Source organism: Streptomyces sp. NPDC048560 (genome assembly GCF_040650955.1).
Classification (GTDB): domain Bacteria; phylum Actinomycetota; class Actinomycetes; order Streptomycetales; family Streptomycetaceae; genus Streptomyces.
Map to the genome: position 1 here is coordinate 225,284 of NZ_JBEZIJ010000011.1, position 57,671 is coordinate 282,954.

Consider the following 57,671-nt stretch of genomic DNA (forward strand, 5'->3'; position numbering starts at 1 on the left):
GGTTGCTATGGCGCGGGGTGATCGAAAATGCCTGTGGGGGTGTTTTGGTGTTTCCCGAAACCCCCCCACTGTGTTGTCTGTGCGCCGTCAGGGACTCGAACCCCGGACCCGCTGATTAAGAGTCAGCTGCTCTAACCAACTGAGCTAACGGCGCCTGGTGACTCGAAAATAATACCTGCTCCTCAGGGGTGCTGACGACACACGTCGGCCACCCCCGACCCCTTGCCCCTTATGCCCGTAAATGCCGGATGATCCGGGGCCTAGAGAGCCAGTGAGAGCAGGACGGGCGCCGCCCGGCGGTTCAGGGTGTCCGCCGCGGACCGCAGCCGGTGCGCGTCCTCGATCGGCAGCGAGAGCGCCAGGCAGCCGGCCGACGCCCCGGCGGTGAGCGGCACCGCCGCGCAGACCGTGCCCAGCGCGTACTCCTGGAGGTCCAGCATCGGGACCGTCGCGGGCTGGCTGTCCAGCTTGGAGAAGAGGACCTTCTCGCTGGTGATCGTCCGGGAGGTGAGCCGGGCCGTCTTGTGGCGGGAGATGTGGTCGCGCCGCCCGTTCTGGTCGAGCTGCGTCAGCAGGCACTTCCCGATCGCGCTGGCGTGCGCCGCCGACCGGAAGTCCACCCACTCGTTGACCGCTGGAGTGCGGGGCCCGGCCGCCATCTGTGTGATCCGGATCTCGCCGTCGACATACCGGCTGAGGTAGACCGCCGCGCCGACCGAGTCGCGCAGCTGCACCAGGATCTGCTGGAGCTTGTCCTCCAGGGCCTGCCGGCGGGCCGCGCCGGAGCCGATCAGCAGGAGCGAGGAGCCGATGACGTACGCGCCGTCGGTGACCTGCTCGACGTACCCCTCGCGGCGCAGCGCCAGCAGCAGCGAGGCGAGGTGGCCCGTGGGCAGCCCCGTCTCGCGGGCGATCTGTACGTCGGTCACGCCGGTGCCGTGCTTGGAGACCGTTTCGAGCACGCGCAGGGCGTACTGCACCGAGTGGAACGGCGCGGTCGGTTCGGGCTTCAACGCCACGGTGTCCCCCTACCAGGTTGTGACCGCAAGCTTTCGCCCCACGATAGCGGCCAAGACCGCGGAAAGGGGGTGCTGTTGACGACTTGACGGGGGCGCCCCGGCGCTGTCAGCTGGGGCGCACCCGCCTGGCATATGCCCAGGTCATTACCGGTACATCAACAACGTGGTCACAGCACCGCGTTGAGGAACTCGCGCGTGCGTTCGTGCTCCGGGGCGGTGAAGATTTTCTCCGGCGATCCGGACTCCACGACCCGTCCGGCGTCGAACATCAGCACCTTCTCCGAGACGTCCCGGGCGAAGTTCATCTCGTGGGTCACACAGAGCATCGTGATGTCGGTGGTCCTGGCGATGTCGGACAGTAGATCCAGCACGCCCGCCACCAGCTCCGGATCCAGCGCCGACGTCACCTCGTCGAGCAGCAGGATCTCCGGCTCCATCGCGAGCGCCCGGGCGATGGCCACCCGCTGCTGCTGACCGCCGGAGAGCTGGGAGGGATGTGCCCCCGCCTTGTCCGTGAGCCCGACCATGTCGAGCAGTTCGCGGGCCCGGCTCTCCGCCAGGTCGCGGTCCATACCGAGGACGCTGACCGGCGCCTCGGTGATGTTCTGGAGCACCTTCATGTTCGGGAAGAGGTTGAACTGCTGGAACACCATCCCGATCTTCTTCCGTGACTCCCGCAGCTGCTTCTCGCCCGCCGGCTTCAGCGACCCGTCCGGGGTGCGGACGTGCGACAACGGCGAACCGTCGACCCAGATCACCCCGTCGCTGACCTTCTCCAGCGTCATCAGCAGCCGCAGGATCGTCGTCTTGCCCGAGCCGCTCGGTCCGATCAGGGTGACGTGCTCACCGCGCCGGACGGTGAAGTCCAGCTCGTCCAGGACCACATGGTCGCCGTACCGCTTCACGACCCGGTCGAAGCGGACCAGCGGCTCCACACCGGTCGTCGCCCGGACCGGGGCCGCGTCCGTGGGCTCCTTCAGGGGAGCAGATTCAGTGGCCAAGGCGCTTCTCCAGCTTTCTCATCAGTAGCGAGGTGGGGTAGCTCGCGACCAGGAAGACCAGGCCGGCGAGTGTGAACGCCTCGGTGTACGCGAAGTGGTCGGCCCCGTACGTCCGGGCCTCGAAGACCATCTCCTGCACCGTGATCACGGCGAGGAAGGGCGTCTCCTTGAACATCGAGATGGCGTAGTTGCCGAGCGCGGGCAGGACGTTGCGCACCGCCTGCGGCAGGATCACGGCCTGCCAGGTGCGCCGGGCCGGCAGCGAGAGGGCGCGCGCGGCCTCCCACTGGCCCTTCGGTACGCCGTCGATCCCGGCGCGGTACACCTCGGAGGTGTACGTGGCGTAGTGGACGCCCAGCACCACGATGCCGATCGTCAGCGGCTCCACGGAGCTGAACACGGCTGCGGCACCCACCAGTTGGACCAGCAGCGGGGTGGCGCGGACGAACTCCATCACCGCCCGCACCGGCACGGTGACGAACCTGCTCGGAGCCCGTCCGGCCACCGCGATGGCCAGCCCCAGGACAGCGGCCACGAGCGTGCCGAGCACGGTGGCGAGCAGGGTGACCCGGAATCCTTCGAGCAGCAGGGGGAGGGCCTCGCCCGCGGCGTTCCAGTCGAATCCGTTCACGCGGTGCCTCCCGGGACGGTGGTGGTCGCGGTGCGGCTCCTGAACAGGCTCTTCCCGCCGCTCTCCAGGCCGAGCCGCCGCTTGGCGGTCCGCTCCAGCAGGTTCATCAGCAGGGTCAGCGCGTAGGCCAGCACGAAGTAGGCGGCCAGCAGCGTCAGATACGCGGTGAGGGTCTCACCCGTGCGGTCGCGCACCTGCTGGATCACCGTCATCAGGTCCGCGGCGGAGATGAGCCACAGCAGCGGGGTGCACTTCAGCAGCTGGATCAGCAGGTTGGTGAACGAGGGGATCATCTGCACCCACGCCTGCGGGAGGATCACCTTGCGCAGCCGGCGGGACGGGGTGAGGTTCAGCGCGAGGGCCGCCTCGTACTGCCCGCGCGGTACGGAGTTGATGGCGCCGCGCACCACTTCGGAGCCGTACGCCCCGTAGTTGAGGCCGAACGCGACGACGCCGCAGATCAGCGGTGTCAGCTCGTAGCCGGTCAGGGGCGGCATCGCGTAGTACAGCCAGAACAGCTGGATGTAGAGCGAGGTGCCGCGGAAGAACTCGACGACGGTCCGTGAGACGCCGCGGACCAGGAGCAGCCGGCTGCCGGCCATCAGGCCGAGGGCGAAGGACAGGGCCAGGGCCAGCAGGGATCCCAGCACGGTGGCCTGGAGTGTGACCCACAGTCCCGCCCGGACCTGGGGGAGTTCGTCGAGGAGAGTGGAGAAGAAGTCACTCATACGGTGCGGTCCGTCCCCGTCAGCCCTTGCACAGATCGGCGGTCTTCAGCGTGGCGGGCGGAATCTCCGTGGCTCCGAAGCCGTAGGGCTCCAGCAGGCTCACGTAGCGCGAGCGGTCCGAGACGATCTTCCTGAGCTCGCGGTTGAAGGCGTCCCGCAGGTCCTCGTTGCCCTGGCTGAACACCGCGCCGCCGGGGGAGTACTGCTTCTTCCCGTCCAGCTCCGGCAGGAACGCCTCGGTGACCTCCGTGGCCGGGTTGGTCTTCGCGAGCCAGCGCAGCGAGATGCCGGTGAGCAGGAACGCGTCGATCCGCCCGCCCTTGACCGCGTCGGCGCCGTCCTGCGGCTTCTGCAGCGTCTTGATCCTGTCCTCGGCGATGCCCGCGCCCTTGGCGTACGAGGCCTCGACGGCGCCGGACATCACGCCGACGGTGATCCCGGCGGCCTTGGCCGAGGCCAGGTCGGTGACCTTCTTCGGGTTGCCCTTCCTCACCATCAGGGCCGTGGGGGAGATGAACTCCGGCTCGGAGAAGATGGCGTTGGCGCAGCGCTCGGGCGTTATCGCCATGCCCGCGCTGACGACGTCGTACTTGCCGGCCTGGAGCCCGGGGATCAGGCCGTCCCACTCGGAGAGGGTGGGCTTCAGCTCGTCGACACCGAGTGCCTTGAAGATCTCGCGGTGCAGCGTGGGCGCCTCGCCCCTGAGTTCCTTGCCCTCCAGATAGCCGTACGGGGCCTCGTTGGCGTACGCGACCCGCACGAAGCCCTGCTTGCGGAGCTTTTCGAGGGCCCCTTCGCCTTGCACCGACCCGGCGTCGGTCTTGCTGCACGCGGCGAGGAGTCCGGGAACGACGAGCAGTCCCCCCACGGCTGCCGATCGGTTGAGGAAACCCCGGCGGGACAGATTCGGGAAGTCAGCCATGGTTCGCAATCTCCTGGAGGGTCGAACAGTCCGGACAGGGTGAGCCCCTGCCCGATCCCGTACGTCTATGCAGGACGGGGCGTCATGTAACCCAACAGTGGCCGGAGAGTGACCCTTTCGTGCCCTGGGAGAGGCGGAGCGCGACGAGGGATGTGCGGGGCGTGTTCCCGGGCCCGGTCACGGGGGTGACGGTGTCTCAGACCGCCGGGTCAGTGGGTGTGATCGGAGGAGGGGACGTATCCCAGGTCCTTGTCCACCACGTTCGGCAGGGGCAGACCGGCCACCCACCGCTCGTACATGTCCACGAACTGCTCGCCCAGCCGGTCGCGCCAGCCGGCCGTGTCGCCGCTCATGTGCGGCGAGACGAGCAGCCCCGGGACGTCCCACAGCGGGCTCCCCGGTGCGAGCGGTTCCTCCTGGAACACGTCGAGCGCGGCGCCCGCGATCCACCGTTTGTTCAGGGCGTCCACGAGGTCGTCCTCGACGACCATGGCCCCGCGCCCCACGTTGACGAACACGGCCGAGGGCTGGAGCAGCCCGAAGAACCGCGCGTCGAACATCCCGCGCGTCGAATCCGTGAGCGGCGCCGCGCAGACCACCCAGTCGGCGCGTGCGGCCAGCCGGTCCAGGTCCTCGATGCCGTGGATCGTGCGCCGGGCCGTCCGGGCCACCAGAGCCACCTTCACTCCCAGGCCGTGCAGCAGCCGGGTGATCTCCCGGCCGATGGGGCCTGCCCCGACGACGACCGCACGGGTGCCGGAGAGCTGCCGGACCTCGCGGTGGCGCCAGTGGCGCAGCCGCTGGAGCTCCACCGTTCCCGGCAGGTCCTTGGCGAAGGCGAGGACCAGGCCGGCGACGTACTCGGCGACGGGCAGCTCGAAGACGCCCCGGGCGTTGGTCACCACCGTGTCGGACGCGGCCAGCTCCGGGCAGAGCAGCCGGTCCACCCCCGCGCTGGCCGTGTGCACCCAGCGGGGGCGCGGCCCGTCGCCGGGCCAGGCCCTGCGTACCGCGTCCGAGGCGAAGTCCCACACCAGCAGGGCGTCCGCGTCGGGGAGGTGACCGGCCAGCCCCTGTGCGTCGGTGTACCGGACGCGGACCCGTCCGGTCAGCCGGCCGAGGCGCGGTGACGGTTCGGTGTCCAGGACGAGGAGCGTGGGCTCTGGCATCACCCACCACGCTCGCACCGGAACCCGGCCGCGTCAACGGAGCCGCCCGGTCACGCACCGTGCGTCCTCCGTCATGCCCCCATCAGGGGAATACTTGTCAGTGGCGAGGGCAGCGGTGACGGGATCAGGTGCCCGGCGGGATGCCGGGCCGCTCGCCTCGCCCGGCGCTCCGGACGCACAGGAAGGGTGGACATGACGACCATCGGACTTCTCTACCCGGGCCACTCCGCGGAGGACGACTTCCCGCGGATCGAGATCATGCTCGACAGCGACATCAGACTGCCGCTCTTCCACACCGCCGTCGGCGAGGACGTCCACCGCGTCGAGGCCATGCGCGAGATGGGATCCGCCGAGCGGCTGGCGGCGGGTGTGGAGGACCTGCGCCTGGCGGGCGCCGAGGCGCTCGTCTGGGCCTGCACCGGCGGAAGCTTCGTGTACGGCCGGGAGGGTGCCCACGAGCAGGTCGCGACCCTGGCGAGGGCGGCCGGCCTGCCCGCCTCCAGTACCTCCTTCGCCTTCGCCCACGCGGTGAGGGAGATCGGCGCCACCCGCGTCGCCGTCGCGGCGACCTATCCGGAGGACATCGCGGTGCTCTTCGCCCGCTTCCTGGAGGCGGCGGGCATCGAGGTGGTCGCGACCCGGGGCAGCGGCATCATCACCGCCGCCGAGGTGGGCGCCTGGGACGAGCGGCTCGTGAAGGAGCTGGCCGTCGCCGGAGACCATCCGGACGCGGAGGCGGTGCTGCTGCCGCACACGGCCCTGCACACGGCCGCGTACGTCAGGGAGCTGGAGGATCTCCTCGGCAAGCCCGTCCTCACGGCGAACCAGGTGACGGTCTGGGAAGGGCTGCGTCTGGTGGACCGCCGCATCTGGGAGCCGGCGCTGGGCGCCCTCTTCGCGACCCGCGAGCCGCCCCCCGGCGTCACCGAGACCCGGGGGATCGTCGTCCGCGAGTAGCGGTCAGGGAATAAGCGGAGCCATCCTCCTGTTGGCTTCTCCCGTTACGTACGCATCACCGGGAGAGGCCGAAACGTGGACGAGATCCGAGGCGACCAGATTCGCGGCACCGCAGCCGGAACGGCCACCGTGCCGCTCTCCGTGCTCGATCTGGTGACCGTGGGGCAGGGCCGCACCGCGACCCAGGCCCTGCGTACCGGTGTCGACATCGCCAAGCTCACCGAGCGCCGCGGATTCCACCGCTTCTGGGTCGCGGAGCACCACTCGATGCCGGGCGTGGCCTCCTCGTCCCCGGCCGTGATCCTCGCCCACCTCGCCGCCCACACCGAGCGCATCCGCCTCGGCTCGGGCGGGGTGATGCTGCCCAATCACGCGCCGCTCGTGATCGCCGAGCAGTTCGGCACCCTGGAGGCCATGGCCCCCGGGCGCATCGACCTGGGCCTGGGCCGCGCACCCGGCACCGACGGCGCGACGGCCGCTGCCCTGCGGCGTACGGACCGGCTGAACGAGGGTGCCGACGACTTCCCGGAGCAGCTGGCCGAGCTGGTGCGGTTCCTGGACGACGACTTCCCCGACGGCCATCCGTACGCCAGGATCCACGCCGTACCCGGCCCGGTGCAGGCGACCGCGCCCGGCGGCGTGCAGTCCGCGGCCCGCCCGCCGGTCTGGCTGCTCGGCTCCTCCGGCTTCAGCGCGCGGCTGGCCGGTGTCCTCGGCCTGCCGTTCGCCTTCGCGCACCACTTCTCGGCGCAGAACACCGTTCCGGCGCTCGACCTCTACCGGGAGTCGTTCAGGCCCTCCGCCGTACTGGACGCCCCGTACGCCATGATCGGTGTGTCGGCGCTCGCCGCCGACGAGGAGCGCGAGGCCCGCCGCCAGGTGCTGACCGGCGCCCTGTCGATGGTCCGCCTGCGCACCGGACGCCCGGGGCTGATCCCGAGCCCGGAGGAGGCGGCCGCCCACACCTTCAGCCCGATGGAGCGCGAGTTCGTCGACGGCTGGCTCTCCAACGTCATCCACGGCACGGCCGACGAGGTCCGTACGGGCCTCGACGACCTGGCCAAGCGGACGGGCGCGGACGAGCTGATGATCACGGCGAACGCGCACGGCGGGGACGCGAGGCTGCGCAGCTACGAGCTGATCGCGGACGCGTACGGCCTGCCTTCCTGACCGCCGCGGCCTCAGGGGCGGGGGAGGGAACCGGCCGGTGAGCCCGACGGTGACTTCTCACCGATCAGTTCGGAGATGCGCTCCGGCGCCACCGCGCGCGAGTAGAGCCACCCCTGCCCCGTGTCGCAGCCGATCCTGCGCAGCCGCTCGGCCTGGCCCGCCGTCTCCACGCACTCCGCGGTGACGGTGAGGCCAAGCCGGTGGGCCAGCTGCACCATCGCCTCCACGATCGTCTCGTCGGCGGGGCTGGGGTGCGTCCCGCCGTCGTAGCGGAAGCCGCGCACGAAGGAGCCGTCCAGCTTCAGTACGGAGACGGGCAGCCGGCTCAGGTACGCGAGGTTGGAGTAGCCGGTGCCGAAGTCGTCGATGGCGATCCTCACGCCCATGTCGCTGAGTGCCTGGAGCGCCCGCAGCGGACGGCCCGCGGAGCCCATCACGGCGGACTCGGTGAGCTCCAGTTGCAGCAGTCCGGCGTCGAGCCCCGTGTCGGCGAGGATCTCCGCCACGTCCGCGACCAGGTCGGAGTCCCAGACCTGCCGTACGGCCACGTTGACGCTGATGAACAGCGGAGGCTCGTCCGGGTGGTCGAGCTGCCAGCGCCGTGCCTGGCGGCACGCGGTGCGCAGCACCCACCGGCCGAGCTGGACGATGGTGCCGTCCTCCTCGGCGATCGCGACGAACCGATTCGGCGGCAGCAGACCGAACTGCGGGTGGTTCCACCGCACGAGGGCCTCCACGCCGCGCACGGTCCCGTCGGCCATGCACACCAGCGGCTGGTACTCCAAGGTGAACTCGCCCCGCTCGACGGCGGGCCGGAGCGTGGAGGAGAGCGCCTGGCGGGTCATGCGGTGGGCGTTGCGCTCGGGGTCGAACAGCGTCCAGCGCGCCTTTCCGTCCTCCTTCGCCCAGTACAGCGTGGTGTCCGCGGCCTGCATCAGCCCGGTGGGCGAGGTCCCCGCCGACGCCCGCTCGACGACGCCGATCGAGGCGGACACGGAGAGCCGCTGACCTGCGAGGTCGAAGGGCTGCTGAAGGGCGGCGAGCACCGCGTTGGCGAGCTCGGTGAGCTGGGCGGTGCCGGTGGACTCCTCGACCAGGATGGCGAACTCGTCTCCGCCGAGCCGCGCCACGAGATGGCTGCCGCTGCGGCCGGAGCCGTCGTGTTCGGCGCAGTCGGTGAGCCGTCCGGCGACCGCGGCCAGGAGCCGGTCGCCCATGCGGTGCCCCATGGTGTCGTTGACCGCCTTGAAGCCGTCCAGATCCAGGTAGCAGAGCCCGATCCGGCCGTGCGGGGGCAGCGAGTCGTCCTGGAAGGGCGGTGTGTCCAGGGCCGCGGAGAGCCGTTCGAAGAACAGGGTCCGGTTGGGCAGCCGGGTCACCGGGTCGTGCATCTGCAGGTGGCGCAGCCGCTTCCGGAGTTCGCGCCGGTCGCTGATGTCCGCGACGGACAGCAGGACGCCGCCGTTGGCGGACGAGCCGTCCATCGGCACGACGGTGATCTCCGCCCACAGGGAGCGCCCGTCGGGGTGCTTCAGCCTGCGGGTGCAGCGGAAGCGGGAGCGCCGGCCCTGCAGCACGTCGCGGTAGGCGTGCCAGGTGCGGTCGTCCGAAGCGAGATCGACGAGACCGGCGGCCGGCTGCGTGGCCAGGATGTCGGCTTCGGTGCCGAGCAGCCCGGCGAGGGCGTCGTTCGCGCTGACCACGAGGCCCTCGTGGTCGAGGACGGCCATGGCGAGGGCGGAGACCTGGAAGGCGGCCCGGTAGTCGCGCAGCTCGGACGGGTCCGCTCCCGGCGCATGACGCTCGGTGACCGGGGGGCGCCCGGCGCCCGGGGCTCTGCCTGCCCGGGGCCCCGGCCCTTCGGAGGTTCCGCTCACCGCTTGCTCCCGCTGTGCAGATCGTCGTGAACAGGTGTGGTCGGACAGGCAACCGTGTGGAGGCCGTTGCCAGGGACCGTATCCACGGGGGAAAGCGTGGTGAAGCATAGAGGGTGGCGAGTCGGCCGTTCCAGCTCGCGGGCCGTGGCCGACGCTCCCTACCCGCCTGGCCCCTTCTCCGGGCTTCATTCCGGTTTGCCCGCTAGTGATGGTTTCTGTGCGGTTCTGTTATGTCGCTTAGGTGAATTGATCGATTGTGACTGTCCGTGAACAGGTTGCGGCCGGGCTCCTGACCCGAGTGGTGCAGCTCAACAGGACGTACGGCCCCGGATCGGCACAGGGTGGGTGGGGTGTCCCGTGTTTCCCACCCGGAGGTAGATGTGCCGCGACCGCACAGCCCCGGGGGAGTGGAGAGGCCGAGCCTGCGTGGCGTGGCGGCCGCTCTCACCTCCCTGATGGCGCTCGCCGCCACCTCCCTCGTCGCGGGCCCCGCCGTGGCCACCACGGGCGACGCGGGCCCGTGCGCCCTGCCCAGGACCGGGGCCCACCACTCCCTCGGCCTCGACACCTGGAACGGCGCCTACCCCCGACCCGACCGCAGCCTCGACGCGGTCATGATCTTCCTGTCGTTCCCGGACTCCGAGCCCAGGATCGACCCCGGTGTCCTCACCGCCGACTACTTCCCCTCCACGACCCGCTTCTTCGAGCGCGCCTCTTACGGGAAGTTCACCCTGCGCCCGCATCCCCAGCAGCAGTGGATCGAGATGCCCCGCCCCTCCGCCTGGTACGGGATAGAGCGCGACTGGGACTCGGGGCGGCGCAGCGCGTACCTGCGCGACGCGATCGACGCGGCCGACGGGTCGGTCGACTTCTCGGAGTACGACATCGTGTATCTCGTCGCCGACCCGGACGCGCCCGGTGTCGACTCCGACGCCACCAAGGTCGTCAACTTCGACCGCCCGCTGCGGGCCGACGGTGCGGACATCAGGCGCGTCGTCACGGTCTTCGAGCAGCACCCGCCGGACCGCAACGTCCTCGCGCACGAGACCGGGCACGTCTTCGACCTTGCGGACCTCTATCACCGGCCGACGGACGGCAAGGGCGACTGGGACACCTATGTCGGTGACTGGGACGTCATGGGAAGCCAGTTCGGGCTGGCACCCGAGCTGTTCGGCTGGCACAAATGGAAGCTCGGCTGGCTGGACAACCGCCAGGTCACCTGCGTGCAGGGCAGGGCGGACCTCACTCTGGAACCCGTCGCCGCCGCGCCCCTGCCCGGCGTGTCCATCGGGACGCGGCTCGCGGTGATCAGGACCGGCGAGGACAGCGCCCTGGCCGTCGAGGCCCGCAGCTCCACCGGGAACGACGGGGCGAGCTGCACCGAGGGCGTACTGATCTACCGGATCCGCAACAGCACCCCGTCCGGCGGTGGTCCCGTGGAGGTCCTGGACACCCATCCCGAGACGGACGCCTGCTGGGACCGGTCGGTCTACCCGCCGCTCGCGGACGCCCCCCTCGGCGAGGGCGAGACGTACACCGTGCCCGGCGAACGGACCCGGATCGAGGTCGCGGACCGGAACCCGTCCGGCTCCTGGACGATCCGGATCAGGACGGGCACGTAGGGCCTTTTGAAGGCCCTGGGGGCGGAAAGGGCCTCGCCACACGAAGAAGGCCCCTCGCTTTCGCGAGGGGCCTTCTTCCGTCTGTGCGCCGTCAGGGACTCGAACCCCGGACCCGCTGATTAAGAGTCAGCTGCTCTAACCAACTGAGCTAACGGCGCCTGGTGACGTCGTAGACATTAGCACCCTGATCGGCAGGAGGAAAAATCGAATACCCGGAGGCCGGGGAGGGCTGTGACCTGCCCACCCGTACGCAGGCCCACAGCAGCACGTCGGGCCCGGGGAGCCAGGGGTTACGGGTGTCGGGGGCGACCACCCAGCGTGGTCCCGTCCCCTCGGAACCGCCGGCCAGGGGCGGCACGGTCACCGCGTCACCCGCGCCGTGGCAGAGCGGCGCGGGGACGGAACCGCGGTGCGCCCCGGGCTGACCGGGACCCGCGGTGCCCCACTCCTCCCAGTCGAGCAGCGACGGCAGCCGCTGGGCCGTACCCGGGGCGGCGAACAGGAGCATCCGGCCCCGGTGTGTGGCCACCGGGCCGGAGCCGGGCCCCTGGGTCCACAGCTGCTCCAGCATCCGCCGGCCGAACAGGGCGGGCACGCTCACCACGTCGAAGGCGGACCCGCACGGCAGGACGCCGGGGGAACCGGGCCGCGCCTGCCACCGGGAGAGCGTGCTGCGCGGATACGCCGAGGCGCCGGCGAGCCAGGCGGCCCCCGCGGCGGTCACCTGGGCGGCCGGGTGCCGGGGCTGGTCCCGCAGCAGAGCGAAGATGTCGACGTCGCGGTGGGAGGCCCCTGCGGGGAGGGTCGTTTCGTCTTTCAGCCAGGCGCTCATACCGACAGGTCTACAAGGAGTGACGGTCCTGATTCGGGGAGTTGCCGGAAACGGGGACAGGGAGGAACCCGAAGGAGTATCTTGCGCGCGGGCATATGCCACCGGCGGTACCCCGGATCCGGCCGGACCCCCCGCCCGTCAGGGGCCGGCGTTCCTCAGCAGCGACCGGCCGAACTCGATCATCTTCTTGGCATAGTCCTCGGTCCACTCCGCGCGCTCCGCGACATCCGCCGCCGTCAGCCGGTCGAAGCGGCGCGGATCGGCGAGCTGGGCGGCTGCCACCGCCTGGAACTCGACGGCCCGGTCGGCCGCCGCCCGGAAGGCGTGCGTCAGCTCCGTGGCGCGGGCCAGCAGCTCCTGCGGGTCCTCCATCGTGTCGAGGTCGAAGAAGTGCTCGGGGTCGGCTGCCGCCTCCGACGGCTCGAAGAGCAGCGGAGCGGGACGCATCCGCTGCCGCTCGTTCCGCTCGGGTTGTGCCATGGGTGCTCCTCCTTCGGGTGGGCCGGGTGGCCACCCTCCATTGTCCAACCCGGCGCAAGAGGGCTGGATCCCGCCTGGTTCAAGGCCGCCAGTGCACCCGGTGTTCCGCGAGGTGGGCCAGCACCGAGTGGTTCGCGTCCCAGCCGTCCGGGAACTTCACCGTGACGCCCAGCTGCACCGGCTCGGTCGACGGGTGCTCGTCCAGCAGATCCGCGACGCCCTCCCGGCACACCACGATGCACGCGTGGCGGTGGCGCGAGGCAAGGACGCACAGCCGGCCCGTCTCCAGATGGAAGGCGGTGGCGTCCGGGCGGCCCGACAGGGGGTGCAGGACCACCGTCACATCGAACTCACGGCCCTGCAGCCGGTTCGCCGTGTCCACGGCCACGCCCGAGACCCCCAGCTCGGCCAGCGCGGCCCGGACCGCCGCGGCCTGGTCGCGGTGGGCCGTGCCGACCGCGACCCGGTCCGCCGTCACCGGGACCGGATCGGGGGAGCGCTCGCTCGTCGCCGCGCCGCCCCGGTCCAGCAGGCGGCGGACGATCAGGGCGACCGCCCGCACCGCCTCCGGGTCGGTGCGCGGGGTGTGCCGGGCGGGAAGCTCCAGCAGGCCCCAGCCGGACTCCGCCGCCTCGTCCAGCACCCGGTCCGGTGCCGAACCGTCCGACGCCACACCGAACGCCAGGCGCCGCTCCCCGTGCCCCGTACCGCTGCGGAACGGTGTGTACGGGTAGAACGCATCCGACACGAGCGGCGCGGCCGAGGCCGGGAGCCGCCAGGACACGGGCAGCCGGTGCTGCGGCAGCTGCGGGTTGTGCGCGAGCAGGGTGGTGACCGCGCTCGCCGACGGGTCGTACGAGAGGCCCGCCCACTGGTCGGCGCCGACGATCGAGAACGGGTCCAGCTGGCCCGGGTCACCGACGAACAGGGCCCGCTCGAAGAGGCCCGCGACGGCCAGCAGCGCGTCCGAGCGCATCTGGTACGCCTCGTCGACGATCGCGTGCCCCCACGGCTCCACGTTCTTCACGTGGGCCCATTTCGCGGCCGTCGAGATGACGATGCCGAGCCCGGCGAGATCCGCCGCCTTGGCCGACTTCCGTACGTTGTCCAGACCGTCCAGCACCGTGTCGTACGGGTCGGAGTCGTTGCTGTGCAGTCGGCCGACCGGCAGCTCGGGTGCCTTCTCGGCCAGCCTGACGACCAGGTCGTCGACCTGCGCGTTCGTCTGCGCGATGACCATCAACGGCCTTCCCGCGGCTGCCAGTTCGAGGGCCGCGCGCACCACCAGGGTCGACTTCCCGGCGCCGGGCGGGGAGTCCACCACGATGCCGCGCGAGGTTCCGCGCAGGGTGTCCTGGAGGATCGCGTCGGTCGCACGCTTCGCCTCGGCGGCCGGGTCGAACGTGGCCTTCTGCGAGGTCACAGCAGGTCCTCCGCGGTTACGGGGTCGGGCCGTTCGGCCCGTTCTGCGGCGGCTCCGGGCGGGCCGCCGTGGGTCCAGGGTGTCTCCTCGGCGTCAGGCAGCTTCGGCCCGCCGCGAGGGTCGTGCTCGAACAGCGTCCAGACGATCCGGTCGCCCGGCTCGGGGACGGACCCCGGTGCCGGCTCCTTGCTCCGCCCCATCCGGTCGGTGACCCGCAGTACCAGAAGGCGGGCGTCCTCCCCGGACGGTGCCTCCGCCTCCCGGACGAACTCCGCCGTCTGCGGCTTGCCCTCCAGCGAGCGGTACACCTTCGTCCGCTCACCGAGATGCGGGTTCTCGTCCGTGCGGACGGTGACCAGCGGACGCGGCGAAGGGCGCTTGGACTCGCTGTACGCCATCTCCACCTCCGTCACCTCCCCGACGAACGCCTCGCCCGACAGCCGGCGACCCGCGAGCACCAGCGGATCGTCCAGGGCCTCCTGCGCGTCGAGCTGGGCCTGGGCCGCCTCCCGCGAGGCCAGCTTCTGCGCGGCCGTCACCGCGTCGTCCCGGCGCGGCTGCGGGGGCTCCCCGGCCCGCACCCGGTCCCGGTGGCCGGTGAACGACCAGCGGTCCCGCGTCCAGCGGTCCTCGGCCCTGGCCCCCTCGGGCAGCCCGCCCAGCAGGTCGAGGCCCCGCCACACGGCGTCCCAGGTGGGCAGCATGACCTTGGCCAGCAGGGACCTGATCTGCTGCTCGGCGCGCGTCAGCTCGGCCAGGCGGTCGTCCGCGGCGAGTCCGTCCTCCGCCGCCGCCAGCGCCGTACGCGCCCTGTCGTACGCCTCGATGGCGGGGGCCAGCAGCCGGTTGTCGAACGCCGGGTCGGTGGCAGGTCCGGCGGGCGGGCAGAGCAACTGGCCCTCCCGGTCCCGGTCCAGCTCGGCGCGCAGGGCGGCATCGGCACCCGAGCCGCCGTCCGGCGGGGCGATCCAGGCCAGCAGCGCGCCGAGGTGCTGGTCCTCCAGGCTGCTCTGGCCGGTCGCCCAGTGCCGGTTCAGCAGATCGGTCGTGGCCAGCAGCAGGGACGAGCCGGGCACCCGGGCCCGCTCCGCGTAGTGCGTCAGCCAGCGGCCCAGCAGGGGGACCCGGGCGGGCGCCGGATACGGGGTGTCGGGGTCGTCCTCGGCGGTCCGCCGGAAGCGCATCGAGCGTCCCAGGAGGCGTACGAAGTCGATGCCCGCCCGGCTCGGCACGATCAGCTGGGCCGCGTCCGTGCACAGTTCGACCTCGACCTTGACCTTCTTGCCGGTCCCGGGGTCGGTCTCGTTGCGCTCGGCGGGCTCGACCACGTCGGCGTACGACTCGATGTGCGGCAGCACCGCCTCGGCCAGCTCGGCGAGGAACGCGAACCGGAGATCGCGGTCGCGCGGCTGGGCGACGGCCAGCAGCCGGGGCGCGTCCCGGTCCGTACCCACCAGGGCCCCGAGCGGGGCGCCCGCCTCACCGGCGGTGGTGAGCGGCACCAGCACGAGCGGGCGGCCGCTGAGATGGCGGTGGCGCACGGTGGCCATGGGCTGCGCGCGCCCGCTCTCGACCGCCTCCAGCCGGGCCAGTGTGGTGATCAGTGACATACCGCCCGGCCCTCCAGGGCTTCCGCTCGCAGGGCCGCGGCACGACGCAGGGCGGCGACCGTCGGGTCCGAGGGGTCGCCCTCCTTGCCCGCGGCGGCCGCCAGCACCGCACCGACCGTCGTGAGGCCGCCGAGCTCGCCCCTGACACCGCGCCCCAGCGCCTCCACCGCCCCCCGGGCCCGCGACTTCTCCCGGCAGTGGAAGGCCAGTTCGCAGGCCGCCAGACACTCCGGTGCGTATGCCGCGCCGACCGACTCGACCGCCTCGCCGAGCTCCCGCGGCGAGCATCCCGGGTCGAAGGTGGTGCCCTCGGGCAGCGTGGCGGCGATGTCCTCGATGCGCGTCAGCCGGGTCAACTGGCGGCGGGTGACGGCCCGCTGCTTGCGGACGTCCACGACCGAGGCGGTCGGCAGGTTGGAGAAGTCCTTCGGGCAGACCAGCAGCACGCGGTGATCGACCCGGGCGCCGTCGGTCTTCCCGGCGATCCGCTCCAGCGCCAGGACGTAGACGGCGGACTGCCGCGCGGCGGCACCGACCTTGGCCGCGTCGGCGGAACTGTCGATCATGGGGAACGACTTGATCTCGACGACCGTCCAGGTGCCGTCGGGGTGGACCACCACGGCGTCGGGCTCCAGATAGGCGGGAGAGCCCGCCACCTCCAGGGCCAGCATCGGATGGTCGAGCAGGGTCCAGCCGCCCGTCGCCGTGGCCTCCCGCAGCGCCAGGGCCGTCCTGGCCGCACGGCCCTCGGGCCCGGCGGCCGTCAGGTCCGGCACCCGCGCCTCCTGCGGTGCCTCGCTGCCGCCGCCGAGGCGCTCGTGGAGCAGGCGGAGCAGTTCCGTGCCGCCGTCGGCCTTCACCCTGGCCTCGAACGCGTTGCCCCGCATGAAGGCGAACTGAGACTGGCCGAAGGCCGCGGGGGAGCCGAGCGCCGTGGCCAGCACGGCCTTGTTCACCCCCGCGGCGTCCAGCAGGGCGCGACGCTTGCAGCCCGGGTTGGCGGCGAGGGCGGCCAGCGCGCGCGCGTCGAGCGGATGCGGGGCGACGGACGGGCCGCGCAGCTCAGCGAGCCGCTGCCGCAGCGTCGTCGCTGGCCGGTGCGCCGGTGTCGGTGGAATCTGCGGAGGAGGTCCGCTGGCCGGGGATTCGCTCACCCGGGGAAGTCTTGCATCCGGCACTGACATCCGGGGCCTTACCGGAGTTCGCGGCCGTGCTCACGGTACCGAGCCCCGCCCGGACCCGGTCCTTCACGCGGTCCGCGAGGCGGATGACCGGCTTCGTCAGGAGGGCTCCGGCCGCCATCACGGCGACGCCCGCGACCGCGTCGAGGAAGTAGTGGTTCGCGGTGCCCATCACCACGAACGTGGTCAGCAGGGGGTAGGCGATGCCGAGCGCGCGTATGAGGGGGTGGCGGCCGTGCCGCCACAGAAGGACGCCGCACCACACCGACCAGCCGACGTGCAGGCTCGGCATCGCCGCGTACTGGTTGGTCATCCCGCTGAGCCCGCGCGGGGCGCTCGCCTCGGTGCCCCACCAGCCGTACGAGCTGTACTGCGCCATCGTGTCGACGAATCCGTACCGGGCGTCCAGCAGGCGGGGCGGGCAGGTCGGCGTCAGCGTGAAGCCGATCAGGCCGAGCAGCGTGGAGGTCATCAGCCAGGTGCGGGCCGCCCGGTAGGCGGCCTTGCGGCGGTGGAACAGCCATATGAGGACGGCAGGTGTGACGAGGTAGTGCAGCGATGCGTAGGCGAAGTCCGCCGGTATCCCGAGCACCGGGTTGGCGGTCAGCAGGCGGTTCAGGGGGTGCTCGGCGTTGAGGGACAGCGACTGTTCCAGGCGCAGTATCGCGAGCCCGTGGTCGACGGCGGTCGACACGTCGCCGCGTACCAGGAGCCGTCCGGCCGAGTAGAGCGCGTACACCACCGCGAGCAGTGGCAGCTCCGTCCACCAGCGGGGGCGGTGACCGGGTGCTGGCGCGGCGGTGGCGTGCTGCATCCGGTGGCTCTCCCCATGTTCATGCTGCCGTCGAATGGCATTCAACCGTACGGCGGACGTCGGCCGGGACGTCCCCGGGGTCCCGGTCCGGCGGCCGGGACCGCAACCGTGCTGGAAGGGACGCCGTTACGGCCCCGGAGGTTGCCTCCCGGGCACGTGAGAGATGATGGAGCGGGAGGAATCGGCCATGCCCCGACCGGGGTCCGGGCCCGGGTTCCGTCCCTCGTCGCCGTATCGGACACCGCCGTCCGGGACCTATCAGATCGTGAGATCTCAGTTCCAGGGAGAGCCTTCATGGCACCGCGCATCCTGCTCGCCCGGCATGGCCAGACCCAGTGGTCGGTGCAGGGCAATCACACCGGCAGGACGGATATTCCGCTGCTGGACACCGGCCGGGAGGGTGCCAAGCTGCTCGGCGAGCGCCTGCACCGGGCGCCGTGGGCGGGGCTGCCCGGCGTCGAGGTCAGGACCAGTCCGCTCGTCCGGGCGGCCGAGACCTGCGCGATCGCGGGGTTCGGTGAGCGTGCGGAGCCCTGGGACGCGCTGATGGAGTGGGACTACGGGGCGTACGAGGGGCTGACGCCCGCGCAGATCCGGGCGGACCGGCCCGACTGGCTGATCTGGCGGGACGGGGTGCCGGACGGCGAGACGACGTCGCAGCTCGCCGCCCGCGCGGACGAGATCGTGGACTGGGCGAGGTCGGCGGACCGCGATGTCCTGGTCTTCGCCCACGGCCACATCCTGCGGGCGCTGGGGGCGCGGTGGCTGGGGGAGGACGTGTCCTTCGGCGCCCGGATCCGCCTCGACCCGACATCGCTGTCGGTTCTGGGCTGGGCCTACGGCCTGCCGGCGGTGGAGCGGTGGAACGACACGGGCCACCTGGACCGGTAGGGGACGCTACGGGGCCGCGCGGCCGGCCCCCGCGCGCGCGGCGGGAGCCGCCGCACGCGCCGCCGCCTCCCCGTGGCGGGACACGAAGTCCCTGACCGCCGGGGAGGTGTTCTGCGCGAGAACCCCCACCGCGCCCGCCAGCATCCCGCGGATGCGGGAGGACTGGACCCGGTCGAGCAGGTCCAGCACCGCGTGGCCCGCCGTCGCCGCCTCGTCCGCGAGACCGGCCCGGGCCAGGTCCCCGGTCAGCTGCGCCCGGTACAGCGCGAGGTTCCGCGTGAAGTGCGGGTCCTGGAGCCGCGTCGCGCGCCGGGCGTGCCGGGCCGCGCGCGGCCAGTCGCCCAGCGCCGACCAGCACTGGGCCTGGAGCATCTCCAGTTCCGCCTCGCGGAAGAAGGTCATCCACTCGGGGTCCGCCGCGGAGGTGCCCCGCTCGAACGCCGCGTACGCCCGCCCGATCGCCCGGTCGCACCCGGTGCGGTCACCGAGTCCCGCCCGGCCCCCCGCCTCCCGCAGCGCGAGCAGCGACAGCAGCCGGGCCGAGCCGAGCGACCGGGCGGCCCGCTGGCCCGCCTCCGCCGCGCGTACCGCCTCCCGCGGCCGTCCCGTGTCCCGGGCCAGGAACGACGCGTTGCAGAAGGCGTGGGCCTCCAGCGCCCCGTCCCCCGCCACCCGCGCCGTCGCCAGCGCCTCGGCGTAGTGGGAACGGGCGTCCTCGAAGCGGCCCGAGTCATGGGCCAGCCAGCCCACCGAGATGGCCAGCTCGCCCGCACCTGTGTGCAGCCGGTCCGCCGTGGCCCGGCGCGTGGTCGTGCCCGCGTCGAGCAGGGCGTACGCGGCCCGGAGCGGCTGCGCCGCCCGCCGGTAGAGGCCGTCGCCCCCGTGCCGGTCGTCCAGCAGCCGGATCTGCCGTACGGCCTTCTCGACGGCGTGCACCTCGGCCTCGCCCACCCGGCGTTGCGCGGGCAGGGATGTCAGGGCGGCAGCGGCGGAAGCGCCGCCCAGACCCAGGGAGGCGGCCGCCACGGTGGCGGTTCCGCTCGTCATGAACATGCGACGCAGCACGTCGCTCTCCTCGTCGGTGTCGCTGTGGAGCGTAGGGGGCGGTGGACTGGTGGACCGTGTGCCGGAGTCCGCGTCCGAGCTGCGCGCCCCCCGGCCGCGCACGGTCTCGCGGGCCGAGAAGCCCAGGTCCTCCAGTCCGGCGCCGGGGAACATGTGCAGGAAGACCCGTTCGTACGCGTAGTTGGGGCAGCGGATCTCCCCGGACTCCACACGGCCGATGTACCGGGCGTCGCAGGCGACCTGTTCACCGATCTCCCGCGCGGCCCTGCGGACCGCCGCCGCGAACTCCCCGGCGGAGCGCTGTCCGCGAAGCCGGCGGAAGACGAGGTTGGGAACTGGCCGTGTCGACACCATGGCTGGGCCCTCTCCGGTGCAGCCGGGCGCTGGTTCTGTTGTCCCGGCGGAGCAAGAACGTACCTGCTGTGACGACACACACACGGAGTGTTTGCGAACAAAGGGCGCATCTCGCCCGCGATCCGCCATGAACTGCCATCCTTTGCGGCGGCTTGGTCCCGTAGCCCTTGACGCCGTGGACCCGTTGGTCCATGCGGAGACGGAGTCTGGCTCCGTTCGGCGATGAGAGGAGGGGTTCCCATGCTGCACCTCGGCACGGAGACCGGCTCACGGACGACCGCGGCGCACCCCGAGACCGCACCACCCGCCGCACGCGCGCAGCGCGCACCCGCCGACGGACCGTGCGACCTCGTCACGGTCCCCGCCCGCCAGGGCCTGGAGGCCGTCGACATCCTGCGCCGCGGAGCCGACCAGGAGGCCGTGGGCCCGGTCCTCCACGACGGCGCCTGCCACACCCTCGGCTTCCTGGTGCCGCCGGGGACGGCCGACGCCTGGGACGTACCCGGCAGCGCCTGTACGCGGACCGACGGCCGCGGGCTCCGTATCCCCGCCGAGCTCCCCGTCTCCGGCAGCGGCTGGCTGCTGCCGCCCGCCTCGGACGCCCCGGTCACCGATCCGGCGGTGCTCCGCAAGGCCCTCGGTCAGGCGGCCCGGCTGATCGAGGCGGCCGACAACTGCCAGTGAGCCCATAATGGCCGGACGGCCGGATCCACCGGCGCCGCCGGTGAAGTGCCGGCCCCGGAACACATGAGCAAGGGCGACCGAGCGTGGCACGTCGAGGAGCGTCGGCAGGAGGCGCGAGCGCCCGGAAGCGGTCCGACCGCAAGCGGGAGCCCCTCACCGCAGAGGTGGACGGCGGCCGCGCCGAGCTCGTACCCGACCGCGAGCGCCCGCGCGGCTGGACGCTGCTGCTGGACGACGCCCCGCAGTCGCACGTGGACCTGGACGATCCCTCGTACCTGTCGTTCGAGTACCAGCGCAGGATCGGCCACATGATCGATCTCGCGGCGCCCCCGCAGCAGCCTCTCCAGGTGGTGCACCTGGGCGGCGGGGCCTTCACCCTCGCCCGCTACGTCGCCGCGACCCGCCCCCGCTCCACGCAGCAGATCGTCGAGGTCGACGCAGCCCTCGTCCAACTGGTGCGCCGTGAACTGCCGCTGGACCCGCAGGCCCGGATACGCGTCCGCTCCACCGACGCCCGCGAGGGACTCGGCAGGATCCAGGAGGGCTGGGCCGACCTCGTCATCGCGGACGTCTTCAGTGGGGCCCGTACCCCCGCGCACCTCACCTCCACCGAGTTCCTCGCCGAGGTGCGCCGCGTCCTGAAGCCGGGCGGGCAGTACGTCGCCAACCTCGCCGACGGCCCGCCGCTCACCCACCTCCGGGGCCAGATCGCCACCGCCGCCACGCTCTTCCCCGAGCTGGCGCTCGCCGCCGACCCGACCGTGTGGCGGGGGCGGCGCTTCGGCAACGCGGTACTGCTCGCCTCCGACCGGCCGCTCGCCGTCGCCGACCTCACCCGCCGCGTCGCGACCGACCCGCACCCCGGGCGCGTCGAACACGGCCGGGCGCTCGCGGACTTCACCGGAGGCGCCGCCGCCGTCACGGACGAGGGCGCCAAGCCCTCCCCGGCCCCGCCGCCCTCGACGTTCACCTGAGGGCTGTTCCGTAACCCTGGTGGATCAGCGTGCGGCGGCCCGTGCCGTCACGGGCCGACGATCTGTACCAGCGGCGGGTGGTCGTTCCACGTGCAGAACACGGAGTACGTCGCCCCCGTCTCGTCACTGAAGTTGACCCTGATCCAGGTGGTGTTCGTCCACACCTGCATCGACCAGTCCGGCTCCGGAGTCGCGGACACCAGCTTCGCCGAACTCGTGCCCAGCTCGAACACCACCCGCCCGCCGTCCGTGCGGTAGCTCTTCACCTCGCCCGACGCACCCGTGGTCGCCGAGGACCGCGCGGGTGCCGGGCTCCGCGACGGCTTACGGGAAGGCGTCCTCGACGGGGTGCGGGTCGCCGCGGGCGGCGTGGTGCGCGGGGTCGCCGCCGGTGAGGAGGCGGACGGCGCCGGGCGCCGCGTGGACGACGACACCGGCTCCCGCGTGTCCTGTCCGGCACGGGCCCCCACGGCGAGCGGCACCGCGCGCGGCGGGTCGTAGGCGGTCCCCGCCATCACCGTGTGGACGCCCCACCACGACAACGTGACCGCCGCCCCGGTGGCGAGCGACCACGCGAGCGCGTGTACGAGTCCTCGTTGCATCCGGGTCATCCTGCACCACTCGGTCCTCCGCTGTCCCGGGGGAGTCCTCGCAGCAACTCCCGCGCGGACGCCCCACGGAGGACCGGCCCGGTACCGGGCGCGACCGGATGGGCTACGGTGCCGCCCATGGCAAGTGTGCTCGTGGTCGAGGACGACCAGTTCGTACGTTCCGCCCTCATCCGGCACCTGAGCGAGGCGTCCCACACCGTACGGAGTGTCGGCACGGCGCTCGAAGCGCTGCGCGAGGTGGCGCACTTCGGTTTCGACGTGGTCATCCTCGACCTGGGTCTGCCCGACCTCGACGGCGCCGAGGCGCTCAAGATGCTCCGGTCCATCACCGACGTGCCCGTGATCATCGCGACGGCGCGTGACGACGAGGCGGAGATCGTACGGCTCCTCAACGACGGCGCCGACGACTACCTGACCAAGCCGTTCTCCGTCGAACACCTCTCGGCTCGCATGGCCGCCGTGCTGCGCCGCTCGCGTGCGGCCGGCAGCGGGACGCCGCCGCCGCGCGTCATCCAGGTCGGCGGCCTCTCCATAGACCCGCTGCGCCGCCAGGCCGAACTGGACGGGGTCACGCTCGACCTGACCCGCCGGGAGTTCGACCTCCTGACCTTCCTCGCCGGCCGGCCCGGCGTCGTCGTCGCCCGCAGGGAACTGCTCGCCGAGGTCTGGCAGCAGTCCTACGGCGACGACCAGACCATCGACGTGCATCTGTCCTGGCTGCGCCGCAAACTGGGTGAGACCGCCGCCCGGCCCCGCTATCTGCACACCCTGCGCGGTGTCGGCGTGAAGCTGGAACCGCCGGCATGAGATGGGCGCTCGTCAAGGTCTGCCTGGCCGTCACGGCCATGGTCGTCATCGCCTTCGCCGTACCCCTCGGGCTCGTCATCAAGGAGATGGCCCGCGACCGGGCCTTCTCCGACGCCGAGCGGCAGGCGGCCACCATCGGGCCGACCCTCTCCATCACCACCGACCGCAAGGAACTCACCCGGGCCGTCCTGTCCACCGAACCGGGGGACGAGGGGCGCCTCGCCGTCCATGTGCCCGCAGCCGCCGAGCCGGACCGGCAGGCGCTGGAGATCGGCACCCGGCGCGCCACCCGCAAGGACCTCAAGACCGTGAGCGAGTCGGGGCGCGCCGCCGTCGCCGAGGTCACCGGCGGCTCCGTGCTGCTCCAGCCGACGGCTCTGGGCTCCGGAGACATCGCCGTGGTCGAGGTGTTCGTGCCCGAGGGTGAGGTCTCCAACGGGGTCGCCACCGCCTGGCTCGTACTGGCGGGGGTCGGGATCGCGCTGATCGTCGGCTCGGTCGCGGTCGCCGACCGGCTCGGCGTACGCATGGTCGAGCCCGCCCAGCGCCTCGCGGGAGCCGCCCAGGACCTGGGCGAGGGCAGACTCGGCACCCGGGTTCCGGAGGAGGGGCCGACCGAACTCCGTTCGGCCGCCGTCGCGTTCAACTCCATGGCCGACCAGGTCGTCCAACTCCTCGCCAACGAGCGCGAGCTGGCCGCCGACCTCTCGCACCGGCTGCGCACCCCGCTCACCGTGCTGCGCCTCAACGCGGCTTCCCTGGGCGAGGGACCGGCCGCCGAACAGACCCGGGCCGCCGTCGAGCAGCTGGAGCGCGAGGTCGACACCATCATCCGCACCGCACGCGAGCAGCGTCCCCAGACGCAGGGCCCGCAGCCGGGTGCCGCCGGCGGCTGCGACGCCTCGGAGGTGATCCGGGAACGGATGGGCTTCTGGTCGGCACTCGCCGAGGACCAGGGGCGCACGGTGCGCCTGGCGGGAGTGGACCGCACGGTACGGATCCCGGTCGCCCGGCCCGAACTGGCGGCGGCCCTGGACGCGTTGCTCGGCAACGTCTTCCGGCACACCCCCGAGGGCACCGCCTTCTCCGTCGACGTGCACCACAGCGGCGACGCGGTCATCGTGCTGGTCTCCGACGCCGGCCCCGGCATCGCCGACCCGCGCGCGGCGCTGACCCGGGGCTCCAGCGGCCGGGGCGGCGCGGCGGGCGCCGTGGGATCGACCGGGCTCGGGCTCGACATCGTCCGCCGGGTCGCGGAGTCCACCGGGGGCGATCTGCGGATCGGCCGGTCGGTGCTCGGCGGCACGGAGGTACGCATCTGGATCGGGCTCGACGGCGGCCGGCCGGAGCGGCGCCGGCGTGGACACCGGGTCGGACGGCAGCGACGCGGAGTGCTGCGCCGCAACGCAGAGTCCCGAGGCGGCTCCGGGGCGGGCACCCAGCATTAACCGGCGCCCATGGGCTCCTTAAGCCAACCCTAAGAACCACGGCCGGGGTCCGAACAGCCCCAATTGCCGTCTTCGGTACCGCTAGCGTCTGCCGCGAACCCCACCCCCCGCAGGACAGAGGCAGGCACGCGATGGGCACCAGCACGCACCGCCGGACGGCGAGCACCCGCACCAAGGCGGTCGGCGCCGTCGTCGCCGCGGCGGTCATCGGTGGCACGGTCTTCGCACTGACCGGCACCGCCCAGGCCGCGGCGGTCGGAGCGACGTACACCAGGACCAGCGGCTGGACCGGTGGCTACACCGGGCAGTACGTCGTCACGAACGACAGCGCGGAGACCCGCTCGGACTGGACGCTCGAGTTCGACCTCCCCACGGGCACGAGGATCAGCTCCCTCTGGAACGCCGAGCACACGGTGAGCGGCAACCACGTCACCGTGAAGCCCGCGAGCTGGGACACCGGGCTCGCCCCGGGGAAGTCCGTCACCGTCGGCTTCGTCACCACCTCCGCCGGCACCGCGGGCGACCCGGCCGGGTGCCTCGTCGACAAGGCCCCCTGCTCGGCCGGTCCGGGCACGACCCCGGAGCCGAGCGGCCGCCCCACCGGCACCGCTTCCCCCGCCCCGACGCCCACCCCGACGGCCTCCGCGACGACGGCGGCCCCGAGTGCGACGCCGACGACCCCGGCGCCCACACCGTCCGAGACCGGCGGCACCACGGAGCCGGCGCGCTTCGCCCCGTACATCGACACCTCGCTCTACCCCTCGTACGACCTCCTGGACACCGTCACCAGAACCGGCGTGAAGGAGTTCCACCTCGCCTTCATCACCTCCGGCGGCGGCTGCGCCCCCCTCTGGGGCGGGGTCACCGGCCTCGGTGACGACAAGGTCGCCTCCCAGATCGGTGCTCTGCGGGCGAAGGGCGGCGACGTCCGGGTCTCCTTCGGTGGCGCGGCCGGTGCCGAACTGGCCCTGAACTGCTCCTCGGCCGCCGACCTCGCCGCCGCGTACGGCAAGGTGATCGACACCTACGGGCTCACCAAGGTCGACTTCGACGTCGAGGGCGGTGCGCTGCCCGACACGGCCGCCAACTCCCGCCGCTCGCAGGCCATCGCCCAGCTCCAGAAGTCGCACCCCGGCCTGGACGTCTCCTTCACCCTGCCGGTGATGCCCGAGGGGCTGACCCAGCCCGGCGTGGACCTGATCGCCGACGCGAAGAAGAACGGGGTCCGGGTCGACGCGGTCAACATCATGGCGATGGACTACGGGCCCGCGTACAGCGACGACATGGGCACGTACGCGACCCAGGCGGCCACGGCCACGCAGGCTCAGATCAAGGGCGTGCTCGGGCTCTCCGAGGCCGCCGCGTGGAAGGCCGTCGCGGTGACCCCGATGATCGGTGTCAACGACGTCGTCACCGAGATCTTCAAGGTGGAGGACGCCGTACAGCTCGTGGCGTTCGCCCGGGAGAAGGGCATCGGGCGGCTGGCGATGTGGTCGGGCACGCGGGACAAGGCCTGCCCGGGCGGGGCCAAGCCGTCCGCCGACGCCAGTTGCAGCTCGATCGTGCAGGAGCCGCTCGCCTTCACCAAGGCGTTCGGCGCGTACGAGTAGTCCTCCGGACCGCCACCCCCTCCGCGCGCCCCGGCCGGGCCCCACATCCCCCCACACCCGGCCGGGGCGCGCGCCCCGTTTCCCGTGGCCCGCGGATGTCCCCGGTCGCCCTACGGGCTCTGCGACCGCACCCTGCGACCGACGGGAGTGGGGCACGGCGGCACCCTCGTTCCGCCGTGCCCCGGTCCGTGGCGTTCCTCAGTCGGTCGGCGCCTTCGGGAGGACTCCGGTCCTCGCCAGCTCGCCGTACCAGTGGGCGCTGGCCTTGGGCGTACGCGTCTGGGTGGGGTAGTCGACGTGGACGATGCCGAAGCGCTTGCCGTAGCCGTACGCCCACTCGAAGTTGTCCATCAGCGACCAGAGGAAGTAGCCGCGCACATCGGCCCCGTCCGCGATCGCCCGGTGGACCGCCGACAGATGCCCGTGCAGGTAGCGGATGCGCTCCACGTCCTGCACCACACCGTCGTCCCCCTGCTTGTCGGGGTACGCCGCACCGTTCTCCGTGACCATCAGAGGCATACCCGGCGCCTCCTTGGTGTACTTCATGAGCAGGTCGTGCAGGCCCGACGGGTCGATCGACCAGCCCATCTCGGTCTGCTCGCCGGGCGGCTGGTGGAAGGCCACGTGCTCCGAACCGGGCCACGGCGAGAACTCGCTCGACCCGTGGCCGTCGCGGCGCGGGCCCTTCGCGTCACTGCCGTCGGAGACGACCGTGGGTGTGTAGTAGTTGATGCCCAGCGAGTCCAGCGGCTGGTTGATCGCCGCCAGGTCGCCCGGCTCCACGAACGACCAGTCCGTCAGCCGCGCGGTGTCCTCGAAGAGGTCCTGCGGGTACGAGCCCTTCAGGACCGGGTCGGAGAAGACCCGGTTCGCCAGCGCGTCGATACGGCGTGCGGCGTCCAGGTCCTGCGGGGACTGCGTCCGGGGCCGCACCGCACTCGGGTTGAGGCTCAGCGAGACCTGGGCGCGGGCGGGCAGCGCCGCGCGCAGCGCCTGCGTGCCCAGGCCGTGCGCGAGGTTCAGGTGGTGGGCGGCGCGCAGCGCGGCGACCGGCTCCGTACGGCCCGGGGCGTGCACCCCGGAGGCGTAACCCAGGAAGGCGCTGCACCAGGGCTCGTTGAGCGTCGTCCACAGCTCCACCCGGTCGCCGAGCGCCTCCGCGACGATGCCCGCGTACTCGGCGAAGCGCAGGGAGGTCTCCCGTGACGTCCAGCCGCCGGCGTTCTCCAGCTCCTGCGGGAGATCCCAGTGGTAGAGCGTGAGCATCGGCTTCACGCCCCGCTCCAGGAGCTCGTCGACCAGGAGCCGGTAGAAGTCCAGGCCGCGCTGGACCGCCGGACCGCGCCCGGTCGGCTGGACCCTGGACCAGGAGACGGAGAAGCGGTACGCGTTCACCCCGAGGTCCGCGATGAGCTGCACGTCCTCGGTGCGGCGGTGGTAGTGGTCGGTGGCGACGTCGGCGTGGTCGCCGCCCTCCGTCTTGCCCGGAGTGTGGCTGAAGGTGTCCCAGATGGAGGGGGTACGGCCGTCCTCCCGTACCGCGCCCTCGATCTGATGGGCGGAGGTCGCGGTCCCCCAGAGGAAACCGGGCGGAAAGTGTGCGGACATGAAGAGCCTCCGTGAGTGTCCTGAGTGTCCTGGGCGTCCTGAGAGAGGAGAGCGTCCTGGGAAAAGTGGGAGCGGGCCGGGCGGTCAGCCCTTGACGGCGCCCTGCATGATGCCGCCGACGATCTGCTTGCCGAAGAGCACGAAGACGGCCAGCAGAGGCAGCGTCCCGAGCAGTGCGCCCGCCATGATCACCGACTGGTCGGGGATGTAACCGCGGCCGAGCCCGGTGAGCGCCACCTGCACGGTGGGGCTGCCGTTCTGGGTCAGCGCGATGATCGGCCAGAAGAAGTCGTTCCAGGCCATGACGAAGGTGAGCATCCCGAGCACCGCCATCGCGGGCCGTGCGGCGGGGAAGACCACGTGCCACACGATGCGCAGACTGCTGGCCCCGTCGACGCGGGCCGCCTCGATGAGCTCGGTGGGCAGGGCCCCGATCAGGTACTGCCGCATGAAGAACACCCCGAAGGCGCTCACCAGTGTCGGCAGGATGACCGCCTGGAGCTGGTCGGTCCACTGGAGCTTGGCGACCATCATGTACAGCGGTACGACGCTGAGCTGCGGCGGCACCATCATCGTGCCGATGACGAGCAGCAGCAGGACGTTCTTGAAGCGGAAGCGGAGCTTGGCGAAGGCGAAGCCCGCAAGGGTGGAGAAGACGACCGTGCCGATGGTGATGGAACCGGCCACGATCGCGGTGTTCAGCAGGGCCGACCCCATGTTGGCGTCGGTCCAGGCGATCTCCAGGTTCTTGAAGAGATTGCCGCCGAACCAGAACGGCGGCGGATTCTGCGCCAGCCTGTGGTTGTTGCGGGAGGCCGCGATCGCGGTCCACACCAGGGGGAAGAGCGATATCACCGTGAAGAAGATGAGTACCGCGTAGGTGAACTTGCCGCCGTGCAGGTGCTTGCCGGCGCGGGCCTTGCCGCGCCGTCCTTTCCGCCTGCCCGACGATGCGTACGACGGCGCCTGCGGCGGCACCCGGTCGGCCGGAGTCAGGGTTGTCATCGTGTCGCCCCTCATGAGCTCTTGCGCAGACGACGGCCGACCAGCCAGTTGACGGCGCCGATCAGCAGAAGGATCAGGAACATCGTCCAGGCGATGGCCGAGGCCCGGCCGAGGTGGAGATTGACCCAGCCCTGCTCGTACAGATAGAGACCGAGCGTCTGGAACTGGTGGTTGGCCCCGCCCGTCGCGCCCGCACCCCGGTTGAACAGGAGCGGCTCACCGAAGAGCTGGGTCGCGCCGATCGTCGACACCACCGTGGTGAAGAGGATCGTCGGCCGCAGCGACGGGATCGTCACGTGCACGAACTGCTGCCAGCGGGTCGCGCCGTCCAGCGCCGCCGACTCGTAGAGGTCGTTCGGGATCGCCTGCATCGCCGCCAGGTAGATCAGCGCGTTGTAGCCGGTCCACCGCCAGACGACGATCGTCGACACGGCGAGCTGCGAGGTCCACTCGCCGTTCTCCCAGTCCACCGGACCGAACCCGACCTGACCCAGCGCCCAGTTGATCATTCCGATGTCACGGCCGAACAGCATCACGAACACGAGCGTCGCCGCGGCCACACTCGTCGCGTACGGGGTGAGGATCGCGACCCGGAAGAACATCGAGCCGCGGAGCTTGTAGTTGAGCAGATGCGCGATGCCCAGGGCCATCAGCAGCTGCGGAACGGTGGAAAGGACCCCGATGGTCAGGGTGTTGCGCAGCGCGTTCCAGAAGAACTCGTCCTCCATCAGCCTGGAGAAGTTGCGCAGGCCGATCCATTCCATGTCGTTCGGGGCCGTCAGCTCCACCTGGTGGAGCGAGGCCCACCCCGTGTACAGCAGCGGGAACAGGCCGAACGCCAGGAAGAAGACGAAGAACGGGGCCACGAAGGCGTAGGGACTCCACTTCAGGTCCCACCGGTAGAGCCGGCTGCGCCGCTCGCTGCGCACCGGACCCGATGAGCCGCCGTCGCCCACGCGGCGCGGGGCCGCGCCCCCCTCGGAGAGGGGCGCGGCCGTGCGGGACTTACTTGTCGTTCCGCTCACCGGAGGTCACTTCTCCAGGGCGTTGTCGATCGCCTTCACCGCGGCGTTCCAGCCGTCCTCGGACGAGACGCCCTTCTGGTCGACCTGGAGCATCCCGACATCGGCCAGGTTCTGGGCGATGATCAGGTCCTTCGGGCCGACGATGGTCACCGGGATGTTCTTGGCGGCGTCGGAGAAGATCTTGCCGATCGGGGCGTCGTTGACGTACGGGTCCTTGGCGTCCGCGACCTCGGGAAGCGTGAACGCGGCCTGCGCGCTCGGGAAGCTGCCCCGTTTGGCGAAGAACGTGGCCTGCTGCTCAGGGGCGGTCAGCCAGGCGACGAGCTTGGCGGCCTCCTCCTTGTTCTTGCCGGCCTCGGGGACGGTCAGGAAGGACCCGCCCCAGTTGCTGCTCTTGGGCGCGGCGGCGATGTCCCACTTGCCCTCGGTCTTCTCGGCGCCCTTGTCCTTGATGTACCCGACCATCCACGGCGGGCAGGAGATGGTGGCGAAGGTGCCGTTCACGATGGCCTGGTCCCAGGAGGGCTGGAACTGCTGGAGCTTGGCCGTCAGGCCGAGGTCGGCCGCCTTCGCGGCGACGTCCCAGGCGTCCTTGACCGCCGGGTTGGTCTTGTAGATGACCTCCCCGTTCTCGTCGTAGTAGCGCTTGGCCGAGCCACCCTGCACGGCGGCCATCAGACCGGAGGCGGAGTCGATGAACGCGGTGCCCTTGGGCGCCTTGGCCTTGTACTTCTCGCCCGCTTCGATGAACTTCTGCCAGTCGCCGGCCCACAGCGCGCCGACTTCCTCGCGGTCGGTGGGAAGCCCGGCCTTCTCGAAGAGGTCCTTGCGGTAGCAGATGCCCTGGGGGCCGATGTCGGTACCGAGCGCGATCGTCTTACCGCTCTTGTCCGTACCCTGCGACCACTTCCACTCCAGGAAGTTCTCCTTCTTCACCCCGGCGGTCTTGCCCAGGTCCACCAGCTTGGAGGACTGCGTCTGGGCGATCTCGGCGATGTTGTTGACCTCGATCGCCTGGATGTCGGCGAGACCACTGCCCGAGGCGAGGTGCGTGAGCAGCTGCGGGTAGTAGTTCTCGTTCCGCTCGATCGAGGTCTGCTCGATGTTGATCTCGGGGTGGAGCTTCATGTACGCGTCGTACAGCCCCGCCTCCTTGAGACCGAAGGCACCGAAGACACCGACGGTGATCGTCGTCTTGCCCTTGCCCTTGCCGCCGGAGGACGAGCTGGACTCCGGGTCCCCGGAGTCCTCCGCGCAGCCGGCCAGGAGTCCGGCGCCGAGGGCGGCGACGGCTGCGACGACCACGGCCTTGCGGAGCGTGCGGCGGCGGGGCGGTGGTGAGGTCGTTTCCCGGGTGAAGAGAGAAGTGCGCATTGCGGCCTCCTAGTGCCCTGTACGTGCTCTCCCCGGCCCAACTGCACGAACGCGTCCGTACGTTGTTCCGTGCTGTGGCCCAGGTGAGAGACGTGCGGGATATTTATGTGTCAGGTACGGTGGGAGCGCTCCCATACGTGATGTGTTGAAGGGTTGCGGCTCGCCGCGAGGGTGTCAAGGGACCGGACGCCGAGACTTGTTTCAGTTATCGGCTTGTGAGAAATTTTCGACGACTGGGAGGGGCAGCCATGACTGTTCGTGGAAGGCAGGGGCGGCGGCCCACACTCGAGGAGGTCGCGGCCAAGGCGGGCGTCGGCCGCGGGACGGTGTCCCGGGTGATCAACGGATCACCGCGCGTGAGCGACACCACCCGGGCCACCGTCGAGGCGGCGGTGAACGAACTGGGGTACGTGCCCAACCGTGCCGCCCGCGCCCTGGCGGGCAACCGCACGGACGCCATCGCCCTGGTCGTGCCCGAGCCGGAGACCCGGTTCTTCGCGGAACCGTACTTCTCCGACATCGTGCGCGGGGTCGGCGCGGCGCTCGAGGACACCGACATGCAGCTGCTGCTCACCCTCGCGGGCAACGACCGCGAGCGGCGCCGGCTGGCGCAGTACCTGACCGCGCACCGCGTGGACGGCGTGCTGCTGGTCTCCGTGCACGCCGACGACCCGCTGCCCGACCTGCTGGAGCAGCTGGGTATGCCGTGTGTGATCAGCGGTCGCAGGAACGCCGCCGAACCCCTGGCGTCGGTCGACTCCGACAACTTCGAGGGAGCGCGCTCGGCCGTCGAGCACCTCATCTCCCGTGGCCGCCGCTCCATCGCCACGATCACGGGCCGCCTCGACGTGTACGGCGCCCAGCGCCGTCTGGACGGCTACCGCGAGGCCGTCGCCGCGGCGGGCATGGCCCCCGACGAGCGCCTGATCGCCCCTGCCGACTTCACCGAGGAGGGCGGCGCCCGCGCCATGCGGGAGCTCCTCGGCCGCTGCCCCGAGATCGACGCGGTCTTCGTCGCGTCGGACGTGATGGCGGCCGGCGCGCGCCAGGTCCTGCGGGAGGCGGGCCGCCGGGTCCCGGACGACATCGCCATGATCGGCTTCGACGACTCGGCCGTCGCCCGGCACATGGACCCGCCGCTCACCAGCGTCCGGCAGCCCACGGAGGAGATGGGCCGCACCATGACGCGTGTCCTGCTCCAGGAGATCGCCGGCCCCTCCGACGACCGCCCGCGCATCGTGCTGCCGACGGAGCTGATCGTGCGCGACTCGTCCTGACGGGCCGCGGGGACAACGAGAAGGGCCCCGGTCCGAAGACCGGGGCCCTTCTTTCAGGGTGAGTAACGGGACTTGAACCCGCGACATCCTGGACCACAACCAGGTGCTCTGCCAGCTGAGCTATACCCACCATGTCGCCCGGTCGCTTTTCTGACCGGCCGAGAAAAAGTGTACAGGGTCCGGGAGGGTGCTCGCGCCCTCGTTGTTTCCGCCCCGCCCACGGGCCCCGAAAGGCCCGTGACCTGGGTCGTCCCTACTCCGCTGGAGCCGCGAAGCGCGCCGCGATCTCCTTGGCGCGTACCGAGTCGGGGCCGGGCTGCGGTACGAAGACCGCCTCCCGGTAGTAGCGGAGTTCCGTGATCGAATCGCGGATGTCCGCCAGTGCCCGGTGGTTGCCGTTCTTCGCCGGACTGTTGAAGTACGCCCTCGGGTACCAGCGGCGTGCCAGCTCCTTGACCGAGGACACATCGACGATCCGGTAGTGGAGGTAACCCTCCAGCGACGGCATGTCCCGCAGGAGGAAGCCCCGGTCGGTACCGACCGAGTTTCCGCAGAGCGGGGCCTTGCCGGGCTCCTTCACGTGCTCGCGCACGTAGGCCATGACCTGCTCCTCGGCGGCTTCCAGGGTTGTTCCCCCTGCCAGCTCGTCGAGGAGCCCCGAGGCGGTGTGCATCTGCCGCACCACCTCGGGCATGGTCACCAGGGCCGCGTCCGGCGGGCGGATCACGATGTCCACCCCTTCGCCGAGCACGTTCAGCTCCGAGTCGGTGACCAGTGCGGCCACCTCGATGAGTGCGTCGTCCGTCAGCGAGAGCCCGGTCATCTCGCAGTCGATCCACACCATACGGTCGTTCATGTGCCCCACCCTACGGGGCGTGGCGCTGCCCCGGCAGGGCCGGGCGTCCCGGGGCGTACGCGTCCAGGCCCGGCTTCAGGTGCTCCATCGGGCCGCCGGAGCCCGCGGTGACCGGGGCGGACCCGGCCGGAGCGGGGCGCCTGCCCGGGGCAGTCCCCTGGGCGGGAACGACCGGGTCGAGCACCGTGGTGATGCTCTCCAGCCCTCCGCCCTGCGGACGCCGGGCCCGGTACGCGGCCCGGTAGGCGGCCGGGGACGATCCCAGCTGGCGTCGGAAGTGCCCGCGCAGTGCGACCGGGGAGCGGAAGCCGCAGCGGCCCGCGACCTCGTCGACCGAGTAGTCGGACGTCTCCAGCAGCCGCTGTGCCTGCAGCACCCGCTGGGTGATGAGCCACTGGAGCGGCGCGCTGCCGGTCAGCGAGCGGAACCTCCGGTCGAAGGTCCGCCGGCTCATGTAGGCCCGTGCGGCCAGCGTCTCCACGTCGAACTGTTCGTGCAGATGCTCGAGCGCCCAGGCGACCACCTCGGCGAGCGGGTCGGAACCGATCTCCTCCGGCAGCGACCTGTCGAGGTAGCGCTCCTGACCGCCACTGCGACGCGGCGGCACGACGAGCCGGCGGGCCAGTGCCCCGGCGGCCTCCGTGCCGTGGTCCGTGCGGACGATGTGCAGACAGAGGTCGATTCCGGCGGCCGTGCCGGCGGACGTGAGTACATCGCCGTCGTCGACGAAGAGCTCACGCGGATCGACGTGCACCGACGGATAGCGCTTGGCCAGCGTCGGTGCGTACATCCAGTGTGTCGTCGCCGGGCGGCCGTCCAGCAGGCCGGCCGCGGCGAGGACGAACGCCCCGGTGCACAGTCCGACGATGCGAGCGCCCTCCTCGTGGGCACGGCGCAGCGCGTCCAACGCCTCTGCGGGCGGTGGCGATGTGATGGACCGCCAGGCGGGCACCACGACGGTGCCTGCCCTGCTGATCGCCTCCAGGCCGTACGGTGTGCTGAGTTCGAGTCCACCCGTGGTGCGCAGTGGCCCCTCCTCGCCCCCGCAGACGAGCAGCCGGTAGCGGGGAACTCCCGCGTCCTGCCGGTCGATTCCGAAGACGGAGAGCGGGATGGAGCTCTCGAAGATAGGGCCGCCGCTGAAAAGCAGTACGGCTACGACTTCCCGGCGTCGCCGCCCGGTCAGCTTCCGTGCGGCCTCCGTTGCGGTGGCGGAGTCCTGGCTCATGACGCTAAGCCCCCCTCGGTGTTCGCGTCTCCCTGGTCCTTACGGGCCTGTCGCTCCTGCACGTTTCCCCTCGGTCTCGCACGAGTCCGCAGACTTCGTCCCATGATCGAATCTACTGCGTCCCGTGGTGCCGCAGTGACACGTTCTCCCACCGGCACTATGTCGACAAGGCAACTTGGCGCGAAGCTGTCGATCACGAAGCGTTCCACTCGTGAGGCGCACTGGGAAGTGCGCCTCACGATCTTGGCCCGTCCCCGTTGGGTGAAAGCGTACCGCGCGGTCTATTCCTGCCTGCTGGCACGTGGGTTGGGCGGGCGAAACACCAAGAGTTGGACGTCTGCGCGAAGTTGGCTGAAAACCAACGGTTGTGTGCGCGGAAACCAGTCACACCCGGCGCACCACCCCTCGGTCACCGGCCGCCCCGGTGCGCCCTGTCGGCCTCACGCGCGGGCGAGGGGGCGCGTGCCGGGGAGGCCGCGCGGACGGTTTCGAGCGCGGTGCGGCGCAGCAGAGGCCGGCAGGCCGCGGTGACGGCGGCGAGCCCGAGGGCCCACGACGCGGCGCTGCCGAACCGTGTGACGTACACCGCGAAGGCGGCGGGGACGAGCAGGCAGCAGAACGGCGCCCAGCGGACGGCGTCCGGTGGCGTGGCGGCGGGGAGGGTCTCGGAGAGGGGGGTGCCGGCCGTCGGGCCGGTCGGGGCGGCCGGGGGTGCGGACGCGGCTGCGGGCACGGTTTCTGCTCCCTGGAAGCGTGTGGTGGCTCGGCGTGACGGTCGGGCTAACGTCCGAGTGCCGTGCCGGGTCACTGCCCGCCCGAGGCCGGCCCGCCGTACGGCCCCTCGGAAGGGTGGAGGGCGGAAAAGGGCAGGGGAGAGGGGTGGCCGGACCGGTGAGGCTCGGTGTAGGGCACAACCGGCATTGCCATACGCCGCCGCCTCGGGCATGCTCCCTGCAACGTCGCACGCGCTTTGCGCGGATCTGGGCTGTGGAGGAGTGGCGCCGTACCCTTGGGGGTATGGGGTTGGGAAGATGATTCCCGGACACACCAGCACCGCCCTGATACACCGCCCGAAGCCGCTCCCTCCACACGAGGACTCTCTTCGCCGAGACACCGATGGCCGGTCACGAAATCCCTGAACCCGCAGACCGCAAGCAGGTAGCCGACCCGCAGTCGGACCCGCTGCCGGTCGAAGAAACACGTCATTCCTGCGATCCGGCCTTCCGGCATGGAGTCGTGGTCGGTTTTGACGGCTCGATGTCCAGCGAACGGGCGCTGGCGTATGCCATCGGCATGGCCTCGCGCTCCGGTTCCGGCCTGATCATCGTCCATGTCGCCAACCGGCTGCCGACCACCGTCTGGGCGGGCTGCGAGCCGCCCGTCTTCGTCGACGTGCCCGATCACCGCACCGAGGTCCTCGGCCTGGAGCTGGCGTGCGCCGACTACCTCTCCGATGTGCCGTGGGTGCTCGTCGAGCGCGGCGGCGACATCTGCCACGAGCTGGAGGAGGTCGGCCGCGAGTATTCGGCGGACGCCATCGTCGTCGGCTCCACGCACGGCATCGTCGGCCGGATCTTCGGCTCGGTGGCGGGCCGGCTGGCGCGCCGGGCCCGGCGCCCGGTCATCGTCATCCCCTGACCCGCGTTCGGGCCCTCACGCCCGCGCAGGCAGGGCTCCTGACGCCTCGTAGGACAGCGGGAGGCCCCGCACCACGGTGACGTGGTGCGGGGCCTCTGTGCGTGCCGCGGGCCGGGCGCGCCCGGGGGCGGCTACTCGACCGTGACGGACTTCGCCAGGTTGCGCGGCTTGTCGATGTCGCGGCCCATGGCCAGCGCCGTGTGGTAGGCGAAGAGCTGGAGCGGGATGCCCATCAGGATCGGGTCCAGCTCGGGCTCGTTCTTCGGGACCACGATGGTGTGGTCGGCCCGCTCCTGCTCGCGGTGGGCGATGGCGAGGATCCGCCCGCTGCGGGCCTTGATCTCCTCCAGGGCGGCGCGGTTCTTCTCCAGCAGGTCGTCGTCCGGGACGATCGCGACCGTGGGGAGCGCCGGCTCGATGAGCGCGAGCGGACCGTGCTTCAGCTCGGAGGCCGGGTAGGCCTCCGCGTGGATGTACGAGATCTCCTTGAGCTTCAGGGAGGCCTCCAGCGCCACGGGGTAGCCCCGCACGCGGCCGATGAACATCATCGACTGGGCGCCCGCGTACACCTCCGCCAGCTTCTTGATCTCGGCCTCGGTCTCGAGGATCCGCCCGATCTGCTCGGGGAGCTTGCGCAGGCCGTCGATGATGCGCTTGCCGTCGGCGACCGACAGGTCACGGATCCGCCCGAGGTGCAGGGCGAGCAGCGCGAAGGCGACGACCGTGTTGGTGAAGCACTTGGTGGAGACGACGCAGACCTCGGGGCCGGCGTGGACGTACATGCCGCCGTCGGCCTCGCGGGCGATCGCGGAGCCGACCACGTTCACGACGCCGAGGACGCGTGCGCCCTTGCGCTTGAGCTCCTGGACGGCCGCCAGCACGTCGTACGTCTCGCCGGACTGCGAGACGGCGACGTACAGGGTGTCGGGGTCGACGACCGGGTTGCGGTAGCGGAACTCGGAGGCCGGCTCGGCGTCCGCGGGGATGCGGGCGAGCTCCTCGATGAGGCCGGCGCCGATCAGGCCCGCGTGGTACGAGGTGCCGCAGCCCAGGATCTTGATCCGCCGGACTCCGCGGGCCTCGCGGGCGTCCAGGTTGAGGCCGCCCAGGTGCACGGTGGAGAAGCGGTCGTCGATGCGGCCGCGCAGCACGCGGTCCACGGCGTCGGCCTGCTCGGAGATCTCCTTGTGCATGTACGTGTCGTGGCCGCCCATGTCGTACGACTCGGCCTCCCACTCCACGGTCGTGGGCGTGGCCGTCGTGGTCGAGCCCTCCGTGGTGTACGTACGGAAGTCGTCGGCCTTGAGGGTGGCCATCTCGCCGTCGTCGAGGGTGACGATCTGGCGGGTGTGCGCGACGAGGGCCGCCACGTCGGAGGCGACGAACATCTCCTTCTCGCCGATGCCGAGGACGACCGGGGAGCCGTTGCGGGCGACGACGATGCGGTCGTTGAAGTCCGCGTGCATGACGGCGATGCCGTACGTGCCCTCGACGAGACGCAGGGCCTCGCGGACCTTCTCCTCCAGGGTGTCCGCCTGCGAGCGGGCGACCAGGTGGACCAGCACCTCGGTGTCGGTCTCGGAGAGGAAGACGATGCCGTCGGCGACGAGCTTCGCGCGGAGCTCGGTGGCGTTGTCGATGATGCCGTTGTGGACGACGGCGACCTTGTTGTCGGCGTCCATGTGGGGGTGGGCGTTCTCGTCGCTCGGGGCGCCGTGGGTGGCCCAGCGGGTGTGGGCGATACCGGTGGTGCCGGCGAAGCGCTTGGGGACACGGGACTCCAGTTCGCGGACCCGGCCCTTGGCCTTGACCATCTTCAGCGTGCCGGGCTTGCCTGCCGCGGTCTTGCTGGTGACCACGAGACCGGCCGAGTCGTAGCCCCGGTACTCCAGCCGCTGCAGACCTTCCAGCAGCAGCGGTGCCACGTCACGCTTACCGATGTATCCGACGATTCCGCACATAAAGTCCTGACCCCTCCATCGACGTACCAGTGAGTGCTCAGCCGTAGACGATGCGGCGCAACTGCCGGAGCGAGAGCTCCGGCGGTGCGACCGCGCGGTACGGCAGTTCCGCCGCGATCCGCTCGAAGATCTCCGTGTTCACCAGGCCGCCGGACTGCAGTTCGCGGTGGCGGCGGCGGACGAAGTCCTCGGTCGTCTCGTCGAAGTACGCCAGCACGTCAAGGATCACCCGGCCGGCTTCACCGCGCTGGAGCGCGGTGCTGCGCACCAGGTGGTCGATGAGGTCGTCATGCGACGAGCGGCGTTCGAGCACTCGTCGATATTGCTTGGCGGGGCCGTATTGCGCAAGAAATCTGCCCGATATCGGGCAGCAGTGTGCCGAAATCCTCTTCGGGGTGCGGTGCGGGTGGCCGCGGAGGCGGGTGAAGAGGGATATCACGCGACTGAACGTGAGAGACCGGGCACGTGCGGTGGCTGAAGCCGGGCGCCGGAGACGCCGGACGCCGGGCGGGCTCGAAACGCGAGTCCGCCCGGCGTGTCCGAGTGCGGTGGCCGTCACAGCCCCGCTATCGGGTTCCTCAGCGTGCCGATCAGCTGCAGGGCGCCCGACGGGTCCGTCAGGTCGACCATCTGCTTGTTGTTGCGCAGCTGCAGACGGTTCAGGCAGGAGAGCGCGAACTCCTCCGTGAACATGTCGTACTGCTTGAACTTGTCCGCGAGGTACGGCACCGACTCCTGGTAGCCGCTCACGCACTCCGCGACCGTCCGCCAGAAGGTGTCCTCGTCGAGGATGCCCTCCGTGGCCAGACCGGCGCCCAGGAAGCGGAAGAAGCAGTCGAAGACGTCGGTGAGGACCGACAGGAGCTTCATGTCCTCGGGGACCTCGGCCCGGATGCGCTCGACCTGGGGCGGCAGCACCGCGTCCGGGTCCATGACCGCGATCTCCTCGGCGATGTCCTTGAAGATCGTGCGGCGGACGGCTCCGTCCTCGATGACCAGGATGACGTTCTCGCCGTGCGGCATGAACACCAGGTCGTACGCGTAGAAGCTGTGCAGGACCGGGACGAGGTACGCGTCCAGGTAGCCGCGCAGCCACTGGGCGGGTTCCAGGCCGGACTCGGCGATCAGCACGCCCGCCACGGACGCGCCCTCGTGGTCGGTGTGGAGGAGCGAGGCCATCGTGGCGACCCGCTCACCGGGTGCCAGGTCCGGAACGGGGCTCTCGCGCCAGAGCGCGGCCAGCATCTTCAGGTACGGGGAGCCCTTGGCGGTCGCGGACTCGTACGCCCGGTGGTGGTAGCCGATGGCCGCCCGCTCCCGGATGATCGAGAACCTGGCCCCGCGCAGCAGCTCGTCGCGCTCGACGACTCCCGCGAGCCAGTCGTTGATCGCGGGCGTCGCCTCCATGTACGCGGCCGAGAGCCCGCGCATGAAGCCCATGTTGAGGACGGAGAGCGCCGTCTTCACGTAGTGCTTCTCGGGGTGGTCGGCGTTGAAGAACGTACGGATGGACTGCTGCGCCAGGTACGCGTCGTCGCCCTCGCCCAGGCAGACCAGGTTCCGCTGCGCGAGCTCACCGGCGAAGGTGACGGAGAGCTTGTTCCACCACTGCCAGGGGTGGACGGGGATGAGGAGGTAGTCGTCGAGGTCGAGACCGAGACCGGCCATCGTGGCGGAGAACCGGCCGAGGGTCTCCTCGCCCAGTTCCCCGGCGATCAGCGTCCCGTAGTCGAGCCCGGCGCCGGCGGTGAACGTGGCGCGGTCGCGGCGCGCCGCGAGCCAGACCAGCCGTATCTCCGCCGCCGTCTCGGGGGCGTACGCGCGGTACTCGTCCACGCCGAAGCCGAGGCGCCCGTTGTTGGCCACGAAGCAGGGGTGGCCCTCGGTCATCCCGGTCTCTATCGCCTGGAAGCCCGCGGCGACGAGCTGGGCGGAGGTGGCCGGTTCCTTGGTGAGTTTGTACGCGGTTCCGGCCAGTGTGGAGGAGATCTCCTCCAGGTAGACGGGCAGGATCTCCGCGGAGAGGCCCAGGGTCGAGCGCAGCTCGATGAAGAATTCCAGGGCGTCCAGGGGGAGTTCGCCGCCATGGCGGTGGCGGGTGATGGAGCCGGCGTCGACCTGCCAGTGGTCGAGGGCGAAGCGCCGGGCGGCGAAGCGGTACTCCGTCTCCGCGTCGTCGCTGCGGACCGAGTAGCGGTCGTCACCGAGCGGGGCGGGGGCCAGCAGGCGTTCGTGGGCGAACTCGGCGAGACCCTTGCGGATCAGCAGCCGGTTGGCGGTGGCCCAGCGCTCGGGGGAGAGGTGGGCGACGCTGTCGGTGAGGGCCGGCATCAGGAGAGACCTCCGGTCGTGGCCTGGAACTGTTCACGGGTGCACGCGCTGAGCAGCGCGGTCTTCTCCGGCTTGGTGATCTCGCGGAGGACCTCGAAGCCGACGGCCTTGTTCAGCGCGTGCACCGCGCCGTTGCGGACATCGGGTTCGACGACGACCCGGAGCACCGAGGGGTCGGTGAACAGTTCCCTCATCACGGCCGTGATCACGGCGAGCGTGAAGCCGTGCAGGGGGGTGTCGGTGGGGGCGACCAGGAAGTGCATCCCGATGTCGCCGGGCTCGGCCTCGTACAGCCCCTTGAGCTCGACCTCGGCCGGGTCGTAGCGCTCCATGAGGAAGGCGGGCTTGCCGTCGTGCAGGCCGATGAAGGCGTCGTGGTGCGGGTGGGAGGCGATCGCCATGTACTCGCGCTCGACGTCCTGGAGCCGGGCGTCGCCCATCATCCAGAACGACGCCTTGGGGTGGGTGACCCAGCCGTGCACCAGCTCGGCGTCGGACAGGGGGTCCAGCGGGCGGACGGCGAAGGCGCCTATGGACTGGCTCATATCGCGAACTCCTGGAAGGCGATGGACTTCTCGACCGGGTAGTACTCACGGCCGAGCAGCTCACCGATGATGTACGCGTTGCGGTAGGCACCCATGCCCAGGTCGGGCGAGGTGATCGAGTGGGTGTGCGTGCCCGCGTTCTGGAGGAACACTCCGCGCCCGGTGGTGTCGATGCTGTAGTTGCGGGCCACGTCGAAGCGGCCGTGACTGTCGTGTCTCAGCCGGTCCCCGATCGGCTCCAGGAAGGCCGGAGGGGTGTATTTGTATCCGGTGGCGAGGATCAGCCCCTGCGTGGTCAGGGAGTAGTCCTTGCCCTGCTCCTCCTGGCGCAGACCCAGGGTGTACGTTCCCGTCTTCTCGTCGTAACTCGCGCTGTCAAGAGCCGAGTTCGTGAGCAGGCGGGTGGGGACGGGGCCCGGCAGGTTCTTCTGGTAGAGCAGGTCGAAGATGGAGTCGATGAGCTCGCCGTCGATGCCCTTGAAGAGGCCCTTCTGCCCGGACTCCAGCCGGTAGCGGGTGTCCTCGGGCAGGGCGTGGAAGTAGTCCACGTACTCCGGCGAGGTCATCTCCAGCGTCAGCTTGGTGTACTCCAGCGGGAAGAACCGCGGGGAGCGCGTCACCCAGTTGAGCCGGTAGCCGTGCACGTCGATCTCGGAGAGCAGGTCGTAGTAGATCTCCGCCGCGCTCTGGCCGCTGCCGACGAGGGTGATGGACTCCTTCGCCTGGAGCGCCGCTTTCCCTTCCACGTAACGGGAGTTGTGCAGCAGGTCGCCGCCCAGCCCCTGGCACGCCTCGGGGATGTACGGCGGGGTGCCGGTGCCCAGGACCAGGTGACGGGCGCGGAAGACGCTGTCGGCCGTGCGCACGGTGTAGAGCGCGTCGCTCTCCTCGTACGTAACGGACTGGACGGTCTGGTTGAAGCGGATACTGCTCAGTTTCGCGGCGGCCCAGCGGCAGTAGTCGTTGTACTCGGTCCGCAGGGGATAGAAGTTCTCGCGGATGTAGAAGGAGTACAGCCGGCCGCGTTCCTTGAGGTAGTTCAGGAAGGAGTACGGCGATGTCGGGTCGGCCATCGTCACGAGGTCCGACATGAAGGGCGTCTGGAGGTGGGCCCCTTCCAGGAACATGCCGGCGTGCCACTCGAAGTCCGGCTTGGACTCCAGGAAGACGCCGTTCAGCTCGTCGATCGGCTCGGTCAGGCAGGCGAGGCCGAGGTTGAACGGTCCGAGGCCGATCCCGATGAAGTCGTGGGCGTCAGGAAGCGCGGTCAAGGGATTCTCCCAGGTACTGCTCGGCGTGGCCCGAGATCAGGTCGAGGACCGCGGTGATGTCCTGTGCGGTCGTTTCAGGGTTGAGCAGGGTGAACTTGAGGTACTGGCGGTCGCCGACCTTCGTGCCGGCGACGACGGCCTCGCCCGAGGCGAACAGGGCCTTGCGGGCGTAGAGGTTGGCCCGGTCGATCTCGGCGGGCGCGGTGACGTCTGCCGGGATGTAGCGGAAGACCAGGGTGGAGAGCTGGGGCTCGACCACGACGTCGAAGCGCGGGTCGGCGGCGAGGAGCCGCCAGCCCTCGGCGGCCAGGCCGCAGACCTCGTCGAAGAGCTCGCCCACGCCGTCGGCGCCCATGATGCGCAGCGTCATCCAGAGCTTCAGCGCGTCGAATCTGCGAGTGGTCTGGAGGGACTTGTCCACCTGGTTGGGAATGCGCTCCTGCGCCATCCGCTGCGGGTTGAGGTACTCCGCGTGGTACGTGGCGTGGCGCAGGGTCGCCCGGTCCCGGACCAGGACGGCCGAGGAACTGACCGGCTGGAAGAAGGACTTGTGGTAGTCCACGGTGACCGAGTCCGCGAGTTCGATGCCGTCGAGGAGGTGGCGGCGCGTGCGCGAGGCCAGCAGTCCGCAGCCGTACGCGGCGTCCACGTGCATCCAGGTGGAGAAGCGCTCGCAGAGTGCGGCGATCTCGGGGAGCGGGTCGATGGAGCCGAAGTCGGTGGTGCCGCCGGTGGCGACGACCGCCATCGGCACGGCGCCCTCAGCGACGCACTGCTCCAGCGCGCGGGCCAGGGCGACGGTCTGCATCCGCTTGTTGCTGTCGACGGGCACGGACACGACGGAGTCGGGCCCGAGGCCGAGGAGTTTCGCCGACTTCTGCACGCTGAAGTGGCTGCACTCGGAGGCGAAGATCCGCAGCCGGGTGAAGTGCTCGGGACGGGACTTGGCCTCTTCGCGGGCCAGCAGCAGTGCCTGCAGGTTGGACTGCGTGCCACCGCTGGTGAAGATGCCGTCGGCGGCGGGGCCGAGGCCGATCCGGTCGGTGGTCCAGTCGATCAGCTTGCGCTCGATCAGTGTGCCGCCCGCGCTCTGGTCCCAGGTGTCCAGGGAGGAGTTGATGGCCGAGAGCACGGCCTCTCCGAGGACGGCGGGGATGACGACCGGGCAGTTGAGGTGACCCAGGTAGCGCGGGTGGTGGAAGTAGACGGCGTCGCGGAGATAGACGTCCTCGAGTTCGTCGAGGGCGGCCGAGGCATCGCCGAGTGGCCGGTCCAGGTCTATCGCGTCGATGACGGGTGCCAGCTCACCGACGCCCACGCCGCTGAACGGCCGGTCGGTGGCGGCGAGTTTGGCCGCGACCCGTTCGACTCCCGCGGTGACGGAGCGACGGTAGTGCTCTGCGGTCGAGTCGTTGAGCAGGTGCGAACGCATGAGGGGGGTCCTCCCGGGTGAGGGGAACTTCATCGAAACCCTCCGGGCAGGAGAAAAGGGGACGAGGGCGCGATGTCGAAGTAAGGGTAGCCTAACCTAAGTTTTGGCGCAGGCGTCACCCGCCCCTCACTGTGGCGCGGAAGTTGACCGGTTTATGCGTCCTCGGCTGCGACCTCGTCGCGCAGCTGCTCCTCGCTGAGCCCGCGGCGCCAGTACCCCACGAAGGTGATCCGCTTGCGGTCGAACTCCCGCTCCCGCACCAGGTGGCGGCGGAGCTCGCGCACCCCGGAGGACTCGCCCGCGATCCAGACGTACGGGGTCCCGGAAGGCAGTTCGGCAGCCTTGACGGCGTCCACGCCGGAGGGGGCGTTCTCGTCACGAACCAGCCAGTTGACGCTGGCGTGCGCGGCGGTGTCGATGGCCTGGCGGTCCGCGGTGTGCTGGACCTCCAGCCATACCAGGGCGCGCATTCCGGCCGGGAGCCATTCCAGGGCGGCCGAAGCGGCGGGCAGGGCCGTCTCGTCGGCCCAGATCAGCACCCAGTCGGTGTCCTGCGGCGGGCGGAAACGGACGGCCGTGTTGTCCTCGACGGCCGGGCCGATCGCCTTGATGAAGTGCCCCGGAACGGCGGCGCCCGCCCAGCGGCAGGCCGGTCCGCCGTCCTCGTGCAGGGCGAAGTCGATGTCGATCTCGTTCGAACCGTCGTCCGCGCGGCGCTGGGCGCGCACCGTGTACGAACGCAGCACCGCGCGCTCGTCGTCGGGCAGCGCGCGCCAGGCGGCGAACCACTCGCCGTCCTCGTCCACCGGGACGAGGGGCTCGGGCTGGCCGGGGTGCGGCAGGAAGAGCGAGAGGCTCTGGTCCCGGCCGCCGGCCGCGAAGCCGTCGAGACCGGGACCGCCGAAGGTGATCCGGAGCATGGTCGGCCCGAGCCGTCTGGTCCGCAGAACCGTCAGTCCGAAGAACCGGAAAGGCGCTATGTCGGATTCGGTGGCGGTCGTCATGCGAGAACTCCTCCGGAACGGGGCCGGGTCCCGCTGGTGCGGTGACCCGGCAACGGCGGTCCGGAGGAAGGTTAGCCTACCCTTGCCTCATTCGGGCAGTCCGTTGACGCCCTGGACGATGTACGAGCCCGTGCCCGTCACTCCGCCCTTCGCCCCGGGCAGTACCCGTGCCGTGTTCTCACCAGGTATGAGGACGGTCAACTCGGCCTTCCCGTCGCGGCTCAGGTCACGTACGCGCACGTCGTAACCGAACATGTCCTCGGCCACCGTGCCGCCGGCCACCCCGGAGAGCGTCTTGTCGATCGTCATGGAACGCGCGCCGCTCAGTCCGCCGGAGCCGCCGCGGAAGAGGTGCGCGCCGCCCGCGTAGTCCTTCGTCCCGACCGCTTCGCCGGGGACCCCGACGGCGAGGTCTGCGTATCCGTCGGCGTCGGTGTCGCCGGCCGACACCGACGTGCCGAACCCGTCGCCCGGCTCTGCCGCGCCCACCACTCCGGAGGTCGCCTGGCTGAGCTCGGCGCTCTTGGAGCCGGGGCCCGTGGAAGTGCCGTACCAGAGGGTCACGGTGCCGCGGTTGCTGCTCGCGTCCGGGTAGCCGATGGCGATGTCCCCGTAGCCGTTCTTGTCGAAGTCACCGATCGCCGCATCGAGATACTCGCTCTGGCGCCTGCTGTCGATGACCTTGGCCGGGCCGGAGGTCAGTCCGCCGGAGGCGCCCTTCAGGAACCACGCTTCGGTGCGGTTGAGGGTGTCGGTGACATGGACGCCCAGGACGACCAGGTCGGTCTTCCCGTCGCCGGTGACCTTGCCGGCCGCCAGGCCGGTGCTGAACCAGCCCACGTTCTTGCGGTACCGGGTGACCGTGCCGAGACCGCCGGACTTGGTGAACCCGCCCCGGTAGAGGTACGCGTCGCTGCCGCTGATCGCCGCGATGTCGGCCTTGCCGTCACCGTTGAAGTCCCCGGTCGCCAGGTCCTTCCCGAACGAGGGGCCACCGCCCTTGTTGGGCAGCGAGGTCCCGCCGCTCAGCCCCTTGGACGAACCCCAGAGCAGGGTGACCGAGCCGACGGGGGTGGTGCCCGACTCCTCGGAGAGGTTGCCGACGGCGAGGTCCGCGTAACCGTCGCTGTTCAGGTCGGCGCTCGCCAGTGCCGAGCCGAACTGGTCGTTCTCCTCCCCGGCTCCGGGCACTCCGGCCGAGCCCTGGTGGATGAGCTGGGTGCGGGTGGTCAGTCCCGCGGGTCCGCCGAACGTCACCAGGACGGCGCCGCCCCGGAAGTCGAGCGTTCCGTCGTTGACGCCGCTGTACATGTACGGCGCCGCCAGGTCGCGGTAGCCGTCACCGTTGAAGTCGTCGTAGTGCTTGGCGGCGGCGGCCGACGCGGTGGAGGTGAGCGTCAGTGGCGTCAGTCCGGCCGCGAGCATGGCGGCGATGGCGACGGTCGTGCGCATACGGGGTGAACGTGGACGTTGCTGCATGGAAGGGTGTGTCTCCTGCGGTCTGAGTCCGGACACGGCACAGCGAAGACCGTTGCCGGGCTCCGAGGGTTGTACGGGTGCCGTGCCGGTGCCGTACCGGCGCCCCGGATCGGTGGGATCTGGAGGCGAAGGTGCCTTACGCGCGAGATGCCCCTTCTGTGTCAACGGTTGACATGCACCCCTCCAGAAGCAGTACAACTCTTCGGCCGGTGACGAACGCTGGGGAGCCGGTCAGGTACCGACCGCTACCAACCGGTCGCTTCGCGCACCCCTGCGGAGTGTCAGGCCCGGTGCGGTCCGAAGGCACTGAGGGTGACACACGCGATGCTCGGTCCACGCACACGCAGGAATCTCACGACCACCACGATCGTGGGGCTGCTCTTAGCGGGAATGCCGCAACCGGCTTTCGCCGCACAGGTCGAGGGCAAGGCGCTCGTCGACGGAGTACGGAGCTGGTTCGGGGCGGACGACGACGGCGACGGGGAGAGATCCCGGCCACCCGAGCTGCCCGACGAGGGGGTGACGGACAACCAACGTCTCCCCGACGGGCGCGAGGCGCCCGAGCCGAAGCGGACGGCCGAGCTCAAGGACAGACGCACGCCCAGTGCCCGCTACTGGAAGCTCTCCGACGGAAGGGTCCAGGCCGAGGTCTCCGGCACCCCGACGCACTACGCGTCGGGCAAGGACTGGAAGGCCATCGACACGGCGGTGCGCCCCACCGCCCGTGACGGCTTCAGCCACGCCAACACGACCAACGTCGCCGGGACATGGTTCGGATCGGACCCGGACGGACTGGTCCGCTTCAGCACGGAGTCCGGGCACTGGGTGACCGTCGGCATCAAGAAGCCGGCGGACCCGGAGCTCACCCCGCAGGTCGCGGGCAACGCCGTCACCTACTCCGGCGCCCTGGGCGCGGGAGCGGACCTCCGCTACACCGTCGGCCACGGATCGGTGAAGGAGGACATCGTCCTCGCCGCGCCGCCCGCCGGGAGCGCCGCGTACACCTTCACCCTCGACACCAAGGGCCTCACGGCCACGCAGCTGAAGAACGGCGCCATCGCCCTCCACAGCGAGGCAGGCGGTTCCGGACGGCCCGAACTGGTCATCCCCGCACCGTTCATGACGGACGCGAAGAAGGACGCCGGCTCCGCGTACGGGACGGCCTCCAGCGACGCCGTCCAGCAGAAGCTCACGGGCGCCAAGGGCTCCTACGAGCTGACCCTGCGCCCGGACGCGAAGTGGCTGGCCGCCCCCGAGCGGCAGTACCCGGTGGTGATCGACCCGACGATATCCATCGCGCCGACGTCCACCCAGTCCCAGGACGTCATGATCTCCTCGGACGACCCCGCCGCGAACTACGACGGCAACTGGCGGCTGTCCGTCGGCGCCACGAGCCTCGGAGGCGCGTCCCGCGCCCTGGTGAGGTTCCCGCTGACCGGCGTACCGGCCGGCGTGAAGCTGGACTCCGCCGACCTGAAGCTCTACTACGACCAGACGCACGGCGCGGGCGACACGGACGTCCCGCTGGAGGCGCACCGCGCCACCGCCGCGTGGGACGAGACCACCGCCACCTGGGCGAACAGCAACGCCATCACGGGTGAGCTCTCCGGCACCTCCGTCGTCGTGGACGACGGCGACACCGGAACCACGGCCGCGAAGGGCGCCTGGCCCGCGTCCGGGAACACCGCGTTCACGCAGTACGCGGTCAACCGGGACTACCTGTACAACAAGGACACGATCGCCGGGGACACGTACACCTGGCAGCCGCAGATCCCCTCGGACGGCACCTACCGGGTCGACGTGCACAGCGTCCCCGCGTCCGACCGGGCCACCAACGCCCCGTACACCGTGACGTACGACGGTGGCACGAAGGCGTACACCGTCGACCAGAGCGCCGGTACGGGCGGGGTGTGGAAGACGCTCGGCAGCCACCCGTTCAAGGCGGGCAACGCCGGCAAGGTCGTCCTCGGTGACGGCCCGGCTTCCACCTCCACCGGGGTCATCGCCGACGCCGTACGGCTGACGAAGGGCGGCACCGTCACCAAGCGGGCCGGGGTCGTCAACACCTGGCACTCCTTCGGTGTCACCGACACGGTGCAGTCCTGGATCAACGGCACCAACGCCAACAACGGCTTCGTGGTCAAGGCAGCCGACGAGTCCGCGACAGCCCCCATGGGCGGACCGCGCTACGAGGCCGCCGAGTTCGCGTACAAGGGCGAGGGCGCCAACTTCCCCCGCCTGGTGCTGACCTGGGGCCGCCCCGGAGTCACCCTCGACGCGCCGCGGGTCATCCACTCGACGGGCGCCGAGCTGAACTGGTCCGCGTACGCCGACCCGTCGGCCGTCTCGACGGCGGACGACATCGTGGAGTACCAGGTCCACCGCAGCGTGTTCCAGACCTTCACGCCGTCCTCGCAGACCCTGCTGGCGCCCGTGGCACCCACCAGCAGATCCTTCACGGACTCCACCGCCACCCCGACCCCCGCGGACTCGGCGGACACCTTCGGTAACGTCTTCTACTACATGGTCGCGGTGAAGACCCGCGACGGGCAGGTGATCCCGGCACCCACCGAGCTCGTGAAACTGCCCACCGCGGGCCGGACCACCGTGGTCCTCCAGGGCGACGCGGCCGACACCACGCTGTCCAGCGCCCAGCCCACCACCGGCCACGACGCGATCTCCGAATCGTCGATCAACCACCCGTGGATGACGGTCGGCAACAACTCCACGTCGCTCGGAAAGACGCGGGCGCTGTTGAAGTTCCCCTCGCTGAGCGAGGTACCCGCCGGGGCGCGCGTCCTGGAGGCGCAGCTCGACATGTGGGGCACGACGACCACCACCGGCACCGCCGGAGCGGTCTACGAACTGCGCGGGCTCACCAAGGACTTCGACGAGTCCACCGCGAGCTGGAACAACGCCACCGCCACCACCCCGTGGACGGCACCGGGCGGTGACCTCGGCACGGCCGTCGCTGACACCGTGGCTGAGGTCACCAACGACCCTGCCCGGCAGAGCTGGATGCTCACCTCGCTGGCGCAGCAGTGGGTCTCCCAGCCCACGAGCAACAAGGGCGTGGTGATCAAGCTCCAGAACGAGACCTTGAGCGGACCGCAGGAACGCACCGTGTTCCTGTCCTCCGAGGCGGAGGAGCCGCAGCTGCGGCCGCAGCTCGTCGTCACGTACATCGACAAGTCCACGGCCTCCACGTACTACGCCCCCGACACCCCGTCGCGGATGATCCCGGGCGACCAGTACGGCATCGACGTCACCCTCACCAACACCACCACCACGGAGTGGAAGTCGGCCGACCAGGCCCTCTCCTACACCTGGTCCCTGCCCGACGGCACGGACGCCACCACCGGCGGCAACCAGCTGCAGACCGCGCTGCCGAAGAACGTCCTGCCCGGTGAGACCGTCACCGTGAAGGCGCAGCTGAAGACCCCGATCAACTCGGACTCCGGCAACAAGCGTCTCGACTACGTCCTCAAGTGGGACGTGCGCAACAACACCACCGGCACCTGGCTCTCGGCCACCGAGTCCATCCCGCCGCTCGCGCAGAACGTGCGCGTGGAGGACCCGACCTCCGACCAGCTGGGCATGGAGAAGTTCTTCTCGTACTCCGGGAAGAACACCGGTGGCGGCGGCACGATCATGAACAACCTGTACGCGGGCAACACGGTCTGGCAGTACAACGCCCTGAGCAACCCGGGCCGCGGCCTCTCGACCTTCGCGCGCTTCGCGTACAACTCGCTCGACACCTCGGACACCGTCCTGGGACACGGCTGGTCGGCCCAGGCCGCCTCGCCGCTGCGCCTCGGCGCGGCGCTCGACTTCCACCCCAACCCGAACCCGACCGAGGTGACCCTGCCGGACGGCGACGGAACCTCGCACACCTTCCGCAAGCAGGAGGACGGGTCGTGGAAGGCGCCGGCGGGCGTGCACTACCTGCTGGAGCAGGGCGCCGGCGTGGACTGCACCCCGGACAAGGACGGTGATCCGAAGGCCTGGTCGCTGACCCGCCCGGACCGCACGCGGTTCTTCTTCGACTGCGACGGCTATGTGACGTCGACGGTGGACAAGAACGGCAACACGCAGCTGTTCACCTACGAGGAGCGCAAGTCCAACAACAAGCCGGTCAAGTTCCTCCGGTACATCACCGACCCGGCCGGCCGGCAGTCGCTCACCCTGGACTACTACTCCAAGGCGGAGAGCAGCAACCCGAAGATCATCGACCACCTCAAGTCGATGACCGACATCTCGCAGCGCAAGCTGACCTTCGAGTACTCGGACAAGGGGCTGCTCACCAAGCTCACCGACGGCGCGGGCTCCTCCCAGCCGAAGGTGTTCCTCTTCGAGTACGACGCCACCCAGGGCAACAAGAACGTCAAGCTGGTCAGGACGACCGACCCGCGCGGCAACTCCACCTCGCTCGACTACTACTACCCGAACGAGGGCGAGGACCCGAAGTTCCACTGGTACGCCCAGCAGATCACCGACCGCCTCGGCGGTAACACGGGCTTCGTGTACACCGACACGGACGGCACCGCGGGCTCGGTGATCGAAACCAAGGTGACGGACGCCGAGAACCACGTCACGACACAGGTGCTCGACGGGTACGGGCGTGCCACGCAGATCACGAACGCCAAGTCGGAGACGACGAAGCTGAACTGGGACGCGGACAACAACGTCACGCGGCTGGAGGAGGCCAACGGGGCGGTCTCGACCTGGGTCTATGACCAGAAGACCGGGTATCCGCTGGAGCAGAAGGACGCCGAGGCCAACAAGAACGGCACCCCGGCCCGTATCTACACCTACTCCACCGGTCTGAACGGCCACATCGCCGACCTCTTCCAGAAGCGATCCCCGGAGGGCCGCACCTGGCAGTTCGGCTACGACCTCCGCGGCAACCTGACGTCGGTCACCGACCCCAAGGGTCTCGCCACGGCGACTCCCGACGACTACACGGCGAAATCCGAGTACGACACGTACGGCCAGCTGACGAAGTCGATCGACGCGAACGGTCACGCGACCGTGAACAGCGACTTCCAGGCGATCGGCTTCCCGGCGACGATCACCGACGCCACCAATGCCCGGTCCACGTTCGTGTACGACGATCGGGGCAACGTCACCAAGGTGACCAACGCCAAGGGCGCCGTGGTCACCCAGACCTACGACACCTTCGCCCGCCCGCTGGAGAAGAAGGAGCCGAAGGACCAGGCGTCCGGAGACCTCATCACCACACCGGCTCCCGTCTACGACGCGAACGACAACATCACCCGGACCGTCTCGCCGAACGGTTCCCTCTCCGACTCCGTCTACGACAAGGCCGACCAGCTCTCCGCGGCGACCATGCCCGGAGACGAGGCAACCGACCCGGTCCGCAGGACGACCGCCACCTACGACAAGGTCGGCAACGTCGTCACGATCACCGACCCCCGGGGGAACGAGACGCCGACCGTCGGGGACCACACCTCGACGACCCGGTACGACGCGGTGTACCAGCCGGTCGAGATGATGGACTCGGACGGCGGGAAGGTCACCACGGCGTACGACAGCGTCGGAAACGTCGTCAAGGTCTCCGACCCGAAGAAGAACGCCAGCGCCGACCCGGACGACTACACCACATCGTTCAGCAACGACCTGAACCACCGCGTGGTGAAGACCACGGACGCCATCGGCAACTTCACCACCGTCTCCTACGACCTCGACGGGCTCACCGTCGGCAAGACGGACTCCGAGGGCAACGAGGCACTCGCCACGTACGACGAGCGCGGTGCGCTCGTCGAGTCGAAGGTCCCGTTCTCCAAGGACGGCTCGGGAGGCATCAACTACCGCACGACCAGGTATGCCTACGACCAGGTGGGCAACCGCACGAAGACGATCACTCCGCGCGGGGTCGAGAGCACCGAGGACACGACCGACTTCACGGCGGAAACCGTCTACGACGAGCTGAACCGGGTCAAGGAGGAGCGGTCCCCGTTCGACAAGGACGCGACCCGCTACAACACTCCGGACTCGACCTTCTACTTCTACGACTCCGTCGGCAATCTGAGCTCCGTCTCGGCCCCGCCGTCCGACGGCCAGAGCGTCCGCAACATCACCGAGTACAGCTACTTCGACAACGGCTGGACCCGGACGGCGAAGGACCCGTGGGACATCACCACGTCCTATGAGTACAACGACCTGGGTCAGCAGACTAAGAACACCATGACCTCGGCCGGCGGGTCCCAGCAGCGCACCATGACCTGGGACTTCTTCGACTCCGGTAACCAGCGGGCCCGCTCCGACGACGGCGTTCCCGTGGGCAAGCAGGTGGTCCTGGTCGACAGCTCAGATTTCAACAACTCCGCCAACCAGGGCAACTGGGCTCGCACCCAGGCCGAGCAGCAGTACGGCTACGACACCTTCTCGCATCCGGCCGGTTCGGGCGCTGACCAGTTCGTGTGGCAGCTGAACATCCCGCAGAAGGGCACCTACGAGGTCCTCGTACGCCACCCGAAGATGACGGGGGCCGCGAGCGACGCCAAGTTCACGATCGATCACAACGGCGGCAGCGTCACCAAGACCGTCAACCAGACCCAGAACACCGGCACGTGGGTCTCGCTCGGCAGCTACGAGTTCGTCGAGGACGGTCCGCAGAAGGTCAGCGTCACCGACCAGGCCAACGGAACGGTCCTCGCCGACGCGGTGAAGCTGGTCCGGGCCAACACCGGCGAGGCGGACACCGAGAAGAAGGACTTCACCTACAAGTACGACGCCAACGGCGCCATGGTCGAGGTCAAGGACAACTCCTCCGGCGCCAAGATCGACACGTACAAGATCGCCTACGACGGCGGGAACCGCATCTCCAAGGTCGAGGAGGTCGCGGCCGGCGCGGTGAAGCACAGCACCGCGCTGACGTATGACGCCAACGGCAATCCCGTCACCTCCACCCACGACCTGACCTGGTCGAAGATCGAGTACGACGCGCGCGAGCTGGTCGCGAAGGTCACGAACGCGGACTCGGCGACGGCGGGCAACCAGCAGGTCACCACGCTGGAGTACACCGCGCGCGGGCAGTTGCTGAAGCAGACCAGGCCCAACGGCAACACGCTCGGCATGTCGTACTACCTCGACGGCTCGGTCAAGCAGTCCGTCGAGAAGACCTCGGGCGGGGCCGTCGTCTCCCAGCACGACCTGGAGTACTCGCCCAACGGGCACCGCTCCAAAGACGTGCTGAAACTGATGAACGCCGACGACAACACGGCGTACATCAACAACACCTACACCTTCGCCTACGACCCCCAGGACCGGGTCACCGGCGTCGACAAGACCGGTGACTCGCCGGCCACCGAGTCCTACACCTACGACCGCAACAGCAACGTCATCGAGCAGACGGTCGACGGCACCACCACCACCCAGCGCTACGACCGCAACCGGCTGTTGAGCGCGAGCGCCGAAGGCGTCTCCTCCACCTACAACTACGACCCGCTCGGCCGGCTCGACACCGTCAGCATCGGCGGCCAGACCGCGCAGAAGTACACCTACGACGGCTTCGACCGGCAGGTGAAGGCCCGCGCTGGTTCCGGCGCGGCGTCGGTGAGCACGTCCTACACCTACGACCCGTTCGACCGGACCGTCTCGCAGGTCACCTCGGGCGCCGAGTCGAAGACCACGGCGTTCACCTACCTCGGTCTGGACAACCAGGTGCTGCGCGAGGAACTGGACGGCAAGGCCGACAAGTCCTACCAGTACCTGCCGTCCGGCCAGCAGGCCACGCAGATCAAGCACAAGGACGACGGCACCAAGGAGTACTCGCAGTACACGACCAGCCCGCGCGGCGATATCGAGGCGATCACCAAGGAGGACGGCAAGACACGTTCGACGTACGGATACACCGCGTACGGCAAGGACGACGCGTCGCAGTTCACCGGCGCGGACAAGCCGGAGTCCGGCAACCCCGGCAAGGAGTCCTACAACGCCTTCCGGTTCAACTCGTCCCGCTGGGACAAGGGCTCCGGTACGTATGACATGGGGTTCCGCAACTACGATCCGGGGCTGAACCGCTTCACGACGCGTGACTCCTACGGCGGGGCCCTCGCCGACATGTCGCTGGCCACGGACCCGTTCACCGGTAACCGCTACGCCTTCGCGGGCGGTAACCCGGTCACCTTCGTGGAGCTGGACGGGCATCTGTTCGGCCTGTCGCTGTCCGACATCGGTCATGCCGCACTCGACGTCGTCGGCCTGATCCCGGTGGTCGGCGAGGTCGCGGACGTCGCCAACGGCATCTGGTACGCGGCCGAGGGCAACTACGCCGACGCCGCACTGTCCATGGCCTCGGCGATCCCGCTCGTGGGTTACGGCGCCACGGCCATCAAGGCCGGAAAGTACGCCAAGAAGGGCCTGGACGCCGCCGACTCGGCCAATGACGTCCGCAAGAGCGCGGACAAGGTCGACGACGTGGCCGACGCGAGCAGCACGGCCCGCAAGACCGACGGTGAGACGCCCGGCGCTCCGAAGAAGGAACCCGAAGCACCCAAGTGCACCAACAGCTTCGTTCCCGGAACCCGGGTGGTGATGGCCGACGGCTCCACCAAGGCCATCGAGGACATGCGCGAGGGCGACCACGTCCTCTCCACCGACGTCGAGTCCGGTGACACCCGCAGCCGGGAGGTGACCGACACCCTCAGCAGCAGGGGCGGAAAGGCCCTCGTCACGCTGACCGTCGACGTGGACGGCCGGGACGGGAAGAAGACCGCCAACATCACGTCGACCGAGGCGCACACCTACTGGCTGCCCGACGCGGGCCGCTGGGTGGAGGCGGTCGACATCGATCCCGGTGCCTGGCTGCGTACGTCCAGCGGTACCTGGGTCCAGGTCACCGCCGTCGATCACCAGCACCGCTCCGTGCGCGTCCACAACCTGACCGTCGACACCGTCCACACGTACTACGTGGTCGTCGCCGGACAGAGCCTCCTCGTACACAACGCGAACTGCGGACCGACCGAAGTCACGGTCAAGTACGAGCAGGGGATGTCGAAGGCGGAGTTCGCCAAGAAGGCGGCCGCCCTGCAGAAGCTGAGCGACCAGGGCAAGCTCTTCAAGGCCCCCAACCCGGTCAAGCGCAACAGCCAGATCACGAAGAACTACAAGGGTGACCTGATCAAGCGGGTCTACGACCAGTACGGGTCGACGAACCCTGCCTTCGCCGACAAGCTCAAGGACCGGATTCTCAACCGGATGGACCCCGACCACGTCCACGAGCTGCAACTCGGTGGTGCCGACGCGGCCAGTAACCTCAAGATGCTGGACCGATTCACCAACTGGCACATCGGTACCCAGCAGATCTGGCCGCAGATCAGGAACCTGGACGATTTCACCCCGATCAAGATCAAGATCGAATGGTAGGTGTGACACGGTGAATGCCGAGCTTCGGGCGGTCGTGGAGGAGTTGCGCGCCGCGATCTCCACCCAGGCGGAGTGGCGCATGATGAACTCGCTGCCGCCCGGAGCCGGCCCCGAGCGGATGGGGGCCGGGCTGCCGGAGCACGTTCGGGAGTTCCTCACGGCGGCGGACGGTGTGACCTGCGGCGACGTCACTGTCTTCGGTGCTGCCGCGGCCGACGGGATGCAGTTCTACGCCGACCCGGTCGATGGGGCCCCGGTCACCCTCGGCCGCGAGAGCTGGTTCTGCCCCGGCGTCATCTCCGACGAGCCGTTCTTCGTCAACCGGGCGTCGGGCGAGGTCTGGTACTTCCCCGACACCGGAGTGGAATGGTGGATGTCATCCGTGTTCGAGAAGGCGGCGGACGACTTCACCGCGTTCTTCCTGCGGTGGGTGGCGGGCCCCGAGTACGTCCGCCTCTCCGCCACCGGGCCCGACGACACATGGGCGGACGTGCTGCGGCACGTGGGCAGGCTGCACCTGTGAGACCCGCGGTGAGTCACGCGGTGAAGACGGGCTTGGGGCGCCGCCGTTCATCGGTGGGCTGAACCGGCACGACACGGCGGCAACAGCACGTGGGCCCCGGACGCACCTCGCGTCCGGGGCCCACTCGCGTCACCTCCCGGCCGGGCCACCCGCGCCGCCCTGCTCGTGGCCGGCCGGGTCCCGCAACCCATATCGCTTGCACGCGTGGCACCGGGCGAGGGAGAGTGCCGTCCGTACCGAGGTTTCGTTCACGGCGGGGGGCAGACGGGTGTGCGTGCTGGACGCGGCAGCCAAGAGGGCTGAGGCCGACCGTTTCCTGCGGCGGTACGCGCACGACGTGCGCACCGACAGCGGGCACCCCGCCCTGCGCGGCTGCGACGAGGTCGACTGGTCGGCGATCCCCGGATGTCCGCCCGAGATGCCGGTCCTGCTCCACGGACTGCTGGACCCGGCCATCGCTCCGGAAGCCGCGCGCGTGCTCACCAATGTGCTGATGGACGGCATCTTCCGGCTGGGCGCCGCCATGCCGGCGGTGCTGCCGTTCGTGCTCCGCCTGGCGGTGGCGGATCCGCGCGTACCCGCCGTGTCCTGTCTCGTCGACATCGTCGTCGTCACCGCCGGGCTGTCCGAGCCGGTCGACGCCGACAACGAGAACGCGGTGCGGCTCCGCGGCTGCGACAGCGACCATCCGGAACGCGAGCGGTGCAGGGCCGTCTTCGCCGAGCACGCCGCTCTCCTGGCCGGGCTGCCCGACGAACTGCTCACCGATGCCGACCGGGCATCGCTCAGGCAGGCCGCGGGCCTCGGGGAGCCGCAGGGCTCCCGCTAGCGCCGCGACAGCCGCGCCCCGCTCCTGGCCGCCCCGCCCCGATCCCCGGGCGTCCGCGACGAGGAAGGCCGCCGTGCGCCGCGTCACCGCACGCGCACGACGGCCTCCGCCGAAGAGCCAACCGTCAGGCGGGGAGACCCAGTTCGCGGGCGATCAGCATCCGCTGCACCTCGCTCGTGCCCTCGCCGATCTCCAGGATCTTGGAGTCGCGCCACATGCGGGCCACCGGGTACTCGTTCATGAAGCCGTAGCCGCCGTGGATCTGGGTCGCCTCGCGGGCGTTGTCCACGGCCACCGTCGAGGAGTACAGCTTCGCGATCGCCGCCTCCTTCTTGAAGGGCTCGCCCGCCACCAGCCGGGAGGCCGCGTCGCGCCAGCCGATGCGGGCCATGTGCGCCCGCATCTCCATGTCCGCGATCTTGAACTGGATGGCCTGGTTGGCGCCGATCGGCTTGCCGAAGGCGTGACGTTCCGCCGCGTACTTCACCGACTCGTCGACGCAGCCCTGGGCCAGGCCCGTGGACAGGGCCGAGATGGCGACGCGGCCCTCGTCCAGGATGCGGAGGAACTGCGCGTAGCCGCGGCCCTCCTCGCCGAGCAGGTTCGCCGCGGGGACGCGGACGTCGCTGAAGGACAGCTCGCGGGTGTCCGAGGCGTTCCAGCCGACCTTGGAGTACGGGGCGGCGACCGTGAAGCCGGGGGTGCCGGAGGGCACGATGATCGCGGAGATGCGCGGGGCGCCGTTCTCCTTGCGGCCGGTGACCGCCGTGACCGTGACCAGCTCCGTGATGTCCGTACCGGAGTTGGTGATGAAGCACTTGGAGCCGTTGATGACCCACTCGTCGGTGGCCTCGTCCAGCACCGCCGTGGTGCGGGTGCCGCCCGCGTCCGAGCCGGCCCCCGGCTCCGTCAGGCCGAACGCGCCGAGCGCCTCGCCCGAGCAGAGCCTCGGCAGCCACTTCCGCTTCTGCTCCTCCGTGCCGAAGCGGAAGACGGGCATGGCACCCAGCGAGAC

The 57,671-nt window shown here is 70.5% G+C and carries 45 protein-coding genes and 3 tRNA genes (1 of these 48 cut by a window edge); 14 read left to right on the plus strand and 34 right to left on the minus strand.

The genetic code is table 11. The features are described 5' to 3' along the window. Positions 1–80: 80 nt before the first annotated feature. The 7 genes from AB0C82_RS27990 to AB0C82_RS28020 all read right to left on the minus strand — a co-directional run bounded on the left by AB0C82_RS27990 (position 81) and on the right by AB0C82_RS28020 (position 5,470). Positions 81–154: transfer RNA gene (locus AB0C82_RS27990), tRNA-Lys, on the minus strand. 106 nt (positions 155–260) lie between these two features. Continuing rightward, positions 261–1,019 carry an IclR family transcriptional regulator C-terminal domain-containing protein gene (locus AB0C82_RS27995; protein WP_362846993.1) on the minus strand — a complete coding sequence of 253 codons (759 nt, stop codon included), beginning with the start codon at positions 1,017–1,019 and terminating at the stop codon, positions 261–263. Positions 1,020–1,186: 167 nt separating this feature from the next. Next, on the minus strand, positions 1,187–1,999 hold the full coding sequence (gene ehuA, locus AB0C82_RS28000) for an ectoine/hydroxyectoine ABC transporter ATP-binding protein EhuA (RefSeq protein WP_362847232.1): 813 nt from the start codon (positions 1,997–1,999) through the stop codon (positions 1,187–1,189). A gap of 10 nt (positions 2,000–2,009) precedes the next feature. After that, positions 2,010–2,651, minus strand: coding sequence for an ectoine/hydroxyectoine ABC transporter permease subunit EhuD (gene ehuD / locus AB0C82_RS28005; RefSeq protein ID WP_362846995.1), 642 nt, complete (start codon positions 2,649–2,651; stop codon positions 2,010–2,012). Then, entirely contained in the window at positions 2,648–3,379 is a 732-nt protein-coding gene (ehuC, locus tag AB0C82_RS28010; protein WP_362846997.1) for an ectoine/hydroxyectoine ABC transporter permease subunit EhuC, read from the minus strand. Before ehuC ends, ehuD begins: the two co-directional genes overlap by 4 nt. 19 nt (positions 3,380–3,398) lie before the next feature. Then, on the minus strand, positions 3,399–4,301 hold the full coding sequence (ehuB, locus tag AB0C82_RS28015) for an ectoine/hydroxyectoine ABC transporter substrate-binding protein EhuB (RefSeq protein WP_362846999.1): 903 nt from the start codon (positions 4,299–4,301) through the stop codon (positions 3,399–3,401). A gap of 209 nt (positions 4,302–4,510) precedes the next feature. Continuing rightward, a complete protein-coding gene (locus tag AB0C82_RS28020; RefSeq protein ID WP_362847001.1) occupies positions 4,511–5,470 on the minus strand; it encodes a D-2-hydroxyacid dehydrogenase in 960 nt (319 codons plus the stop codon). A gap of 192 nt (positions 5,471–5,662) precedes the next feature. Between AB0C82_RS28020 and AB0C82_RS28025 the strand changes: the two genes are divergently transcribed. Together AB0C82_RS28025 and AB0C82_RS28030 are read left to right on the plus strand one after the other, a co-directional pair. Continuing rightward, positions 5,663–6,427 carry a decarboxylase gene (locus tag AB0C82_RS28025; RefSeq protein ID WP_362847003.1) on the plus strand — a complete coding sequence of 255 codons (765 nt, stop codon included), beginning with the start codon at positions 5,663–5,665 and terminating at the stop codon, positions 6,425–6,427. A gap of 75 nt (positions 6,428–6,502) precedes the next feature. Then, positions 6,503–7,597: an LLM class flavin-dependent oxidoreductase gene (locus tag AB0C82_RS28030; protein ID WP_362847005.1), complete on the plus strand. Its 1,095-nt coding sequence runs from the start codon at positions 6,503–6,505 to the stop codon at positions 7,595–7,597. Positions 7,598–7,608: 11 nt separating this feature from the next. On the opposite strand, the gene AB0C82_RS28035 is transcribed toward AB0C82_RS28030, so the two are convergent. Next, entirely contained in the window at positions 7,609–9,474 is a 1,866-nt protein-coding gene (locus AB0C82_RS28035) for an EAL domain-containing protein (protein WP_362847007.1), read from the minus strand. A gap of 380 nt (positions 9,475–9,854) precedes the next feature. Here AB0C82_RS28035 and AB0C82_RS28040 point away from each other — a divergent pair, with 380 nt between their 5' ends. Continuing rightward, positions 9,855–11,096, plus strand: a complete 1,242-nt coding sequence (locus AB0C82_RS28040; protein WP_362847009.1) for a M6 family metalloprotease domain-containing protein — start codon at positions 9,855–9,857, stop codon at positions 11,094–11,096. A gap of 84 nt (positions 11,097–11,180) precedes the next feature. Here the strand turns inward: AB0C82_RS28040 and AB0C82_RS28045 are convergent. The 7 genes from AB0C82_RS28045 to AB0C82_RS28075 all read right to left on the minus strand — a co-directional run bounded on the left by AB0C82_RS28045 (position 11,181) and on the right by AB0C82_RS28075 (position 17,436). After that, positions 11,181–11,254, minus strand: a tRNA-Lys gene (locus AB0C82_RS28045). Continuing rightward, positions 11,245–11,928 (minus strand): hypothetical protein, encoded by a 684-nt coding sequence (locus AB0C82_RS28050; RefSeq protein WP_362847011.1) that lies wholly within the window; start codon positions 11,926–11,928, stop codon positions 11,245–11,247. Before AB0C82_RS28050 ends, AB0C82_RS28045 begins: the two co-directional genes overlap by 10 nt. 138 nt (positions 11,929–12,066) lie before the next feature. Beyond that, on the minus strand, positions 12,067–12,408 hold the full coding sequence (locus tag AB0C82_RS28055; protein WP_362847013.1) for a hypothetical protein: 342 nt from the start codon (positions 12,406–12,408) through the stop codon (positions 12,067–12,069). Between the two features lie 79 nt (positions 12,409–12,487). Continuing rightward, positions 12,488–13,831, minus strand: a complete 1,344-nt coding sequence (locus tag AB0C82_RS28060) for an AAA family ATPase (RefSeq protein WP_362847015.1) — start codon at positions 13,829–13,831, stop codon at positions 12,488–12,490. Continuing rightward, on the minus strand, positions 13,828–15,441 hold the full coding sequence (locus tag AB0C82_RS28065; RefSeq protein WP_362847017.1) for a hypothetical protein: 1,614 nt from the start codon (positions 15,439–15,441) through the stop codon (positions 13,828–13,830). Before AB0C82_RS28065 ends, AB0C82_RS28060 begins: the two co-directional genes overlap by 4 nt. Continuing rightward, complete coding sequence (locus AB0C82_RS28070) at positions 15,432–16,595, minus strand: hypothetical protein (protein WP_362847019.1); 1,164 nt, start codon at positions 16,593–16,595, stop codon at positions 15,432–15,434. Before AB0C82_RS28070 ends, AB0C82_RS28065 begins: the two co-directional genes overlap by 10 nt. Further along, a complete protein-coding gene (locus AB0C82_RS28075) occupies positions 16,504–17,436 on the minus strand; it encodes a phosphatase PAP2 family protein (RefSeq protein WP_362847021.1) in 933 nt (310 codons plus the stop codon). The genes AB0C82_RS28070 and AB0C82_RS28075 overlap by 92 nt, the downstream gene beginning before the upstream one ends. A 294-nt stretch (positions 17,437–17,730) precedes the next feature. Between AB0C82_RS28075 and AB0C82_RS28080 the strand changes: the two genes are divergently transcribed. Further along, entirely contained in the window at positions 17,731–18,327 is a 597-nt protein-coding gene (locus AB0C82_RS28080) for a histidine phosphatase family protein (RefSeq protein WP_362847023.1), read from the plus strand. A 6-nt stretch (positions 18,328–18,333) separates the two neighbouring features. Here the strand turns inward: AB0C82_RS28080 and AB0C82_RS28085 are convergent, their stop codons facing one another. Continuing rightward, positions 18,334–19,746, minus strand: coding sequence for a tetratricopeptide repeat protein (locus AB0C82_RS28085; RefSeq protein ID WP_362847025.1), 1,413 nt, complete (start codon positions 19,744–19,746; stop codon positions 18,334–18,336). 240 nt (positions 19,747–19,986) lie between these two features. On the opposite strand from AB0C82_RS28085, the gene AB0C82_RS28090 reads away from it, so the two are divergent. Both AB0C82_RS28090 and AB0C82_RS28095 read left to right on the plus strand, forming a co-directional pair. Continuing rightward, positions 19,987–20,430 carry a hypothetical protein gene (locus tag AB0C82_RS28090; RefSeq protein WP_362847027.1) on the plus strand — a complete coding sequence of 148 codons (444 nt, stop codon included), beginning with the start codon at positions 19,987–19,989 and terminating at the stop codon, positions 20,428–20,430. Positions 20,431–20,513: 83 nt separating this feature from the next. After that, a complete protein-coding gene (locus tag AB0C82_RS28095) occupies positions 20,514–21,404 on the plus strand; it encodes a fused MFS/spermidine synthase (RefSeq protein ID WP_362847029.1) in 891 nt (296 codons plus the stop codon). A 47-nt stretch (positions 21,405–21,451) separates the two neighbouring features. Here AB0C82_RS28095 and AB0C82_RS28100 read toward each other — a convergent pair whose 3' ends face one another. Next, positions 21,452–22,006 (minus strand): hypothetical protein, encoded by a 555-nt coding sequence (locus AB0C82_RS28100; protein ID WP_362847031.1) that lies wholly within the window; start codon positions 22,004–22,006, stop codon positions 21,452–21,454. A 126-nt stretch (positions 22,007–22,132) separates the two neighbouring features. On the opposite strand from AB0C82_RS28100, the gene AB0C82_RS28105 reads away from it, so the two are divergent. The 3 genes from AB0C82_RS28105 (at position 22,133) to AB0C82_RS28115 (ending at position 25,880) form a co-directional block, all read left to right on the plus strand. Next, a complete protein-coding gene (locus AB0C82_RS28105) occupies positions 22,133–22,822 on the plus strand; it encodes a response regulator transcription factor (RefSeq protein WP_362847033.1) in 690 nt (229 codons plus the stop codon). Further along, entirely contained in the window at positions 22,819–24,270 is a 1,452-nt protein-coding gene (locus AB0C82_RS28110) for a HAMP domain-containing sensor histidine kinase (RefSeq protein WP_362847035.1), read from the plus strand. Before AB0C82_RS28105 ends, AB0C82_RS28110 begins: the two co-directional genes overlap by 4 nt. Positions 24,271–24,401: 131 nt before the next feature. Beyond that, the gene (locus tag AB0C82_RS28115; RefSeq protein ID WP_362847037.1) at positions 24,402–25,880 is read left to right on the plus strand and encodes a cellulose binding domain-containing protein; all 1,479 of its coding nucleotides are present in this window, start codon (positions 24,402–24,404) and stop codon (positions 25,878–25,880) included. A 198-nt stretch (positions 25,881–26,078) separates the two neighbouring features. On the opposite strand, the gene AB0C82_RS28120 is transcribed toward AB0C82_RS28115, so the two are convergent. The 4 genes from AB0C82_RS28120 to AB0C82_RS28135 form a co-directional block, all read right to left on the minus strand. Then, positions 26,079–27,488 carry a GH1 family beta-glucosidase gene (locus AB0C82_RS28120; protein ID WP_362847039.1) on the minus strand — a complete coding sequence of 470 codons (1,410 nt, stop codon included), beginning with the start codon at positions 27,486–27,488 and terminating at the stop codon, positions 26,079–26,081. An 84-nt stretch (positions 27,489–27,572) separates the two neighbouring features. Then, complete coding sequence (locus AB0C82_RS28125) at positions 27,573–28,493, minus strand: carbohydrate ABC transporter permease (protein WP_362847041.1); 921 nt, start codon at positions 28,491–28,493, stop codon at positions 27,573–27,575. 11 nt (positions 28,494–28,504) lie between these two features. Beyond that, positions 28,505–29,449, minus strand: a complete 945-nt coding sequence (locus tag AB0C82_RS28130; protein WP_362847235.1) for a sugar ABC transporter permease — start codon at positions 29,447–29,449, stop codon at positions 28,505–28,507. Positions 29,450–29,524: 75 nt separating this feature from the next. After that, positions 29,525–30,892 (minus strand): extracellular solute-binding protein, encoded by a 1,368-nt coding sequence (locus tag AB0C82_RS28135; RefSeq protein ID WP_362847043.1) that lies wholly within the window; start codon positions 30,890–30,892, stop codon positions 29,525–29,527. 248 nt (positions 30,893–31,140) lie between these two features. Between AB0C82_RS28135 and AB0C82_RS28140 the strand changes: the two genes are divergently transcribed. Then, complete coding sequence (locus AB0C82_RS28140) at positions 31,141–32,169, plus strand: LacI family DNA-binding transcriptional regulator (protein WP_362847045.1); 1,029 nt, start codon at positions 31,141–31,143, stop codon at positions 32,167–32,169. Between the two features lie 57 nt (positions 32,170–32,226). Here AB0C82_RS28140 and AB0C82_RS28145 read toward each other — a convergent pair. The 4 genes from AB0C82_RS28145 to AB0C82_RS28160 form a co-directional block, all read right to left on the minus strand. Next, a tRNA-His gene (locus tag AB0C82_RS28145) sits at positions 32,227–32,299 on the minus strand. Positions 32,300–32,422: 123 nt separating this feature from the next. Further along, a complete protein-coding gene (gene orn, locus AB0C82_RS28150; RefSeq protein ID WP_362847047.1) occupies positions 32,423–33,025 on the minus strand; it encodes an oligoribonuclease in 603 nt (200 codons plus the stop codon). A 10-nt stretch (positions 33,026–33,035) separates the two neighbouring features. Further along, positions 33,036–34,253, minus strand: a complete 1,218-nt coding sequence (locus AB0C82_RS28155; RefSeq protein ID WP_362847049.1) for a helix-turn-helix domain-containing protein — start codon at positions 34,251–34,253, stop codon at positions 33,036–33,038. 409 nt (positions 34,254–34,662) lie between these two features. Continuing rightward, positions 34,663–34,986, minus strand: a complete 324-nt coding sequence (locus tag AB0C82_RS28160; RefSeq protein WP_362847051.1) for a hypothetical protein — start codon at positions 34,984–34,986, stop codon at positions 34,663–34,665. Between the two features lie 383 nt (positions 34,987–35,369). Here AB0C82_RS28160 and AB0C82_RS28165 point away from each other — a divergent pair, with 383 nt between their 5' ends. Next, entirely contained in the window at positions 35,370–35,891 is a 522-nt protein-coding gene (locus tag AB0C82_RS28165; RefSeq protein WP_362847053.1) for a universal stress protein, read from the plus strand. A 131-nt stretch (positions 35,892–36,022) separates the two neighbouring features. On the opposite strand, the gene glmS is transcribed toward AB0C82_RS28165, so the two are convergent. From glmS to AB0C82_RS28205, 8 genes are all read right to left on the minus strand, one after another. Further along, a complete protein-coding gene (gene glmS, locus AB0C82_RS28170; protein WP_362847055.1) occupies positions 36,023–37,852 on the minus strand; it encodes a glutamine--fructose-6-phosphate transaminase (isomerizing) in 1,830 nt (609 codons plus the stop codon). A 37-nt stretch (positions 37,853–37,889) separates the two neighbouring features. Next, entirely contained in the window at positions 37,890–38,165 is a 276-nt protein-coding gene (locus AB0C82_RS28175) for a hypothetical protein (RefSeq protein WP_362847057.1), read from the minus strand. Between the two features lie 242 nt (positions 38,166–38,407). Continuing rightward, positions 38,408–40,186, minus strand: a complete 1,779-nt coding sequence (locus tag AB0C82_RS28180) for an IucA/IucC family siderophore biosynthesis protein (protein ID WP_362847237.1) — start codon at positions 40,184–40,186, stop codon at positions 38,408–38,410. Continuing rightward, entirely contained in the window at positions 40,183–40,728 is a 546-nt protein-coding gene (locus AB0C82_RS28185) for a GNAT family N-acetyltransferase (protein ID WP_362847059.1), read from the minus strand. The genes AB0C82_RS28180 and AB0C82_RS28185 overlap by 4 nt, the downstream gene beginning before the upstream one ends. Continuing rightward, complete coding sequence (locus AB0C82_RS28190; RefSeq protein WP_362847061.1) at positions 40,725–41,999, minus strand: lysine N(6)-hydroxylase/L-ornithine N(5)-oxygenase family protein; 1,275 nt, start codon at positions 41,997–41,999, stop codon at positions 40,725–40,727. The genes AB0C82_RS28185 and AB0C82_RS28190 overlap by 4 nt, the downstream gene beginning before the upstream one ends. Then, the gene (locus AB0C82_RS28195; RefSeq protein ID WP_362847063.1) at positions 41,983–43,431 is read right to left on the minus strand and encodes an aspartate aminotransferase family protein; all 1,449 of its coding nucleotides are present in this window, start codon (positions 43,429–43,431) and stop codon (positions 41,983–41,985) included. The genes AB0C82_RS28190 and AB0C82_RS28195 overlap by 17 nt, the downstream gene beginning before the upstream one ends. Before the next feature lie 152 nt (positions 43,432–43,583). Beyond that, positions 43,584–44,435 carry a siderophore-interacting protein gene (locus AB0C82_RS28200; RefSeq protein ID WP_362847065.1) on the minus strand — a complete coding sequence of 284 codons (852 nt, stop codon included), beginning with the start codon at positions 44,433–44,435 and terminating at the stop codon, positions 43,584–43,586. Positions 44,436–44,522: 87 nt separating this feature from the next. After that, complete coding sequence (locus AB0C82_RS28205; RefSeq protein ID WP_362847067.1) at positions 44,523–45,887, minus strand: FG-GAP and VCBS repeat-containing protein; 1,365 nt, start codon at positions 45,885–45,887, stop codon at positions 44,523–44,525. Positions 45,888–46,304: 417 nt separating this feature from the next. Between AB0C82_RS28205 and AB0C82_RS28210 the strand changes: the two genes are divergently transcribed. From AB0C82_RS28210 to AB0C82_RS28220, 3 genes are all read left to right on the plus strand, one after another. After that, a complete protein-coding gene (locus AB0C82_RS28210) occupies positions 46,305–55,304 on the plus strand; it encodes a DNRLRE domain-containing protein (RefSeq protein ID WP_362847069.1) in 9,000 nt (2,999 codons plus the stop codon). Positions 55,305–55,314: 10 nt separating this feature from the next. After that, positions 55,315–55,827: a hypothetical protein gene (locus tag AB0C82_RS28215; protein WP_362847071.1), complete on the plus strand. Its 513-nt coding sequence runs from the start codon at positions 55,315–55,317 to the stop codon at positions 55,825–55,827. Positions 55,828–56,101: 274 nt separating this feature from the next. Further along, positions 56,102–56,656: a hypothetical protein gene (locus tag AB0C82_RS28220; protein WP_362847073.1), complete on the plus strand. Its 555-nt coding sequence runs from the start codon at positions 56,102–56,104 to the stop codon at positions 56,654–56,656. 124 nt (positions 56,657–56,780) lie between these two features. Here AB0C82_RS28220 and AB0C82_RS28225 read toward each other — a convergent pair whose 3' ends face one another. Beyond that, positions 56,781–57,671, minus strand: the 3' portion of a protein-coding gene (locus AB0C82_RS28225; RefSeq protein ID WP_362847075.1) for an acyl-CoA dehydrogenase family protein. The gene runs 276 nt beyond the window's last position; 891 of the gene's 1,167 nt are visible here — the last part of the coding sequence; its start codon lies beyond the right edge, outside the window — the gene reads right to left on this strand; the stop codon is at positions 56,781–56,783.

Bases quoted from the DNA above. Each gene is read 5' to 3' on its own strand.
- AB0C82_RS28155 (WP_362847049.1), bottom strand. From the start codon at position 34,253: ATGAGCCAGGACTCCGCCACCGCAACGGAGGCCGCACGGAAGCTGACC.
- AB0C82_RS28075 (WP_362847021.1), bottom strand. From the start codon at position 17,436: ATGCAGCACGCCACCGCCGCGCCAGCACCCGGTCACCGCCCCCGCTGG.
- AB0C82_RS28025 (WP_362847003.1), top strand. From the start codon at position 5,663: ATGACGACCATCGGACTTCTCTACCCGGGCCACTCCGCGGAGGACGAC.
- AB0C82_RS28205 (WP_362847067.1), bottom strand. From the start codon at position 45,887: ATGCGCACGACCGTCGCCATCGCCGCCATGCTCGCGGCCGGACTGACG.
- orn (WP_362847047.1), bottom strand. From the start codon at position 33,025: ATGAACGACCGTATGGTGTGGATCGACTGCGAGATGACCGGGCTCTCG.
- AB0C82_RS28100 (WP_362847031.1), bottom strand. From the start codon at position 22,006: ATGCAACGAGGACTCGTACACGCGCTCGCGTGGTCGCTCGCCACCGGG.
- AB0C82_RS28135 (WP_362847043.1), bottom strand. From the start codon at position 30,892: ATGCGCACTTCTCTCTTCACCCGGGAAACGACCTCACCACCGCCCCGC.
- AB0C82_RS28120 (WP_362847039.1), bottom strand. From the start codon at position 27,488: ATGTCCGCACACTTTCCGCCCGGTTTCCTCTGGGGGACCGCGACCTCC.
- AB0C82_RS28065 (WP_362847017.1), bottom strand. From the start codon at position 15,441: ATGTCACTGATCACCACACTGGCCCGGCTGGAGGCGGTCGAGAGCGGG.
- AB0C82_RS28140 (WP_362847045.1), top strand. From the start codon at position 31,141: ATGACTGTTCGTGGAAGGCAGGGGCGGCGGCCCACACTCGAGGAGGTC.
- AB0C82_RS28020 (WP_362847001.1), bottom strand. From the start codon at position 5,470: ATGCCAGAGCCCACGCTCCTCGTCCTGGACACCGAACCGTCACCGCGC.
- AB0C82_RS28110 (WP_362847035.1), top strand. From the start codon at position 22,819: ATGAGATGGGCGCTCGTCAAGGTCTGCCTGGCCGTCACGGCCATGGTC.
- AB0C82_RS28105 (WP_362847033.1), top strand. From the start codon at position 22,133: ATGGCAAGTGTGCTCGTGGTCGAGGACGACCAGTTCGTACGTTCCGCC.
- AB0C82_RS28200 (WP_362847065.1), bottom strand. From the start codon at position 44,435: ATGACGACCGCCACCGAATCCGACATAGCGCCTTTCCGGTTCTTCGGA.
- AB0C82_RS28115 (WP_362847037.1), top strand. From the start codon at position 24,402: ATGGGCACCAGCACGCACCGCCGGACGGCGAGCACCCGCACCAAGGCG.
- AB0C82_RS28185 (WP_362847059.1), bottom strand. From the start codon at position 40,728: ATGAGCCAGTCCATAGGCGCCTTCGCCGTCCGCCCGCTGGACCCCCTG.
- ehuC (WP_362846997.1), bottom strand. From the start codon at position 3,379: ATGAGTGACTTCTTCTCCACTCTCCTCGACGAACTCCCCCAGGTCCGG.
- glmS (WP_362847055.1), bottom strand. From the start codon at position 37,852: ATGTGCGGAATCGTCGGATACATCGGTAAGCGTGACGTGGCACCGCTG.
- AB0C82_RS28195 (WP_362847063.1), bottom strand. From the start codon at position 43,431: ATGCGTTCGCACCTGCTCAACGACTCGACCGCAGAGCACTACCGTCGC.
- AB0C82_RS28085 (WP_362847025.1), bottom strand. From the start codon at position 19,746: ATGGTGTCGACACGGCCAGTTCCCAACCTCGTCTTCCGCCGGCTTCGC.
- AB0C82_RS28165 (WP_362847053.1), top strand. From the start codon at position 35,370: ATGGCCGGTCACGAAATCCCTGAACCCGCAGACCGCAAGCAGGTAGCC.
- AB0C82_RS28080 (WP_362847023.1), top strand. From the start codon at position 17,731: ATGGCACCGCGCATCCTGCTCGCCCGGCATGGCCAGACCCAGTGGTCG.
- ehuB (WP_362846999.1), bottom strand. From the start codon at position 4,301: ATGGCTGACTTCCCGAATCTGTCCCGCCGGGGTTTCCTCAACCGATCG.
- AB0C82_RS28125 (WP_362847041.1), bottom strand. From the start codon at position 28,493: ATGACAACCCTGACTCCGGCCGACCGGGTGCCGCCGCAGGCGCCGTCG.
- AB0C82_RS28090 (WP_362847027.1), top strand. From the start codon at position 19,987: ATGCTGCACCTCGGCACGGAGACCGGCTCACGGACGACCGCGGCGCAC.
- AB0C82_RS28210 (WP_362847069.1), top strand. From the start codon at position 46,305: ATGCCGCAACCGGCTTTCGCCGCACAGGTCGAGGGCAAGGCGCTCGTC.
- AB0C82_RS28055 (WP_362847013.1), bottom strand. From the start codon at position 12,408: ATGGCACAACCCGAGCGGAACGAGCGGCAGCGGATGCGTCCCGCTCCG.
- AB0C82_RS28050 (WP_362847011.1), bottom strand. From the start codon at position 11,928: ATGAGCGCCTGGCTGAAAGACGAAACGACCCTCCCCGCAGGGGCCTCC.